The organism is Klebsiella sp. CN_Kp106, assembly GCF_040064575.1.
Classification (GTDB): Bacteria; Pseudomonadota; Gammaproteobacteria; order Enterobacterales; family Enterobacteriaceae; genus Klebsiella; species Klebsiella michiganensis.
In genome coordinates this window covers 229758-287428 of sequence record NZ_JBEAIG010000015.1, presented here as the reverse complement: position 1 = coordinate 287428, position 57671 = coordinate 229758, and the positions used below count along the sequence as shown (strand labels likewise).

Here is a 57671-nt window from a genome sequence, read left to right as displayed (position 1 = left end):
CTGGGCCGCTTTCGCCAGCGACGTGGCCGATAAGTCTGGCTACCGCACGCACCATGCGGATCTCCATCTCGGCGGGGAGGATTTTGCCGTTTATCTTCAGCATATTCCCGGCGCGTTCGTCAGCATCGGCAGCGCCAGCGAATTTGGTCTTCACCATCCGGCGTTTAACCCGGATGAGCGTTTAATCGCCCCGGCGGCGCACTACTTTGCCGATCTGGCAGAGCAGGCATTAAAAGCACTTTAATTATTCAGGGTCATTGACTAAGGATTAACGATGTCTGAACAACGGCAGCTGCGCATTGGTACTATATTACACGGCGCATCGGGAAATATGTCGGCCTGGCGTCATCCGGCCGCGCTGGCCGACGCCAGTATTAACTTTGAGTTCGTCAAGCAGACGGCGTTAAAAGCGGAAGAGGGCAAGCTCGATTTTATTTTTGTTGCCGATGGCTTATATATTAATGAAAAATCGATCCCGCATTTTTTAAATCGTTTTGAACCGCTCACCGTATTATCTACCCTTGCGGCGGTAACTTCGCGTTTAGGCCTGGTCGGTACCCTGTCGACCTCCTACAGCGAACCCTTTACCACCGCCCGCCAGTTCGCCAGCCTCGATCATCTGAGCGGCGGCCGCGCGGGCTGGAACGTGGTCACCTCGCCGCTGGAAGGCTCAGCAAAAAACTTCTCCCGCGCCCAGCATCCCGATCATGCGCTGCGCTACCGTATTGCCGATGAATATCTGCAGGTTGTCAAAGGCCTGTGGGACTCCTGGGAGCAGGACGCATTTATTCGTAATAAAGAGAGCGGCCAGTTCTTTGATAAAAACAAGCTGCACACGCTTAATCATCACGGCGATTTCTTTAAAGTAGCCGGTCCGCTAAATATTGCCCGCACGCCGCAGGGCCGGCCCATTATCTTTCAGGCGGGCGCCTCCGATGACGGTAAAAAGTTAGCCGCCAGCCACGCAGACGCTATTTTTACCCATCAGGAGTCGCTGGCGGAGGCGCAGGCCTTTTATCGCGACGTCAAAAGCCAGCTTGCAGCGCACGGCCGCCGGGAGAGCGAACTGCATATCTTCCAGGGCGTCAGCGTCATCGTTGGCGACAGCGCCGACGATGTGGAGCAGCAATACCAGACCACCGCTGCGCTGGTGTCGATTGAAGACGCGCTGAATTATCTCGGCCGCTATTTTGAACATCACGACTTTGCTCAGTATCCGCTGGATGAGGCGTTCCCGGATATCGGCGACCTCGGGCAGAACAGCTTTCGCAGCACCACCGACGAGATAAAACGCAATGCCCGCGAACGCGGCCTGACGCTGCGCCAGGTGGCGCTGGAGGCGGCCAGCCCGCGACCGCGCTTTGCCGGAACCGCTGAAGAGGTGGCGGATGGTCTGCAGCAGTGGTTTGAACAGCGCGCGACGGACGGTTTTATTATCCAGGGCGGTACGCCGGATACCTTCCCGCGCTTTGTGGACCAGGTGGTACCGATTCTTCAGCAGCGCGGACTATTCCGCCGGGAATATCCCGGCACCACGCTGCGCGAAAGCTTAGGGCTGGCAGAGCCCGTGAATCAATTCCAAAAACAATAATAGAGAACACCCGCTATGCAGAAAACGCAGAAAAAATCGCTATTACTGGCGCTGGCGCTGGCCGTTAGTGCGTCATCCTGGGCGCAGAACGTCACGATCAACGGCACCGGCGTGAGCCTCGAAGCCAACAAAACGCCGATTCATACGGCGAAAAACCCGCAGGCTATCGCGCAGCTGCCGAAAGGTCTCCACCTGGCGGTGCCGGGTAAGCTGACGGTCGCGGTCGCCGCGCTGAACTCACCGCCGCTGACCGTGTTTTCTGACGATAACAAAACCCTGCTCGGCAGCGAGGTGGATATCGCCCGCCTGGTGGCCGACAGCCTCGGGCTGGAGCTGAATGTGGTACCCACCTCGTGGGAGGACTGGCCGCTCGGCGTCGCTTCCGGCAAATATGATGCGGCGGTCAGCAATATCACCGTGACCAAAGAGCGCAAAGAGAAGTTTGATTTCGCCACCTACCGCAAAGATTCGCTGGGTTTTTACGTCAAGAGCACCAGTCCGCTGAGCAAAATTGAAAAAGCGGAAGATATTGCCGGGCTGCGGATTATCGTCGGCTCCGGCACCAATCAGGAAGCTATTTTGCTGGCGTGGAACGCCGAGAATCTCAAGAAGGGGCTGAAGCCGTTTACGCCGGTCTACACCAAAGACGACGCCGCCCAGACCCTGGCGCTGCAGTCCGGGCGCGCCGACGCCTTCTTCGGCCCCAACGTGATCGGCGCGTGGAAAGCGGCGCTGACCGGTAAAACGAAGCTGGTAGGCAGCGTTGACGGCGGCTGGCCGAAGGCGGCGCATATTGCCGTGACGGTGAAAAAAGGCAGCGGTCTGGTAGAACCGGTACAGACGGCGCTGAACGGCGCAATCCGCAGCGGCGACTACGCGAAGGTGCTGAACCGCTGGGGGGAAGGCGTGGAGAGCATTCCGCAATCGGAAATCAACCCGGCCGGACTCGGCGACTAACAGGAGGCATGATGAGCGATCTATTCCGCGATGTCTCCCCGGAAGCGCCGGAGCTGCAGCCGATTATTGAGGGCCTGTTCGGCGAGTACGCCGCACGCTACGGCGACTATTTCTCCCGCGATGCCGAAATCGAGCTGACTGAATGGTATCTGGCGCCGCAGGGGCTATTTATCGTGCTGGAGCGCGAAGGGGAAATTATCGCCACCGGCGCGTACAAACCGAAAGATGCCCATACGGCAGAAATCAAACGTATCTGGACCCATCGTCGTCTGCGCCAGCAGGGGCTGGCGGCGAAAGTGGTGCAGGAGCTGGAGCGACGGGCGCTGCTCGCGGGCTACAGCCATATCTATCTGACCACCGGTTTTCGGCAGCCGGAAGCGGTGCGGCTCTACCTGAGCCAGGGCTACGAGGCGCAGTTTGACCTCAGCCGCGATCCGGAAGAGTACAGCCTGCCGCCGTTCGATGGTCGACTGCGCTTTACGAAAGCGCTGGCGGTCAGCGCGCTGAGCCAGAGCGCTTAAGGAGCCAATATGCATACCCAGGAAACGATTAAGGTTGTCCCCGCGCGCTATCCGCTGCGGGCGGTAGGCGCGGTGCTGGCGCTGCTGGTGCTGGCGGTGGTGATTCAATCGGTCGCCTTTAACCCGCGCTGGGAGTGGCGCGTCTTTGCCCGCTGGTTCTTTGACCCGGTGATCCTTGAAGGTCTCGGGCAGACGCTGCTGCTGACCCTGCTGGCGACGGCGCTGAGCGTTATTCTCGGCGGCCTGCTGGCGCTGGCCCGGCTCTCCAGTTCATGGCTGCTGAGCAGCCTGGCCTGGGGCTATATCTGGCTGTTCCGCTCGCTGCCGCTGATCGTGGTGCTGATTATTCTCTACAACTTCTCCTATCTTTACGACACGCTAGCGATAGGCATTCCGTTCACCGCGATTCGCTGGGCCAGCTTTGAGACCATCAACGTACTGGGGCAGTTTTCTACCGCCGTTGTCGGGCTGACCCTGGTGCAAAGCGCCTACACCGCCGAAATTATCCGCGGCGGCTTTCTCGGGGTCGATCACGGGCAGTATGAAGCGGCGGCGGCGCTGGGGCTTCCGGCCAGCCGTCGGACCCTGCGCATTATTCTGCCGCAGGCGCTGCGCACCATTTTACCGGCGGGCTTTAACGAAATTATCAGCCTCGCCAAGGGGACGGCGATGGTTTACGTGCTGGCGATGCCGGAGCTGTTTTACACCATCCAGATGATCTATAACCGCACCCAGGAAGTGATCCCGCTGCTGATGGTCGGCGCCGCCTGGTATCTGGCGATCACCAGCGTGCTGTCGCTGATCCAGTATCTGGTCGAGCGCGGACTGGCCCGCAGCGAACGCCGCTCGGCGGTCAATAGCGCCCGCAGCAGCCGCCGCGTTGAGTCCATTCGTCGCCCACAACCCCAGGAGTCCGCCCATGCCCAACTCTCGTAACGGCCATATCTCCATCACCGGCGTCAGCAAATATTTTGGCCGCCATAAAGCGCTTGATGACGTATCGCTGGAAATCGAACCCGGCACGGTGACGGTGATCCTCGGGCCGTCCGGTTCGGGAAAATCGACGCTGCTGCGGGCGATTAATCATCTGGAGCGCGTGGATGAAGGCTTTATTCAGATCGATGGCGACTATATCGGCTATCGCCGTAAAGGCGACAAGCTCTACGAGCTGAAAGAGAAAGAGATCCTCCGCCAGCGGGTTAACGTCGGCTACGTATTTCAGAACTTCAACCTGTTCCCGCATCTGACGGTGCTGGAAAATCTGATTGAGGCCCCCATCGCCCATAAGCAGGCGACCCGCAAAGAGGCGATCGCGCGGGCGTATGAACTGCTGGACGTGGTCGGACTGCGCAATAAAGCCGACGCCTGGTCGCGGCACCTGTCCGGCGGCCAGCAGCAGCGCATCGCTATTGCCCGGGCGCTGGCGCTTAACCCGCGGGTAATGCTGTTCGATGAACCGACCTCCGCGCTCGACCCTGAGCTGGTGGGGGAAGTGCTGGACGTGATTAAAAAGCTGGCGCGCTCCGGCACCACGCTGGTGGTGGTCACCCATGAAATCGGTTTTGCGAAAGAGGTGGCGGACCGGGTGGTGTTTATGGTCGACGGCAAGATAGTCGAGCAGGGCAGCAGCGACGCCGTGCTGAACCAACCGCAGCATCCGCGTACGCGGCAGTTCTTATCGAGGGTATTAGCGGCATGAGAAACGGACTTTTGGCCCTGACACTACTCTCTTTATCTGCGGCATCGCAGGCGGCTATCGACCTGCGCGCCAACGAGCAGCCGCTGCCGGTGACCCGCGATGAGCAGGCGATCGCGAAGATCCCGGCAAATTACGCCTTCGTCGAGCCGGGTACCTTAACGGTGGCGATTTCGGCGCTCAATTCGCCGCCGCTGGCGCTGTTGGCCAGCGATAACCGCACGCGTATCGGCAGCGACCCGGATATTGCCCGGCTGCTGGCCGGCAGCCTCGGGCTGAAGCTAAAGTTGGTGCCCACCGCCTGGGAGGACTGGCCGCTGGGGATTACTTCCGGACGCTACGACGTCGCGCTGGTCAATATTGCGGTGACCGAGCAGCGGAAAGAGAAGTTTGATTTTGCCACCTATCGCGTTGACTCTCTGGCCTTTTCCGTGAAATCAACCAGCGATATCGCCCGCGTGAGCGGTCCGGCGGATCTCGCGGGTAAAAAAGTGATCGTCGGGTCCGGGACTAACCAGGAGCGGATTTTGCTCGGCTGGAACGCCGAAAACGAAGCCGCCGGGCGGCAACCCGCGCTGCCGGTCTACCTGACCGATGATGCCTCGGGCAACCTCTATATTCAGTCCGGTCGCGCGGACGTGTTCTTTGGGCCGCAGTCGGTGGCGGCCTATAAAGCGGCGCTCAGCGGCAAAACCAAAGTCGTCGGCCTGGGGCCGAAAAAAGCGTACGTTGCCACGACGACCAAAAAGGGTAACGGCCTGGTGGTGGCGCTGCAGGCGGCGCTGAATGGCGCGATTGCTCGCGGGGAATACCAGAAGGTGCTGGCGCGCTGGGGAGAGCAGGGCGAAGAGGTGACGCAATCGGAAGTGAATCCGCCGGGGATAACCTACTAAAAAAACGCTGTTTCGCAGGAGTGTGATGCGAAACAGCGGAGGCGAATGCTCGCCAGGGTTTTAAATCAGGCGGCGCGCGGGGTCAGCGTCAAACGATCCAGCGGCCCGACGATAAACAGATAGGAGAACAGGCCCAGCACGCCCATGGAACCGACGTACAGGATGGCGTAATCAAAGGAGTGGGTATTAGCGAGGATCACGCCGATAACCAGCGGCGTGATAATACTCGCCAGGTTGCCGCACATGTTGAAAACCCCGCCGGCAATTCCCAGCATTTCCTTCGGCGAGGTGTCGCTCAGCACGCACCAGCCGAGGTTACCGAAACCTTTAGCAAAGAAGGCCAGGCTCATGGCGGCGATCACCACCACTTCTGAGATGGTGTAGTTGGCGACGACAATCACGCAGGAGAGCAGCATGCCGCAGATCACCGGCAGCTTGCGGGCGGTCGTCAGGCTGTAGCCGCGTTTGAGCAGCCAGTCTGAGAATACCCCACCGAGCAGTCCGCCGATAAATCCGGCAATGGCCGGGATACTGGCGACAAAACCGACCTTGAGGATCGACATACCTTTGGCCTGGTAGAGATAGGTGGGAAACCACGTCAGGAAGAACCAGGTAATGGACGTTACGCAGAACTGGCCGATATACACGCCGATCATCATGCGATTGACGCAGACGCTTTTAATCTGCGCGAGGGTTAATTTCTGCTGCGTTTTTTTCGTACCTAATTCCGGCTCGCCGCCGCCTTCGCGAATATAGTCGAGCTCCTGTTGGTTAATTTTTGGATGATGAGAGGGATCTCTTACTTTTACCAGCCAGAATATTCCCAGCACCACGCCGATAGCGCCAATATAATAAAATACGTAGTGCCAGCTTAAATTATGCAGAATAATCGTCATTAGCGGCGTAATAATTCCCAGGGAAATATACTGCGCGGCCTGATAGACCGAGGTGACGAATCCACGCTCTTTATTGGGAAACCACTGTACGCTGAGACGGCTGTTAGCGGGGAAGGCGGGGGCTTCAATCGCGCCCATCATCAGACGCAGAATCACCAGTACGATCAATGGGCTGGCGAACAGATAGATCGTTCCCTGAAACATGGTGACGATCGACCAGCCAATCAGCGCGCAGCCGTAGACCAGCCGCGAACCATATTTATCCAGCAGCCAGCCGCCGGGTATTTGCATAATGACGTAGGAGATACCAAAAACTGAAAAGGCCAGCCCCATCGCCTCGGGATCAAAGCCTAGCTCTTTGCTCATAATAGGCGCGACGACGGACAGCGTAGCCCGGTCGGCATAATTAAATACGGTAGCCAGAAATAAAAACAGTAATATGCCGTAACGCACGTTGCTGCGTTTTAAGGGGGTAGTCATCTTCAACTCCTTTGCAGGGTTGTTTATTGTGGGTACAGTCAATAAGAGGTATTTCCCCGGCAGGGCTACGGATTCCAGTCATCTGCGGACCGGTAGCCCGGACAGATGCGCCGCTTGACGCGCCTTGCCCGGGCTACGGGGCCTGTAGCCCTTACGCCGCCATCCGGGGAATTCGGTTAAGGGCGTTTACCAAACTCGCAGCTTTGCTGGGTCCAGCGGCGGGCCTGTTCGCTCAGGGTAAAGCCCAGACCGTGGCGTTCGGAAACCCACATCCGCCCGTCGCGCAGCTCCAGCTGTTCGTTAAACAGCGGGTTCAGCCACTCGAAGTGCTCCAGCCACGGCTCGAGCGGGTAGGAGGCGGCGAGATGCAGGTGTACCTCCATCGCAAAGTGCGGGGCCAGCTTGCGACCGTGCTTCGCCGCCAGATCCATAATCTTCAGGAACGGGGAGATCCCGCCGACGCGCGGCGCATCCGGCTGGACAAAGTCGCTGGCGTTGCCGAGGATAAGCTGCTCATGTTCACGGAAGCTGGTCAGCATCTCGCCGGTGGCAATCGGCGTATCCAGCGCGGCGGCGAGCTGCGCGTGGCCTTCAACATCGTAGGCGTCAAGGGGCTCTTCAATCCAGATCAGATTGAACTGCTCCATTTTGCGCCCCATGCGGATGGCGGTTTCGCGATCCCACTGCTGGTTGGCGTCCACCATCAGCGGGAAGTCATCGCCCAGCACCTCACGCACCGCCGTCAGGCGACGAATATCTTCGGCGGTATTCGGCTGACCGACCTTCAGCTTAATCCCGCCAATCCCGTTCTCACGGGAGATAGCCACGTTTTTTAACACCTGATCCAGCGGCGTATGCAGAAAGCCGCCGGAGGTGTTGTAGCACTGAACGGAATCGCGGTGCGCGCCGAGCAGTTTCGCCAGCGGTAGTCCGGCGCGTTTGGCTTTCATATCCCACAGCGCAATATCAAGAGGGGAGATGGCCTGTACCGCCATACCGCTGCGGCCAACGGATGCGCCGGCCCACAGCAGTTTGGTGTAGATCTTGTCGATATCGTTCGGGTCTTCGCCGAGCAGATTATCGGCGATCTCTTTGGCGTGGGCGTAAATGCCCTGGCCGCCCGCACGCTTGGAATAGCTGAAGCCAACGCCTTCAAAGCCGTCCCGGGAGCGGATTTCCGCGATAACGATCGCTACTTCGGTAAGCGGTTTTTGCCGACCGGTCAGAACCTTTGCATCGCTAACGGGGGTCGCCAGCGGCAGAAAGGCCAGCGACAGTTTGACGTGTTCAATGCGGTCGCCGGTTTCAGCGGCGGTTTTGACGCCGGAAGCTTTGGCGTAGGTCACGGACTCGGAATTAGCGCTCGAGGTCATAGTCAGTTCCTTTTTAGTGGTAAAATGTTTGCGCTAACATTTTTAATCCTGAAATTATCCTGGCGCTACGACAGTGATTTTAATTTGTACAAACGATCACAATTAGCGGTTATAAAGGGTAAAATTATGCAGCGCAGGTCACGATCCAAAAAGGTTTGTGAAAAATCACAAATCAAAATGATAGCGATAACATTTTGTGTTTCAGGTATTTGATTCTATTGAGGATGTCGAGGTGAGCGCTGGCAATTGCGTGGGCCATCATCAATAATGCCCACAGAAAACGACTCAACACAGGGGCTTAGTCGTGAAAAGCAGAAAACCGACGCGCGCGCCGACGCTGGATGACGTAGCCCGTAGCGCCGGATTGTCGTCGATGACGGTCAGCCGGGCGCTGAATACGCCGCAGCTGGTGAGGCCAAAAACGGTCGAGAAAGTGATGCAGGCGGTGCAGGCAACGGGCTATATCCCTAACGCGCTGGCCGGCGGCCTGGCCTCCAGGCGCAGCAAGCTGGTGGCCGTGGTGGTGCCGCAAATCAATAACAATATGTTTGTCGATACCATCCAGGCGCTGAGCGATACCCTGGCGGCGCGCGGCTACCATATGCTGCTGTGCGTGGCGGGCTACAGCCGACAGACCGAAGCCGAGCTGGTAGCAACCTTACTCTCCCGGCGTCCGGATGGCGTGGTGTTGACCGGCATTCAGCACGCCCCGGCGTTGAAGAAGACGATCCTCAACGCCGCCACGCCGGTGGTGGAAATCTGGGATCTCACCCCGACGCCGCTGGATATGCTGGTCGGTTTTTCGCATGAAAAAGTCGGCGAAACCATTGGCGAGTACCTGCTGGAAAAAGGCTACCGCCGCCCGGGTCTGCTGTGGGCTGGCGATGCGCGCGCGACGTTGCGAAAGCAGGGGCTCCGCGCCCGGCTGGCCAAAAACGGCATTGACGATGCGCCGCAGGTCGAGGTGCCGCTTCCGGCATCGCTGGCGCTGGGGCGTCGCGGGCTGGCCGAGCTGCTCGCCGGCGGCGAGTTTGACGTTATCGTCTGCAGCTCCGATACCCTTGCCCAGGGGGCGATTATGGAAGCCGAAAGCCGGGGGCTGCGCGTGCCGCAGGATCTGGCGGTGATCGGTTTTGGCGATCTGGACTTCGCCGCCAGCAACCGTCCGGCCATCACCACCGTCAGCGTCGACCGTCATGCCATCGGCGAGCAGGCGGCCACGCTGCTTGCCGACCGCATAGAGGGCGGAGAAGAAGGGGAAGCGATTATTGATATCGGCTTTCACCTGGTGGCGCGCGAGTCGGCGTAGCTCTGCCGTTTCGCATGTGCGAGGGGGCCTCAATAGCGGCATGGCGTAATCAAATCTATACTGCAAAATTGCTAAACCCGTCGCCGCTCTGTTCCTGAGCGGCAAATTCATCGAGGGCGCAGAATATGATCACCGTCTATGGCGTACCCGGCTGGGGCTCAACAATTAGCGAACTGATGCTGACGCTGGCCGATATCCCGTACCATTTTGTTAACGTTGAGGGCTTTGACCAGCCGGGCCCGCAGCGCGACCGCCTCAAAAAGATAAACCCGCTGTGTCAGGTGCCGACCCTGACGCTTGCAGACGGCAGCGTGATGACCGAAACCGCGGCGATTGCCCTGATGATCCTCGACGTTCGACCGGATCTGGCTCCGGCGCCGGGATCGCCGCAGCGGCATGCCTTTCAGCGTCTGCTCATCTGGCTGGTGGCGAACGTCTATCCCACCTTTACCTTTGCGGATTACCCGGAGCGCTGGGCCGCCGATGCGCCAGACCAGCTGCGGGAAAGCTGCATCAGCTATCGCAAATCGCTCTATCTGTGGCTGGAGGAGCAGCTTGCCGCCGCGCCGTATGCGCTGGGGACGGAAATAACCCTGCTGGACTGCTATATTGCGGCGATGTGCGCCTGGGGCCCGCGCCGGGAGTGGTTTGCGGCGCAGACGCCAAAATTCGTCGCCGTGGCGGATGCGGTGTATCGCCATCCCAAACTCGAAGCCGTTCTGCGCCGCAACGAGCTGATTTAAAGTACAAAAAGCGATCCGGATGACGCGGGTTATGCTAGTTTTATCGTCCAGACAATAAAGGAGCCTGCTATGCCGCACGTTGATATTAAATGTTTTCCCCGCGACCTGAATGATGAACAAAAAGCGGCGCTGGCCGCCGATATTACCGAGGTGTTGATTCGCCACCTCAACAGCAAAGAGAGTTCAGTGAGCGTGGCCCTGAAGCAGGTTGAGCCGAGCGACTGGCAGCAGGTGTGGGACAGCGAAATCGCCCCGCAGATGGAACAGTTGATTAAGAAACCGGGCTATAGCATGTAACCCGGTTTCTTTCCCGGAGGCGATGCTGCGCATCTGTCCGGGCTACGCGTTCCCGGCGGTTTGCAGTCCGGTAGCCCGGCAGGCGCTCTGCGCCGCCCCCGGGAGAGAGCGCGGAGTGGCAGAATTTCCCGGAGGCGATGCTGCGCATCTGTCCGGGCTACGCGTTCCCGGCGATCTGCGGTCCGGTAGCCCGGGCAAGGCGCTCTGCGCCGCCCCCGGGAGAGAGCGCGGAGTGGCAGAATTTCCCTGAGGCGATGCTGCGCATCTGTCCGGGCTGCGCGTTCCCGGCGATCTGCGGTCCGGTAGCCCGGGCAGGCGCTCTGCGCCGCCCCCGGGAAGAAGCGCGTGGGCTGCTGTATTAGAACCAAATCTCCGTCTGCACGCCAAAGTTCCAGTTTCCGCCGGCGGTAAAGCCTTTACTGCCGAAATCATCGTTGATCGCGTAGCGATCCAGATCTTTATCCCAGTTCATCCACGTAACAAAGAAACGTATCTCCGGCCGCGCTTTAATATCCAATACATCGCCCACTTTAAACGTCGGGGCGAAGGTCAGCTTGTAAAAATCGCCGCTCACCGCCTGGTATTGATGCACGCCGCTGTCGTAGCGATAGGTTCGGCCGTTGGGATTCAGGTCCATATATTGCCAGGACGCCTCGTACAGCAGGGCGAAGTTGCGGGTGATCCCCTGGGAAACCCGCAGGTTGAAGGTTGCCCAATCGTAGCGGTCCCCGTCGCGATAGCGGTCTTCGCTATGCTGGGCGATAACCGATGGCGCAAGCTGCCAGTTTTTCCCCAGCGGCAAAATACCGTATGACGCAAAGCGCAGAGATTTGGCGTTTTCGGTAAGATCGCCGTCGCTGCCCGGCTGCCGCGCTTCGGCGCCCAGCCCGCCGCCGTACTGCAGGGCGCTCTCCGAAACGCCCGGCGCCAGGCCATAAAACCGCTGTTTGTCGTGATACGCCAGCATCGCGTAGTAGCCGTTTTTCGCCGTATTATCGCTGCGCAGGGCGTAGCTGCCGGTCGTCGACGTCGTATCTTTCAGGTCATCGTTACCCTGGGCGGTCATCGCCGTGGTCATCAGCTGCCAGTTGTTCCAGAAGTGGTTGGCGGTAAACATCAGGTTTTGTATATCGTTATCCTGATAGTTATCGCTGCCCAGATCGCCAAAGCTGCGCGCATAGACCGAGTAATCGCCGCGCAGCGTACTGTTCCAGTTGACGTCATTGATCCCGCCGCCGGTACCGCCGAGGAACATAATATCGCTATCGGTAAAGTGGATATCGAAGTTATCGCGGTCGAAACGCTTGCCCGCCCAGATGGAGGCGCTCCTGAACGGCCCGGAAAAATCGGCGAAATTACCCATCTCGACGTACAGCTGGCGCACGTTCAGATGGTGGCTGTCGTTATCCTGCACCCACGGATCCGGGTTGGTCGCGCCGTCGGCAAGCATGGTTTTAAAGTGCGCCCACGACCCGTCGCTGAAGGTCATTTTTTTGCCGAAGCTGAGCTCCACGTAGTTATCTTTCTCATTGCCGAGACGGCCAACGTGGGCGTCACCGTTGAGCGAACTGGCCGGCGAGATCCCCGGGCCGCCGCGCGCGCCTTTGCCGTGGCTGTTGACCAGCATTCCGGAGCGGGCGTAGGCGTTAAATTCAAAGCCGTCGGTAAGGCGGGTTTTCGCCAGCTGTTTGTCGGCAGCCTGCTGCTTTTGCTCCGTGGCATCGGTGCGCTGGCTTAACGTCTGCACCTGTTTTTCCGCCGCCGCCGCACGCTGTTCTGCCGCGCTGGTGCGCAGCTCCGCCTGCTGCGCCCGACGTTTAGCCTCTCCGGCCTCCTGCTCCGCATGATTAAGCCGGGCCTCCAGCAGCGCCAGCCGTTGTTCGACGGTGAGCGGAGCCGCATTTGCGCCGTAAGCCGAAAAAAGGGCGCAGCAAACCGCCGCGCTAATCAAAGAGATACGCATATTAATCCTTATTTTTTTCAGAGGTATGAAGGGTGTGCTGCGCCTTACAGGGCGTGGTTTTCTCCGGCGACTGACGACGCGTCCGACGGCGCGCGGCGTCCGGCATCAAGGTCGGCGCGGATCTGTTCATACTGGTCGTCGAGGCGATAGAAGCGGCCAATCCACAGCATTGAGGCGACAATCAGCAGCGCCGGGATATAGAGGTAGCAGGCTTTTATCGCCAGCATCGCGCCGTCGCTTTGGGCCTGGTTGGCGATATAGCCGCCGGATGAGAGCAGTACCCCGGTAATAGCGCCCGCGCCCGCCATAGCCACCTTGCCAAGAAAGCCGTTGACAGAGGTCAAAATGCCGGCGGTATTGATGCCGGTTTTCCACACCCCGTAATCCACCGGATCGGCCTGCATGGAGAAGTAAATTGCCGTGCGCTGTCCGGCGCCAAGCGATAGCACCACCGCACCGGCAACCAGGCCCCAGCTGTTAACGCCTGCCGCCATCATCATGCCCATGCCGACCAGGTTGATCGCGCTGGCGACCAGATAAACGTGGCGCTTTTTCATCCGGCTGGCGAGCAGCGGCACGGTGAGGGTACCCAGCAGAGGAACGAAGGTGGAGATCCCGGCGACGATCGCCGTGAGATCGTTATTGCCGACGTAATAATGGAAAAAGTAGACCAGCGCCCCGGTCTGGAAGAAAAACGCGCCCCACATCAGGAAAATATTGATGGCGAAGACGAACCACGGCCGGTTGGCGCGCAGGCTGACCCAGGCGCGTTTTAAGGTCATGCGCTCCTGCGTAATGCTGATATTTTCCTTAACGTTCCGGAAGCTCACCAGCAGGAAGAAGGTGGCAATAACGCCGAAAACCACCGCCGTGTAGAAGAAGCCGTGCTGCTGATTGCCTTTCCCCAGCGCGCCAACCAGCGGCAGAGTGGCGACCGCGACGATGGTCGCGCCGAGCGAGCCGAGCAGAATACGCACCGCCGACAGCGTGGTGCGTTCCCGCGAGTCGTTCGTCAGAAACGGCAGCATGGCGCAAAACGGAATGTTGACGATAGTATAGAGAAACGACAGGCACAGATAGGTGATAAAAGCGTAGATCAGCTTACCGGTGGTGCCGAAATCCGGCACGTAGAAGGCCAGAATACACAGCAATCCGAAGGGGATCGCGCCAATAAGCAGATACGGACGACAGCGTCCCCAGCGGGTGGCGGTATTGTCGATAACCAGCCCCATCAGCACGTCGGCAACGCCATCCACCAGACGCGTCACGAGAAACATCAGGCCAACGTAATAGGCGGGCAGGCCCATCACGTCGGTGTAAAAGAACATCAGATAAAGAGAGATCATCTGCCACACGAGGTTGCAGGAGAGGTCGGCGATGCCATAGCCAAGGCGCTGCCGCCACAGGGTAAAGGTTGTTTCTGCCATAAAAATACACTCGCTTATCGTTGTTGTTAAAGTCCGTACTGGCGAATAAACCAGGCCGGGGTGCAGCTCCACGCATGGCAATAACTGTTTATCAGTTTGCTGCCATAAGGGGAAAAATCAGGATGCGCCGGGTCGAAGATTTCCCAGAAGGTATCGGCGCCGTAGTCGACCATGGCTCCCCAGTAGGCTTTGATCTGCGCAATTGCCTCGTCGCGCAGCCCGCACTGCAGAAGGGCGGCGATATAGTGATGACGCAGGTAGGGTGTATTCATGGCGACAGCGGGGGGATTTTTCTCCAGGTTGCGCATGATCTCCCGGCGCTGCTGCGGCGTGCCGACTTCCGCCAGCACCAGCCAGATTTGCGATGCCCAGGAGACCTGCCGCCGGGCGCCGCTGACGTAAAAGCCCTGCTGCGGGTCCCATAACGCATCGAGGGCCGCCGCTTTGAGCTGCTGTAAACGCTGGCAATAGCTTGCGGCCAGCTCAGGTTCGAAACGCTCCGCCAGCCAGATAGCGCGCTGCAGGCAGTAAATCAGTACCCCCTGCGCCGCCGCCTGTTTATTCAGCGACGCCTGCCAGTCGATAAACACCCACCAGTCGTCGCTATCGCGCACAATGCCGGAGGCATCGCAGCGGGTCAGCGCCAGTTCTACCTGACGACGCGCCGTGGGCCACAGCTCGCGGGCCGTGGCCATATCCTCCGCGCTTTGCAGATAGTTGTAGAGGACGTCGACAAAAAACAATGAATAATCAAAAAGAAAGGTATCGTCCGCAATGACATCCGGCTGCACGAACACGTTGGCCGATACCATGCCGTCCTCGCGAGTATGCCCGGCAAAAAGGTACAGGCAGCGGCGCACCAGATCGTGGCGTGCGAAGGTGACATCGTTGACCAGCGCCTGCAGACGTAAATCGCCGAGCCACAGGCGGCGGTCGCGTTTGGGGCCATCTTCAAATACTTCCTGCATGCAGTTTTGCAGGGTCAGCACGGCAACGTTATCGATGGCCCGGAGCTGCGGGTCGGAGGTTGTCGCCGCCGGGCATGCGCCGCTGGCCGAGGTGACCGCGTTAACCTCAATCTGGGTGAACTGCAGGCGAAACTTGCGCGAAACGGCTTTGACCTCCACCTTCAGATAGCGGAAGCAGTAGCGGCGCGGCAGGTCAATTTCGGCGGGCAGGACATCAAGCCACAGATCCTGCTGCTGCAGCCAGCTGCTGCTGAGCCAGCCCTGATAGTCGCTGAACGGTTCGCACACTTCGCTCAGCGTTTCGCCGAAGGTCAACTGCAGATGGGCCGGAGCGTCCGGCGGACTCCCGGCGCTCTGGCAGAGAAAATGCAGGTAGCCAACGTAGTGGCTGCCAAAATCAATAATGACGCTATCGCCGCTACTCAGCTCGCGCTGGTAAAGCGCGGCCAGGGTGCTCACCGGCTCGGCGCGCCAGCCGAAGAGCGCCGCGGCGTCGGCGTGGGCTTCGACTACCGCGATCGGTGGGTGTGCCTGACGACTCAGCGCGGGCCGGAGCGCCTCGGCGGTACGTAAAAAATTCGGGTGGCGGGTCATCATGACCTGAGAATTATGCTGAATTGCCTGTGACATACTGCGTCCTCTGTGTTGATTTGTCCGCAGCATAAGACGCCGCCGCCCGCGGCAACCACTCTGGCAATGCCAATGCATCTGGCAAAATGGCACTGATAATGAGATGAGCGGGTCGCCGATCACAATTCCATAAATCTTGCTCGTGGCGGCCGGTTAAATGCATTATCTTGCCCCTGCGCCGTATGCCGTTTTGGACCCGATCGATGATGCTAACCGTTGAGTATTATTTCACCCATCCGCAGGATAAGCTGGGAATGTACGCCAGCGATCCGGAAGATAATAGCCATGAACATAGTCACGAGTTTGCTGAACTGGTGATCGTTGAAGAAGGGCACGGCTTACACGTTATTAATGGCCGGCCATTATATATTCAGCAGGGCGACGTTTTTTACGTTCAGCCGGGCGATGTTCACTATTATGATGAGCTGGGAACGCTTAAGTTAATTAACGTATTAATTAACCCACTGGTAGAATTTCATTATTTACAGCCTCTCGACACCTTATTGCAGACGTTCTCCGCACGAAAGGCTTCCTGCTACGGCTGGCTGGCGCCGGATACCCGCCATATCTGCAAGGAACTGGTAGATAAAATATTTTCTGCCGAGCTGCGGCGGGGGCAAAATATTGCCCTGCGCGAAGCCGCCTTTTTCCAGCTGGTGACGACGATTCTGCATGCGGAAACCGAAGCCGAATATAGCACCACCAAATATAAGCTGCATAAATTGCTGACCTGGCTACAGGAGCACTGTTTTGAAGAACATAACTGGCCGCAGCTGGCGGAGAAATTCCACCTGACCACGCGGACCGCTTTTCGCCATATTAAAGAGGCGACGGGATTGACGCCGGATAATTATTTAAAGCGTCTGCGCTTAGTTTCGGCGCGCGTCAAATTACGCGAGACCGATATGACGATTACCGAAGTGGCTTATTTATGCGGTTTTGCCAACAGCAACCACTTTACCACCTTATATAAAAAGGTCTTTGGCCTGACGCCCAGCGAAGACCGGCGGCGTTTGCTGCGCTAGTTCACCTCCCGGAGGCGATGCTGCGCATCTGTCCGGGCTACGCGCCCTCAGCGGTCTGCGGTCCGGTAGCCCGGGCAAGGCGCTGTGCGCCGCCCCCGGGAGAGACGCGCAGGGTGGTGAAGAATTGCCCCGGAGGCGAGCGGGGGCTATTCTTCCGGGGTATTGGCGCGGACGTGGCGGCCGCTGGCAACAAAGTTGCCGGTGCCGAGATGATGGAGGGTATTGATCTTATCGTCGTCGAACTGCCAGCGTCCGCTGACGAACGCGCGCTCATCGGCGGCGGCGGAAACCACTTCGCCAAACAGCGTATCGTACTGCTCCTGAGCCGCTGTTGCCGGCAGCAGTCGGCACTCCATCCATGCAAGACACTTCTCTTCAATCAGCGGCAAGCCCAGCTCCGGACCTTGCACGACCGGGATGCCGTAAGCGTTAAATTTATCCTCATCGCGTCCGCTGATGCTGCCGACCGCGTAGGTCCAACTGGCGGCCTCGACGCCGGGAACGACGATGCCAAATGCGCCGTTGCGCTCAATAATTTCCCGCGTCCAGGCGCTTTTATCTACCACGATGGCCAGCCTCGGCGGAGCGAACTCCACCGGCATCGACCAAGCGGCGGCCATGACGTTACGGCGTTGAGAGTGGGCGTCATAGCTGGTTATCAAAATTGTTGGGCCATGGTTGAGCAGGCGACTGGCGTACTGAAGTTCCACGTGGCGAAAACGGCTCATATGCGTTCCTTGGTAAATGGGTCTGATGCCAGACAACACGTTAATCCGCAATGAAAATGTAATCAATACGTCATCGAGGGTCCCTATAGTCGGCGTCACTAAGTCCCAAAGAGGATAACAATATGTTAGCTCCCCTGAATTTGTCTCAGGTGAGCGCGCGCCGGCGGATGTTGACCGCGGGCAGAGTCTCGCTTTCCCAACGGGAGGGCGATAATGCGCGCGCTTACCAGCATTAAACTCGACGGCGTTTCTTTCGCCTTCGGCGCTCACACCGTGCTTAATCAGATCGATCTGCATATCGATGCGGGCAGCATTGTTGCGCTGCTGGGGCCTTCTGGCTGCGGTAAAAGCACGCTGCTGCGCCTGCTCGCCGGATTAACCGTACCCGCCAGCGGCAGCATTCACTTTGGCGATCGCCTGGTGGCGAAAACCGGCTGGGGCTTGCCGCCGGAGCAGCGCGATCTCGGCATGGTCTTTCAGGATTACGCCCTGTGGCCGCACATGACGGCGGCGCAGAACGTGGCTTTCCCGCTGCGTATGCGCGGCGTCGGGCGTCAGCAGCGACAGCAACGGGTCGAGGAGGCGCTGGCGATGGTCGGTCTCAGCGGGTTCGCCGACCGCAAACCGTCGGGTCTTTCCGGCGGTCAGCAGCAGCGCGTTGCGCTGGCCCGCGCCATCGTCGCAGAACCGCGCGTGCTGCTGTTCGATGAGCCGCTCTCCAATCTCGACAGCGAGCTGCGCGAGTCGCTGTGCCTCGAAATGAGCCGCCTGCTGCGCCAGCTGGGCATCACTGCTGTCTACGTCACCCACGACCGTCGCGAAGCCGAACTGCTGGCCGACAAAATTATTCATTTATCTGCGGGCTGCATTGCCGCCGTCCGCGACGTGACTTCAACCTCAGGGGAATCCGTATGAAAACCGTTATCACCGTTACCAAAGGAGCCGCGCTCGCGATGATGTTGTCCGCCACCACGATCTCCAGCGCCCAGGCGCTCACCGTCTACACCGCCGGGCCGGGCTCGCTGGCGAAAAACCTTGCCAGCGGCTATGAGAAGAAAACCGGCGTTAAGGTGAATATTTTCCAGGCCACCACCGGTAAGGTGATGGCGCGTCTCGAGGCCGAGCAGGCTAACCCGCAGGCGGATGTGCTGATTTCCGCCTCGTGGGATACGGCGGAAGATTTGCATCACCGCGGCTGGCTGCTGCCGTATCAGAGCGCCAATGCCGATAAGGTCCCGGCGAACCTGAAATCCGCCGATTACGTTGCTCAGGGTATTTCGGCCCTGGGGATCGTCTGGAATACCAAAAGCGGCACTCCGGAGCCGAAAGAGTGGCGCGACCTGACCGAAGCGGCGTTCAAAGACAAAGTGACGACGCCGGACCCGGCACTTTCCGGCGCGTCGCTGGATTTGCTGATCGGGTTACAGAATGGCATGGGCGATAAAGCCTGGGCGCTGTTTGATGCGTTAAAGAAGAATGGCATGGTGGTCAGCGGGCCGAACGCCCAGGCGGTGACGCCGGTGATGCAGGGGGCGAAAGCGGCGGTATTCGGCGCGGTTGATTATGTCTCTTACGGCAATATCCATCAGGGCGAATCGCTAAAGGTGATTTTCCCGGCCAGCGGCACGGTCATTGCACCGCGGCCGATGATGATCCTCAAAACCAGCCAGCATGCTGACGACGCAAAAGCCTTCGTTGATTATGTGCTGTCGCCGGAAGGCCAGGCGCTGGTCGCCGACGCCTGGCTTATGCCCGCCCGCAGCGATGTTCAGGCGAAGCGCCCGCTGCTCAACGAGCTGAAAATTCTGCCGACCGCAGGCGAGGGCAATAGCGAACGTAGCGCGGTGCTTTCCCGCTTTAATACGCTTTTCGCCCAGTAAACCGACTTTTCCCCCGGGCTTCGAAAGTTGGCTCGGGCACGTTCCCCGGAGGCGGCGCAGGCGCGCCTGTCCGGGCTACCGGACCGCAGACGGCTGTGACCTCGTAGCCCGGCTAAGCGCAGCGCGAGCCGGGAAGAGGCAACGCCTGGGCATCAGCCCGGGCACATTCCCCGGAGGCGGCGCTGGCGCGCCTGTTCTGGCTACCGGACCGCAGACGGCTGTGACCCCGTAGCCCGGCTAAGCGTAGCGCGAGCCGGGTAAGATCGTATCCAGGAATATACCGTGAAACAGAGACTTATTTCAGCGGGCACGCTGGCGGCGCTGCTGGTGCTGGTGGCATTGCCGCTGCTGTTTATTGTCCTCCAGGCAATTTTTCCCCAGTTTAGCGCCGGTTCGCTGGGCGGCGCGTTTAGCGGCGTATCAACGCTGATTGCCGACCCGCAGCTGCCGACGATGCTCGGCGGTACCCTGTGGGTGGCCTGCGGCGTGGCGCTGATGAGCGTGGTCATCGGTCTACCGCTGGGCGTCTTGCGGGGATTGTTTACTATCCCGCTGCCGCGGCTGTGGGATCTGCTCTTTCTGATCCCGTTTCTGACGCCGCCCTATATTGCCGCGCTGTCGTGGATGCTGATGCTGCAAAGTCATGGCTATCTCCAGCAGCTGACCGGCTGGGATCTCAACGATCTGCTTTTTAGCCGTTCCGGGATTGTGCTGGTGATGACGCTCAATATTTTCCCGGTGGTCTATTTTGCCGTTTCGCGCAGCCTGTTGGCCAGCGGTCAGCGGCTGGCGATTGTCGCCCGGGTGCACGGCGCCAGCGCCTGGCGAGCGTTCTGGCACATCACGCTGCCGATGCTTTCTCCGGCTCTGGCGGCGGGGATGCTGCTGGCGTTTACCCTTGCCATTGAAGAGTACGGCGTTCCGGCGGCCCTGGGGTCGCGGGCAGGGCTGGTCATGCTGACCGTAGGCATTGAGAAAAAGCTCGCCGACTGGCCTGTCGATCTGCCCGGCGCGTCGCTGCTTTCGCTGCTGCTGATCGCGGTGGCGCTGCTGGCCTGGTGGCTGCAAAAACGGCTGAACGGCGATAAAGAGGTCACCAGCGTCACCGGCAAGCCGGGAGAGAATAGCGGGGCGGAGTTGGGCTGGCTGACGCTTCCGGCGGTGCTAGTGATGGCGGGCGTCGGGGGGCTGGCGGTGGTGATGCCGGGCGCGTCGATGGTGCTGACCAGCCTGATGAGCACGCTGTCGGGCGGTATCCACGCTGACAATGTTACCCTTCGTCATTTTGCCGCGCTGTTTGCTCAGCAGGGCGACGCGCTGTCGGCACTGGCAACCAGCCTTTCGCTGGCGCTGGCTTCGGCAGGGGTTGTCGGCCTGGTGGGGCTGCTCGCCGCCTGGCTGGTTGTGGTGCAAAAAATGAAGGGGAGCGCCTTTGTTGATGCGCTATCGCTGCTGCCGGCGGCGCTGCCGGGCGTGGTGGTGGGCGTCGGGCTGATTCTGCTGTGGAACCAGCCGTTCTGGCCGGTGTCCCCCTACAACACCTGGTTTATGCTGCTGCTTTCCTACTGCTGTCTGCTGCTGCCCTGGCCGGTGCGCTACGTCAGCAGCGCGCTGCGTCAGCTTGGCAATAATCTCGAACCCGCGGCGCGGGTGCACGGCGCAACGGCACTGCAGGCGCTGCGACTGATCGTTCTTCCGCTGGTCTTTCCGGCGCTGCTGGCGGCGATGCTGATGGTGTTCGCCGTTGCCTCCCGCGAGCTGGTGACCTCGTTGCTGCTTGCGCCGGCCGGGACGCAAACCGTCGCGGTGTTTATCTGGCGCCAGTTTGAGCAGGGCTCGGCGGGAGAGGGAATGGCAATGGCATCGCTGACGCTCTTTACCGGTCTGGGGCTGATGCTCTGCGCGCTGGCGCTGATGCAGCGGGGTACGCGCGGATAAATACGATCGCACAAAATAGCTGGTCAGGCGGGAAAAACAGGCTATAAATGTCGGACACCGATTGCTGGAGGCATTGATGAGTCCCTTTTTAAGCGCCTATTTTTCTCGTCTGGGCTGGACGGGCACCCCGGACGTTTCACTTCACACCCTGCGCGAACTGCATATTCACCATAACGGCGCGATCCCCTTTGAAAATCTGGATGTGCTGCTGCCCAGAGAGATACATCTCGACGATCGCACCCTCGAAGAGAAGCTGATTCACGGTCGTCGCGGCGGCTACTGCTTCGAGCAAAACGGCCTGCTGGAAAGAGCGCTGCGCGAGATCGGCTTTACCGTGCGCAGCCTTCTGGGGCGCGTGGTGCTGGCCAATCCGCCGCATATGCCGCCGCGTACCCATCGGCTGCTGCTGGTGGAGGTAGAGGGGGAACGCTGGATTGCCGACGTTGGTTTCGGCGGCCAGACCTTGACCGCGCCGATTAAGCTGCTGGCAGATATAGAACAATCCACCCCGCACGGCGAATATCGCCTGATTTACGAAGGGGAAGAGTGGGCGCTGCAGTTCAGCCATCACGGCCACTGGCAGTCGATGTACCATTTTGATTTAGGTCGCCAGTACGCTTCCGACTATGTGATGGGCAACTTCTGGTCGGCGCACTGGCCGCAGTCGCACTTCCGCCATCATCTGCTGATGTGCCGCCACTTGCCGGACGGCGGCAAAATGACGCTAACCAATTTCCACTTTACCCATTGGGATAAAAACCACGTCGTCGAAAAGCTCGATTTAGCGGACGTTCCGGCGCTGTATGAGGCGCTGCAAACGCGTTTTGGCCTCGGCGTGGATGATGCCAAATACGGCTTTAGCGAAGCGGAGCTGGCGGCGGTGATGGCGGCGTTTGATACCCATCCCGAGGCCGGAAAATAAATATCGTTCAGGAACCGTTGGCTGGATAAGGGGTGACGGTCAAACGGGGATGTTACCCGGCTTGCGCTACGCATAGCCGGGCTACGGGGCGATCCTGTCGCCCGGGTTAGGCGTTTTTGCCGCGACCCGGGATGATTGCGGATTTTGCTCAGCGTCTTGAACGTACCACCTGGTAGCGGCGGGTGAAATATTCAAACGGCGCGCTCCAGACGTGAACCAGCCGGGTGAACGGGAACAGCAGGAAAATCGTCATCCCCAGCACCAGATGCACGCGGAAAACAAAGGCCACGCCGCTGAGCATTTCTGACGAGCCGCCGCGGAAGGTGACGATGCCCTGCGCCCAGCCCACTAGCTTCATCATTTCACTGCCGTCCGGATACTGCGCCGAGAAAGGGATGGTGCTCAGCCCGAGCAGGCACTGAATCAGCAGAATGCTCATGATGATGATGTCCGGCGCGGTCGAGGTGGCGCGAACGCGCTGGTTGGTCAGACGACGCCAGAGCAAACCGGCGCCGCCAATCAGCGTCAGAACGCCGCAGACGCCTCCGAGCACCATCGCCATCTGCTGCTTGACCGCAATGGGTAAAAACCAGGCATACATCCAGTGCGGCGTTAACATGCCGAACAGATGGCCAAAGAAAATGCCGAGTATGCCGATATGGAACAGATTCGACCAGATCACCATCCCGCGTTTATCCAGCATCTGGCTGGAGGAGGCGCGCCAGGTGTACTGGCCGTAGTCATAGCGCAGCCAACTGCCGAGAAAAAAGACCGTCGCGCAGATGTAGGGGTAGATGTCGTAAAAAAAGACGTTCAGATACTGTATCATTTCGGGCCTCCCGCGCTGACGTCGACGTACTGCGGCGCCACGTCCTGGCTAAAGCGTCGTTGATATTGCTGTAACGGTGAGCTGTCACAGGCCGTGGCGTTGTCTTCGATAAATTTCACCTGTTCTTCTTCCCAGACCGCATCCAGCGCCTGCCGGGTGTCATCGCGGGACTCGTTGTTGACCTGCTGCGTGACACTGTCACTTGATAGCGGGATCCCGCCGAGGCTGAGCAGGGCGTCAAACAGCTGATACCAGGGGACACCGCGCTGCTTCAGCCGCCCGCCCAGCAGCGCCAGAATCGGCGCGACGTTTTGCAGACCTTCGCGCGCTTCGTTTTCCGGCAGGATGCTGAGGTATTCCAGATACAGCGGCAGGTGGTCGGGAAGCTCGCGACAGTTGAGCACCAGGCCCGCCTTTTCATACTGAGCGAGCAGGTCGACCATCGCCTGACCGCGGTCGCGAGACTCGGCGTGCACGTGTTCAAACAGCAGCAGCGACGTGGCGCGGCCCCGGTCGAACACTTCGCACCATTCGGCCTGCTTGTCCAGCAGCGGGGCATTCAGCATCTCAGCGGCGAAGTCGTTGAGCACAGGGGCGTCGTGACGCACCATGCTCAGCACCTCGTCCTTGCACTGCCAAAGAAACTCATCCGGGTACTCCATCAGCAGGCCGATCGCTTTGAGGATTTGCATTATTCGCCCTCCGCTTTATCGCGTACTTCGGTGATGTTGATGGCGTCAATGCGGCTACTGTTGAACAGGTTGAATTTGGTGTCGGAGCCGTGGCAGCCGTCGCCGAAGGTAAAGCCGCAGCCGTTGCGCTCGGGGAAGGCGTCGCGCGCCATTTCGCGGTGGCTGGTCGGGATCACGAAGCGGTCCTCGTAGTTGGCGATCGCCAGATAACGGTACATCTCCTCGACCTGTTCAACGCTCAGGCCCACCTCCTCGATGGCGCGAGTATCGGTGACGCCTTCCACCGTTTGCGAGCGCATGTAGTGACGCATCGCCATCATGCGCTTCAGCGCGCGCAGTACCGGGCCGGTATCGCCCGCGCTGAGCATATTGGCGAGATACTGCACCGGAATGCGCAGGCTTTCGATGGCCGGAAGCACGCCGTCGCTTTTCGGCAGACCGCCGGCGTCGGCGTAGGACTGAATCGGCGACAGCGGCGGCACGTACCAGACCATTGGCAGGGTGCGGTATTCCGGATGCAGCGGCAGCGCCAGCTTCCAGTCCATCGCCATTTTGTACACCGGCGAGCGCTGGGCGGCATCAATCACGTTTTGTGGAATCCCCTGTTTCAGCGCTTCTTCAATCACCGCCGGGTCGTGGGGGTTGAGGAACACCTCGCACTGCCGCTCGTAGAGGTCTGTTTCGCGCTCGGTGCTGGCGGCCTCTTCAATGCGGTCGGCGTCGTACAACAGCACGCCGAGGTAGCGGATACGTCCCACGCAGGTTTCTGAACAGACGGTGGGCTGTCCGGACTCGATACGCGGGTAGCAGAAGATGCACTTCTCCGATTTGCCGCTTTTCCAGTTGAAGTAGATTTTCTTGTACGGGCAGCCGCTGATGCACAGACGCCAGCCGCGGCATTTGTCCTGGTCGATCAGCACGATGCCGTCTTCTTCACGCTTGTAGATGGCGCCGCTGGGGCAGGTGGCGACGCAGCTCGGGTTCAGGCAGTGCTCGCACAGGCGCGGCAGATACATCATGAAGGTATTTTCAAACTGGCCGTACATCTCCTTCTGAATCTTGTCGAAGTTACGGTCGCGGGCGCGCTTTTCAAACTCGCCGCCGAGCAGCTCTTCCCAGTTGGGGCCCCAGATGATTTTATCCATCCGCTTGCCGTCGATAAGCGAACGCGGACGGGCGGTGGGCAGGTGTTTTCCCTCCGGCGCGTTGTGCAGATGCTGGTAATCAAAGGTAAAGGGTTCATAGTAGTCGTCGATCTGCGGTATCACCGGATTGGCGAAAATTTTGGTGATGACGCCCATTTTGCCGCCCAGACGCGGGCGTATTTTGCCATTAACATCGCGCACCCAGCCGCCTTCCCACACCTCCTGATCTTCCCAGTTTTTCGGATAGCCAATGCCCGGTTTGGTTTCGACGTTGTTAAACCAGGCGTATTCCATCCCTTCGCGTCCGGTCCAGACGTTTTTACAGGTGACGGAACAGGTGTGACAGCCGATGCATTTATCGAGATTGAGAACCATACCGACCTGTGAACGTATTTTCATTTTTTCGCCTCCTGTACCCCATCGCGACCTTCGTCATCCAGCCAGTCAATATTTTTCATTTTGCGGATCATGATGAACTCGTCGCGGTTGGAGCCGACGGTGCCGTAGTAGTTGAAACCGTAAGCCAGCTGGGCGTAGCCGCCAATCATATGGGTCGGTTTCGGGCACACGCGGGTGACCGAGTTATGGATCCCGCCGCGCCGTCCGGTGACTTCCGAGCCCGGAATATTCATCAGGCGCTCCTGCGCGTGGTACATCATGGTCATCCCCGGCGGTACGCGCTGGCTGACCACCGCGCGGGCGGTGAGCGCGCCGTTGGCGTTGAAGGCCTCGATCCAGTCGTTATCTTCAATACCCAGCTCGCGAGCGTCGGTTTCGCTGATCCACACGATCGGCCCGCCGCGCGACAGGGTCAGCATCAGCAGGTTTTCGCTGTAGGTGGAGTGGATGCCCCATTTCTGGTGCGGCGTCAGGAAATTGAGCGCTTTTTCCGGGAAGCCGTTAGGCGGAATCGCTTTCATCTGGCTGACGCTGCGGGTGTCAATGGGCGGACGATAAACCACCAGGCTTTCGCCAAAGGCGCGCATCCAGGGGTGATCCTGATACAGCTGCTGGCGGCCGGAAAGGGTGCGCCAGGGGATCAGCTCGTGGACGTTGGTATAGCCGGCGTTGTAGGAAACATGCTCGCTCTCGAGGCCGGACCAGGTCGGGCTGGAGATAATTTTGCGCGGCTGGGCCTGAATATCGCGGAAGCGAATTTTTTCATCCTCTTTATTCAGCGCCAGGTGCGTATGCTCGCGGCCGGTAAACTCGCCGAGCGCTTGCCAGGCTTTGACCGCCACCTGGCCGTTGGTTTCCGGGGCGAGGGCGAGGATCACTTCCGAGGCGTCAATGGCGCTGTCGATGCGCGGACGACCTTTGGCCGTGCCATCAAGCTTGACGTAGTTAAGCTTGCCGAGGAAGTCGACCTCGTTCTGGGTGTTCCAGGTGATGCCTTTACCGCCGTTGCCCAGTTTGTCGAGCAGCGGCCCGAGGGAGGTAAAGCGCTCATACGTCGCCGGATAATCGCGCTCAACGACGGCAATCGACGGCGCGGTTTTACCCGGCGTCAGCTCGCATTCCCCTTTCCGCCAGTCCAGCACGTCGAAGGGCTGCGACAGCTCCGCCGGGGAGTCGTGCTGCAGCGGCACCAGCACAACGTCGGTCTCTTTATCGAGGTGGCCGACGCAGACCTCGGAGAAGGTTTTGGCGATATCTTTGTAAATTTCCCAGTCGCTTTTCGCCTCCCACGCCGGGTCAACGGCGGCGGAGAGCGGGTGGATAAAGGGATGCATATCCGAGGTGTTCATATCGTCTTTTTCATACCAGGTGGCGGTCGGCAGAACGATATCGGAGAACAGGCAGGTACTGGACATGCGGAAATCGAGCGTCACCAGCAGGTCGAGCTTGCCTTCGATGGCCGCGGTCTGCCACTCCACCTCTTCGGGCTTCACGTCATCGCTGGCGCCCAGCTCATCGCCCTGAATACCGCTGTCGGTGCCCAGCAGATATTTGAGCATATACTCGTGGCCCTTGCCGGAGGAGCCCAGCAGGTTGGAGCGCCAGATAAACAGATTACGTGGATGATTTTTGCCGTTATCCGGCTGTTCGCAGGCGAAGCGGATCTCGCCGGACTTCAGCGCCCGGGCGGTGTAGTCGGCGGGAGTCAGTCCGGCCGCGGCGGCCTGCGCCTTGATGGTCAGCGGGTTGACGCCCAGCTGCGGCGCGGAGGGCAGCCAGCCCATGCGCTCGGCGCGAACGTTAAAGTCGATCAGATGGCCGCTGAATTGGCTGGCATCGGCCAGCGGCGACAGCAGCTCCCGGGCGGTCAGCTTTTCATAGCGCCACTGGCTGGCGTGATTGTAAAAAAAGGAGGTGCTGTTCATCTGGCGCGGCGGACGATTCCAGTCAAGGGCGAACGCCAGCGGCAGCCAGCCGGTTTGCGGACGCAGCTTCTCCTGACCGACATAGTGCGACCAGCCGCCGCCGCTCTGGCCGACGCAGCCGCAGAACACCAGCATATTGATCATCCCCCGGTAGTTCATATCCATGTGGTACCAGTGGTTGACGCCGGCGCCGAGGATAATCATCGACCGTCCGTGGGTTTTATGCGCGGTATCGGCAAATTCACGGGCGATCTGCTCGATGTGCTGGCGCGGGACGCCGGTAATCTGTTCGGCCCACGCCGGGGTATAGGCTTTCATCTCACTGAAGTCCTGCGCGGCGTTGGGATCGTCTAAACCGCGATCGAGTCCGTAGTTGGCGAGAATCAGATCGTAGACGCTAACCACCAGGCCGGATTCACCGTTGGCCAGCGGGAGCTGCTTAACCGGCAGCTGATGCAGCGTCACCGGATCCTGCTTGATGCTGCGAAAGTGCGGGTTTTCGTTGCCGCCGAAGTAGGGAAAGCCCACCGTCACCACGTCGTCACGGCTATCCAGCAGCGATAGTCTGAGTTCAATGGCTTGCCCGGCGGCCTGCTGTTCAAGGTTCCATTTGCCTTTCTCTCCCCAGCGGAAGCCAATCGAACCGTTGGGCGCCACCAGTTCACCAGCGCTGTTATAGGCGACTGTTTTCCACTCCGGGTTATTGCTTTCGCCCAAATCGTCAACCAGATCGGCGGCGCGGACCATCCTGCCGGGAACGTAGAAACCCTCCTCGCGACGCTCAAGCATCACCAGCATCGGCATATCGGTGTAGGTGCGGCAGTAGTTGAGGAAATAATCGCTCGGGTTATCAAGGTGAAACGTTTTGAGGATCGCGTGGCCCATCGCCATGGCCAGCGCGCTGTCGGTACCCTGTTTCGGCGCCAGCCACTGGTCGCTGAGCTTGGCTACCTCCGAAAAGTCCGGGGTAATCGCGATGGTTTTGGTGCCCTTGTAGCGCACTTCCGTAAAGAAGTGGGCGTCCGGGGTTCGGGTCTGCGGGACGTTGGAGCCCCAGGCGATAATATAGCTGGAGTTGTACCAGTCGGCGGACTCGGGAACGTCGGTCTGCTCGCCCCAGGTCATTGGCGAGGCGGGGGGAAGGTCGCAGTACCAGTCGTAGAAGCTCAGGCAGGTGCCGCCGAGCAGCGACAGATACCGGGTGCCGGCGGCGTAAGAGACCATCGACATCGCCGGGATCGGCGAAAAGCCCGCCACGCGGTCCGGGCCGTAGTTTTTGATGGTCCAGACGTTGGCGGCGGCAATCAGCTGGTTCAGCTCCTTCCAGCTTGAACGGATAAACCCGCCTTTGCCGCGTACCTGCTTGTAGCTGAGGGTTTTGACCGGGTCCTGCATGATGCTGTCCCACGCCTGCACCGGGTCCGGGTGCTGAGCCAGCGCTTCGCGCCATAGGGCAATCAGCCGCTTGCGCGCCAGCGGATACTTCAGGCGGTTAGCGCTGTAGAGGTACCAGGAGTAGCTTGCGCCGCGCGGGCAGCCGCGGGGTTCGTGGTTGGGCAGGTCCGGGCGGGTGCGGGGGTAGTCCGTTTGCTGAGTTTCCCAGGTGACCAGCCCGTTTTTGACGTAAATTTTCCAGCTGCAGGAGCCTGTGCAGTTCACGCCGTGCGTTGAGCGGACGATTTTGTCGAACTGCCAGCGCTGACGGTAGCTGTCTTCCCAGTCGCGGTTGGTGTTGTACACCTGACCGTGGCCGTTGGCAAAGCTCTCGCCTTTCTGCTTAAAGTAGCGAAAGCGATCCAGTAGTTTACTCATGACCTTCCTCCTGCTCCGATAATGTCCGGCCTGAAAAGACCGTACGATCCCCAGGCCGGATAGGGCGTCAGCCGCCACCCGATGAATATGCCGTTATTGTTTTGCCGGTTTACGACGGCCGTAGACCAGCCAGGTCACCAGCACGCAAACCACGTAGAAAACCAGGAAGACCTTCATCGCCCCGACCGGGGAGCCGGTCATCGCCAGCGAGGTACCGAAGGCTTTAGGGATAAAGAAACCACCAATCGCGCCGATGGCGGAGATAAAGCCGAGCGCCGCCGCGGTGTCGGTCACCGCTTCGTGCTGGGCCTGTTCGTCGCTGCCGCCGCGTTTCTTCACGCTGTCGAGGGTGATTTGGCGAAAGATCACGGCGATCATCTGGAAGGTGGAACCGCTGCCGAGACCGGCGGTCAGGAACAGCCCCATAAACACCACGTAAAAGGCGAGAAAACTGCCTGAGCCGCTGCCGGGGAGGGTGAGAAACAGCAGGCCGGTGAACAGCGCCATCAGCACAAAGTTCACCAGCGTGACCCGTACGCCGCCGAGACGGTCGGATATAATCCCGCCGAAAGAACGCGCCAGCGCGCCGATAAACGGCCCGAAGAAGGCCAGCTTAAGGATGTTAACATCAGGGAACTGCGTTTTCGCCAGCATGGCGAAACCGGCGGAGAAGCCGATAAACGAGCCAAAGGTGGCCAAATAGAGCAGGCTCAGCAGCCACATATGCGGGCGTTTCAGCACCGGCAGCTGCTCGCGAATCGAAGCCTTTGAGCTGGCGATGTCGTTCATTCCTACCCAGGCGGCGAAGGTGGCTATCACCAGCAGCGGAACCCAGACGAGGGCGGCGTTGCTCAGCGCGAGAAGAGAGCCATCCTCCTGAGGCACGCCATGGATGCCAAGAAAAGCGAAGATGGGCAGAAAAATCGCCGCCGGCGCGATCATCTGCATCACGCTGACGCCGAGATTGCCGAGGCCGCCGTTGATACCCAGCGCGCTGCCCTGTTTCGCTTTGGGAAAGAAAAAACTGATATTTCCCATGCTGGAAGCAAAGTTCGCACCGGCAAAACCGCACAGCAGGGCAATGGTGATAAATACCCAGAATGGAGTAGCGGGGTTTTGAATGGCGACACCCAGCCAGATACAGGGCACCACCAGAATAATCGTGCTTAATACCGTCCAGTAGCGCCCGCCAAATATAGGTACCATAAAGGAGTAGGGGACGCGTAATATTGCGCCGGAAAGCGAGGGCAGAGCGGTTAATAAAAAGAGCTGATCGGTGGTGAAATTAAATCCGACTTTATTGAGATTGACGGCGACGGCGCTGAATAGCATCCAGACGCAAAAGGCGAGTAGCAAACAACCTACGGAAATGCAAAGATTTCTGCGCGCTATTTGCTTTCCCTTATTCTCCCAAAACGCCGCATTTTCTGGTTTCCACTCTTTTAAAAGATAATGATTCTTTTTCTCATTTTTGCTCAGCATATTGCCCTCGAATGAACAGTAACCCGTCAAAAAAGAATAAACTGGTAAAACAGCAAATTAATAAAAGAAATAAAATCAGGGATGGGGATGTATCTGTTGTAATAAATGAAGAATAGATAAGAAAAGCGCGCCGAAAGAGGACGCGCGAATATTAGCTCAGGATTATTTGTTACTAAATGTAACTTAAAATTAAAAAAGTTCCATCGAGATAGAATAATTGATATGCCGATTGAAGGCGGCATCATCTATTTCCTGCATTCCCAGCGCATAAATACCGTCGAGGCCGCAGACGAGAGCAATGAGCCGCCAGGCAATGCTTTCCATATCGTCCCTTGGCTTAAACTCACCGGCAGCGGTTCCCTGGCGGATGATCTTCAGGGTCTCTTCATGCCACATGTTCATGGTGAGCAGATAGGCCCCTTTGATATCGCTGTCGCTATCGGCCAGCAGCTGCGCTTCGCGCCACAGGCGAATGTATGGCTCAAGCCTGCCGTCGTCGCTGCCCACCATAGAAAACAGGCGTTCACGCCACGTGGCGTCGTCGGCGACCAGCGGCATATCCATCATTTCGCGGATCAACCGTATGAAGGCATGGGCTTTTAGCTCGCCCGCGGAGGTGAAATGATGGTGCAGCTGACCGGCGGAGACGCCGGCTTCGGCGGCAATCTGGCGGACGGTCATAGCGCTAAACCCGCCACGAAGCGCTACGCGCATGGCTGCCAGCACAATAACTTCCCGACGCGCATCGCGATTTAAGTAGCCCATAACGTTAGTGACCCCGGTTTTTTTGGCGATAGTAACAAAAAGTTGGACACTCGTTCAACAATCCGGCAGGATCCGTTTCCTGGACGCTTGTCCAGTTTTAACGTTGAGGGAAAGTAGTATGTCTCGGCAATGGTTGACGCTGATGGCGATTTTGTTGGTTTATATTCCGGTGGCGATTGACGCCACTGTTCTCCACGTGGCTGCGCCAACGCTCAGCGTAGCGCTGGGGACCAGCGGTAACGAGCTGCTGTGGATTATTGATATTTATTCACTGGTAATGGCCGGTATGGTGCTGCCTATGGGCGCATTGGGCGATAAAATCGGCTTTAAACGGCTGCTGCTGCTCGGCAGCGGTATTTTTGGCACCGCGTCGCTGGCGGCGGCGTTTTCGCCCACGGCAGAGACGCTGATTGCATCCCGCGCGCTGCTGGCGGTGGGGGCGGCAATGATCGTGCCTGCGACCCTGGCCGGGATCCGCAGCACCTTTTCGCAGGCGCACCAGCGTAATATGGCGCTTGGTCTGTGGGCAGCTGTCGGTTCCGGCGGCGCGGCGTTCGGTCCGCTGGTTGGCGGCATGCTGCTGGAGCATTTTTACTGGGGATCGGTTTTCCTGATCAACGTGCCGATCGTCCTGCTGGTGATAGCGATTAATGCCAAAGTGGTGCCGCGTCAGCCCGCGCGGCGCGAGCAGCCGCTGAATCTTTTCCAGGCGCTAATCCTGATCGCCGCCATTTTGATGCTGGTCTTTAGCGCCAAAACGGCGCTCAAAGGGCAAATGGCGCTGTGGTTAACCGGGCTGGTGGCACTATCTGGCGCCGCGATGCTGTTCTGGTTCGTGCGCAAACAGCTCTCGGCATCGCGTCCCATGGTCGATATGCGCCTGTTTACCCATCGCATTATTTTAAGCGGCGTGATGATGGCGATGACCGCGCTGATTACGCTGGTGGGTTTTGAACTGCTGATGGCCCAGGAGCTGCAGTTTGTGCACAGCAAAACGCCTTTTGAAGCCGGGCTGTTTATGCTGCCGGTGATGGTGGCGAGCGGTTTCAGCGGGCCCATTGCCGGCATGCTGGTATCGCGGCTGGGGCTGCGCGAGGTCGCCACCGGCGGAATGCTGCTCAGCGCCCTGAGCTTCCTCGGCCTGTCGATGACCGATTTCAGCACCCAGCAGTGGCAGGCCTGGGGACTGATGACGCTGCTGGGCTTCAGCGTCGCCAGCGCGCTGTTGGCCTCCAGCTCGGCGATTATGGCCGCCGCGCCGAAGGAAAAAGCGGCGGCGGCAGGGGCCATCGAAACCATGGCCTATGAGCTGGGCGCGGGACTGGGGATTGCCCTGTTTGGCCTGATCCTGACCCGCAGCTACACCTCGTCAATTGTTCTGCCGGGTGGAATCGAGGGCGCGGCGGCGGAGCAGGCGTCATCCTCCATCAGCGAGGCGATTAAGCTGGCGCAGTCGCTGCCCGCCATACCGGCGCAAAGCCTGCTTGAAGCGGCGAAGGCGGCGTTTATTCATTCGCACAGCATCGTGCTGGCGACGGCTGGCGTCCTGCTTCTGCTGCTGGCGGCCGGCATCTGGCGTAGTCTGGCAAAAGCGCCTGAGCTGAATTAACCCTTTAGACAGCCGACTGCCAGATGATTGAAGACGTGCCCATCCCGGGAATTGCCATCAGGGATGGGCTGAAGTCAGTCACGGATCTTGTAGGCCGTTAAGGCGTCGGCCGCCGCCGTTTTAGCGCCGGGTCGCCTGCCAGCAAAGCAGGGAGCCGGCGCACACCATTCCGGCGCCCTGCCAGAATGACCACGACAGCGCGGCGCTGAGCAGTGCCGCCGCCAGCGCCGAGGAGAGCACCGGCGTAAAGTAGGAGGCGGCGGCCAGCAGGCTGACGTTGCCGTGCAGGATCCCGACGTTCCACGCCGCGTAGCCTAATCCCAGGGCAACGGACAGCGCGATCAGTTTGGCTATCACCGGCCAGCTAAAGACCATGGGCGGCTGTTCGCTGAACAGGAACTTTAGCCACAGGGTCAGGGCGGTAAGCAGAACAAAAAGGGTAATCCCGTTTTTGCCCTTCGCGTATTTAGCGGTGACCGTGCAGTAGGCCGCCCAGATAAACGCGCCGATGAACGCCAGAATATAGCTCAGCGGGCTGGAAACCACGTTGCGGATAATTTCATCTACATTCAGACCATGCTCACCGCCTAATACCCAGGTGACGCCGAATAAAGCGAGAAATAATCCCGGAATAACCAACCAGCTGCTTTTTTGGCCGTTAAACAGAATGGCGAATAAAATCGTCAGGCTGGGCCACAGATAATTAACCATGCCCACTTCAATAGCCTGCTGGCGGCTACCGGCTAATCCGACCGACAGCGCCAGGCAAATTTCATAGCTGACGAACAGCAGGCTCCCTGCCAGTAAATAGGGGCGAGGGATCTGGCGTATTTGCGGGAAGCCGACGGTAAAGATCAGCAAAAGGCCGCTCAGGCTGTAGATCATCGCCGCGCCGCCCACCGGACCAAGCCCTTCGCTTACGCCACGAATCAGCCCGACCATGGTGCTCCACAAGACGATAGCGGCCAATCCAATGAGCGTGGCTCTCTTCTTCTCCATATTTAACCTGATGTTGGTTCAAACGCAGTCGGGTTTTATAACACTTTTTTTTCGCTTCCGGGGGATATTTTCCACCGTGCTTAATCCTAATGGAGTAACGAAATTCAACGCGGCTGACTATTAAGGGGTCATGGGTTCAGGACATTGATTTGACGCAAATAAAACAGGGTTATTGCTGTTAATTTCCACTCCCGCAATGAATAAACATCCCGCATGGAGGGGAACAATGGACGTCAGCCGCAGAAAGTTTTTTAAAATCTGCGCAGGCGGTATGGCCGGAACAACAGCCGCTGCATTGGGTTTTGCGCCCAAAATGGCCCTGGCTCAGGCGCGTAATTACAAATTGCTGCGCGCCAAAGAGATCCGCAACACCTGCACATACTGCTCCGTGGGCTGCGGGCTATTAATGTATAGCCTGGGCGACGGCGCGAAAAACGCGAAAGAAGCGATTTACCACATTGAAGGTGACCCGGATCATCCGGTGAGCCGCGGCGCGCTGTGCCCGAAAGGCGCGGGGTTGCTTGACTATGTTCATAGCGACAACCGCCTGCGCTATCCGCAGTACCGCGCGCCGGGTTCGGATACATGGCAGCGCATCTCCTGGGATGACGCGTTTACCCGCATCGCCAAACTGATGAAAGCCGACCGCGACGCCAATTTTATTGAAAAGAACGAACAGGGCGTGACGGTTAACCGCTGGCTGTCCACCGGGATGTTATGTGCCTCTGCGGCCAGTAATGAAACCGGCATGCTGACGCAAAAATTTGTGCGCTCCCTCGGCATGCTGGCGGTAGACAACCAGGCGCGCGTCTGACACGGACCAACGGTAGCAAGTCTTGCTCCAACATTTGGTCGCGGTGCGATGACCAACCACTGGGTTGATATCAAAAACGCTAACGTCGTGGTGGTGATGGGCGGTAACGCCGCCGAAGCCCATCCGGTGGGATTCCGCTGGGCGATGGAGGCGAAAAACAACAACGATGCGACGCTGATTGTCGTCGACCCGCGCTTTACGCGCACGGCGTCGGTGGCCGATATCTATGCGCCTATTCGCTCCGGCACGGACATTACGTTCCTGTCCGGCGTGCTGCTGTACCTGATCGAAAATAACAAAATCAATGCCGAGTACGTTAAACACTACACCAACGCCAACCTGCTGGTGCGCGACGATTTTGCCTTCGAAGATGGCCTGTTCAGCGGCTACGATGCCGAAAAGCGTCAGTACGATAAATCGTCGTGGAACTATCAGTTCGACGAAAACGGCTACGCCATGCGCGACGAGACGCTGCAGCATCCGCGCTGCGTCTGGAACCTGCTGAAGCAGCACGTTTCGCGCTATACGCCGGAGGTGGTGGAGAATATCTGCGGTACGCCAAAGGCGGACTTCCTCAAAGTGTGCGAAGTGCTGGCGTCAACCAGCGCGGCGGACCGAACCACCACCTTCCTTTACGCGCTGGGCTGGACGCAGCATACCGTCGGGGCGCAGAACATCCGTACCATGGCGATGATTCAGCTGCTGCTCGGCAATATGGGGATGGCGGGCGGCGGCGTCAACGCGCTGCGCGGGCACTCCAATATTCAGGGGCTAACCGATTTAGGCCTGCTCTCGACCAGCCTGCCGGGCTACCTGACGCTGCCGTCGGAACAGCAGACGGATCTGCAAAGCTATCTCGCCGCCAATACGCCGAAGGCGACGCTGGCCGAACAGGTGAACTACTGGAGCAACTATCCGAAGTTCTTCGTCAGCCTGATGAAATCGTTCTACGGCGACGCGGCGCAAAAAGAGAACGACTGGGGCTTCCACTGGCTGCCGAAATGGGACCAGGCTTACGACGTTATCAAATATTTCAATATGATGGATAACGGTAACGTCACGGGCTATATCTGCCAGGGCTTCAATCCGGTGGCTTCGTTCCCGGACAAAAACAAGGTGGTCCGCAGCCTGAGCAAGCTGAAGTACATGGTGGTTATCGACCCGCTGGTGACCGAAACGTCGACCTTCTGGCAAAACCACGGCGAGTCGAACGATGTTGACCCGGCGGCGATTCAGACCGAAGTGTTCCGCCTGCCGTCCACCTGCTTCGCCGAAGAGGATGGTTCAATCGCCAACTCCGGGCGCTGGCTGCAGTGGCACTGGAAAGGCCAGGACGCGCCGGGCGAAGCGCGCAACGACGGCGAAATTCTGGCCGGCATTTACCACCGTCTGCGCGAGCTGTATCGCACCGAGGGCGGCAAAGGCGTCGAGCCGCTGCTGAAGATGGGGTGGCACTACAAGCAGCCGGATCGTCCGGAATCAGAAGAGGTCGCGAAAGAGAACAACGGCTACGCGCTGGCGGATCTCTTCGACGCTAATGGCGCGCCGCTGGCGAAGAAGGGCCAGCTGTTGAACAGCTTCGCGCTGCTGCGCGATGACGGTACCACCGCGTCGTCCTGCTGGATCTATACCGGCAGTTGGACCGAGCAGGGCAACCAGATGGCCAACCGCGATAACGCCGATCCGTCAGGCCTCGGCAACACGCTCGGCTGGGCATGGGCGTGGCCGCTCAACCGGCGCGTGCTGTACAACCGCGCGTCGGCGGATATTAACGGCAAGCCGTGGGATGCGAAGCGGATGCTGATCCAGTGGAACGGCAGCAAGTGGGTTGGCAACGATATTCCGGACTTCAATACCGCGCCGCCGGGCAGCAAAACCGGGCCGTTTATTATGCAGCCGGAAGGTCTGGGGCGCCTGTTTGCCCTGAATAAGCTGGCGGAAGGTCCGTTCCCGGAGCACTACGAGCCGATGGAAACGCCGCTTGGCACCAACCCGCTGCACCCGAACGTGGTCTCCAGCCCGGTGGTGCGCCTGTATGAAGAGGATGCCCTTCGCTTAGGTAAGAAGGATAAATTCCCGTACGTCGGCACCACCTATCGCCTGACCGAGCATTTTCATACCTGGACCAAGCATGCGCTGCTTAATGCGATTGCGCAGCCGGAACAGTTTGTCGAAATCAGCGAAGGTCTGGCGAAAGCGAAGGGGATTGCCAACGGCGATCGGGTGACGGTCAGCAGCAAGCGCGGTTTTATTCGCGCGGTGGCGGTGGTGACGCGTCGTCTGCAAACGCTCAACATTAACGGCCAGCAGGTGGAAACCGTCGGCATCCCGCTGCACTGGGGTTTTGAAGGGGTGGCCCGCAAAGGTTACATCGCCAATACCCTGACGCCGAACGTCGGGGATTCCAATTCGCAAACGCCGGAGTACAAGGCGTTTCTGGTCAACATCGAGAAAGCGTAAGGAGCGAATGCATGGCGATGGAAACCCAGGACATTATCAAACGCTCCGCCACCAACCCGATAACGCCCGCGCCGCGCGCGCGGGATTTTAAGGCGGAAGTGGCGAAGCTGATCGATGTCTCCTCCTGCGTAGGCTGTAAAGCCTGCCAGGTGGCCTGTTCCGAGTGGAACGATATCCGCGATGAGGTTGGGCACTGCGTCGGGGTGTACGACAACCCCGCCGATCTGAGCGCCAAATCCTGGACGGTAATGCGTTTTAGCGAAACCGAACAGAACGGCAAGCTGGAGTGGCTGATACGCAAAGACGGCTGCATGCACTGCGAGGACCCGGGCTGCCTGAAGGCGTGCCCGTCCGCCGGGGCGATTATTCAGTACGCTAACGGCATCGTCGACTTTCAGCAGGAGAACTGCATCGGCTGCGGCTACTGCATCGCCGGGTGCCCCTTTAACGTCCCGCGCCTCAATAAAGAGGATAACCGGGTCTATAAGTGCACCCTGTGCGTTGACCGGGTCAGCGTCGGCCAGGAACCGGCCTGCGTGAAAACCTGCCCAACCGGCGCGATTCACTTCGGCAGCAAGAAAGAGATGCTGGAAGTGGCCAACGAGCGCGTGGAAAAGCTGAAGAAACGCGGCTATCCCCATGCCGGGGTGTATAACCCGCCGGGCGTCGGCGGCACCCACGTGATGTACGTGCTGCATCATGCGGACCAGCCGGAGCTGTACCACAACCTGCCGAAAGAGCCGCAGATCGATACGTCGATCAACCTGTGGAAAGGCGCGCTGAAGCCGCTCTCGGCGGTCGGGTTTATCGCCACCTTTGCCGGGCTGATTTATCACTACATCGGGATTGGGCCGAATAAAGAAGCGGATGACGATGAGGAGGAGCATGATGAGTAAATCGAAAATGATTGTGCGCACGAAGTTTATTGACCGCGCCTGTCACTGGACGGTGGTCATCTGCTTTTTCCTGGTGGCGCTATCGGGGATCTCGTTTTTCTTCCCGACGCTGCAGTGGCTGACCGAAACCTTCGGTACGCCGCAGATGGGGCGTATTCTGCATCCGTTCTTCGGGGTACTGATTTTCGTGGCTCTGATGTTTATGTTTGTGCGTTTTGTCCATCACAATATTCCCGACAAGCAGGATATCCCCTGGCTCAAGGGCATTATTGAGGTACTGAAAGGCAACGAGCATAAAGTGGCGCGGGTAGGGAAATATAACGCGGGGCAGAAAATGATGTTCTGGACGATCATGAGCATGATTTTTGTGCTGCTGGTGACCGGCGTGATTATCTGGCGGCCCTGGTTTGCCCACTATTTCCCGATTCAGGTTATTCGCTATAGCCTGCTGATTCACGCGACCTCGGCGATTATTCTTATTCATGCGATTCTGATCCACATGTATATGGCGTTTTGGGTGAAGGGATCGATTAAAGGCATGATCGAAGGGAAGGTGAGTCGCCGCTGGGCGAAGAAGCATCATCCGCGCTGGTATCGCGAGGTGGAGCGTCAGGAAGCGAAGAAAGAGAGCTGTGAAGGGCTGAAGTAAGCGTAACTGAGCAACCCGCTCTGGCTGAAGCCGGAGCGGATCGGGTATTGGTAACAAGGGCGTCAATGGCGGAAATAACTTCGCCTCTGGCGCTTTTTAAGTTACAGATAAAATCTTCGCGCTTGATCAGCTTATTATTAAGGTTTGTCATCATCGGCGAACAAAGCATAAACGTTTCAAATTCAATATTTACCTCAGGAACTAAAGGATGCTGCCATAGTGGCAGATGAGCATTACGCATCAGGGGAATAATTACCCTGGTGGGTAGGTCTTCATAAAAATCATTTTGCACAATCATAAAATAGGGTAGAGAGTGCTTCGTTTGCGAAGAAGGGTTCCGATACACGTCGAATTGTTTAAGCATCAGAGCACCCTGAAGTATTCATCTTCGGTGATGGACCCATGCTCGTCGACGAATTCATTCATTAACCGGATCAACTCGTTACTGGGATGAATTGACTGACTTTCAGCTGTGGGTATCGAGGATAAACGGTGCTTTTTGCTCGTTGATATCGCCTGCTGGAAGCTATCATCCGCTGTGTACTCTTTCATTATCCTGCCTCCGTGTGGTTAATGTCGCCATTATCAACCTACTACCTAAAAAAACAATACAGATTGTCCTGGTTAAGTCGCATTTGCGAGACAGGTTCCATTGAAAAGCAACGGCATGAAATGATGAGATTTTTATGGAACCGCGGTTGTGAATTGTTATCGCTATGCCGTTGCTGGCGACCGGGCAGCGGCGGGGCACGAAATGGCTTTATTGGTTTTTTTAATCTGCAAATAAGCCTATGAAATAATCACGCCGTTTTATGGATAAATATGCCACCCGGCGTTTTTATCTGGTCTGCCGTTTAATAATGCACAATAATGCCGGCGGTATGTTTTATAACAAGTGATTAGTTGTATGAAAAAGACTATTTTTTCGTTAGCGCTTGGCACTTTTGGTCTCGGAATGGCGGAATTTGGCATCATGGGCGTATTACCTGAAATTGCCCATGACGTCGGGATATCTATTCCCGCCGCGGGCAATATGATCTCCTGGTATGCGCTTGGCGTCGTCATCGGCGCGCCGGTGATGGCGCTGTTCTCCAGCCGCTTTTCGTTAAAATCGGTGATGCTGTTCCTCGTGGCGCTGTGCGTTATCGGCAATGCCATCTTTACGCTATCTTCCAGCTATTCGATGCTGGCGCTGGGGCGCCTGATCTCCGGTTTCCCGCACGGCGCCTTCTTTGGCGTGGGGGCGATCGTTCTGTCGAAAATTGCGCCGCCGGGGAAGGTCACCGCCGCGGTGGCGGGAATGATTGCCGGAATGACGGTCGCAAATTTGCTGGGGGTTCCCGCCGGAACCTGGCTTGGCCATCAGTTTAGCTGGCGCTATACCTTTCTGGCGATTGCGGTGTTTGACATCGCCGTGCTGGTCGCCATCGCCTGGTGGGTGCCCACGCTGTTTGATAAACCTACGACGCGCTTACGCTCGCAGTTTCATTTTTTAACATCGCCCGCACCGTGGTTAATTTTTGCCGCGACGATGTTCGGCAATGCCGGCGTATTCGCGTGGTTTAGCTATATTAAGCCGTTTATGATTAACGTCTCCGGTTTTGGTGAGAGCGCCATCATAGCCATTATGCTGCTGGCGGGGCTGGGGATGGTTCTGGGGAATTTATTTAGCGGTAAAGTCTCCGTCCGTTATAGCCCGTTACGTATTGCCGCCGTGACGAATGGCGTGATTGTCGTGACTTTATTACTTCTGTTCCTGCTGGGTGAGAATAAAGCCGCCGCATTAACCCTCGCGTTTATTTGCTGCGCGGCCCTGTTTGCCCTGTCGGCACCGCTGCAAATTCTGCTGCTGCAAAATGCGAAGGGCGGCGAGATGCTGGGCGCGGCGGGCGGCCAGATCGCCTTTAATCTCGGCAGCGCCATTGGGGCGCTATTCGGCGGGATGATGATTACGGCCGGTCCTGGCTGGCGTTTCGTTGCCTTACCGGCCGCGCTGCTTTCGTTTCTTGCGCTCAGTTCGCTGCTGATTTATGCCCGCCATCAGCGGCGTCTGGCCTGATTAAGCCCGCTGGCAGCTATTCCTGCCACGGCTCGCCGAGGGTCAGCATTAACCGGTTGGCCCAGGCAAAGAAAGCCGCCGATTGCAGTAAATCCAGTCGGGCGAGGGTATCCAGCCCCTGTTGCTCGACGGCGGCAAGGTGGTCAACGGACAAAGCGGGAGGGGTAACGGAAATCGCGGCGGCGAAATCGATCTGCGCCTGCCATCCCGGCGTCTGCCCGTCGCTTAACTGCTCTCCCGGCGTCACCGCCAGCAGCGTCTCTATCGCCGTTTCATCTTTGGCCAGCTGTGCCGCTTTGCGCGCATGCACCGAGGCGCAATAAATACAGCCGTTGATTTTGCTCGCCACCGTTGCCGCCAGCTCGCGCTCAGCGCGCGGCAGGCCGCCGGGAGTATAAAAGATCCCTTTGTCGGTTAACGTACGCTGCTCCAGCACCGGCAGGTTGCGCGCCAGCAGGCGGAAGTAGGGCGAATCGCTGTGGCCGAATTTCGCCAGCAGCGCCTGCTCGTCGGGGGTAAATTCCGCCAGCGGTTTAGCCGCCAGCCAGGGCTCCCAGTGCAGTTCATCGCGGGTGAAGTGCACCGGCGCCTTCTTACCGCTGATGGTTTGCGGCGAGGTATGCCAGAATCCCGCCACCGTCGGGGTTTGTGCGACGTGGATATTTTTGCCGTTAAGCAGGCGCAGCCCGACGACCAGCCGGCTCTGGAAGCTGACAAACGCGATAAGCTGGGCGAGGGTGACGATGCCGCGCAGGCTCCATCCGGCGCGGATTAAGGCCTCAAGCGCCGACGGCGTGGCCTCCACGGGCGTAAAGGTCAACAGCCGGGCAAAGGCCAGCGCCGGCGCCAGCCGCGGCGATGTGGGGTCGGCAATGCCAAAGCCGGCGTAGTGGGCGGCCAGCGCATCGCTCTCATGCAGCTTCGCCACCCTCGCGGCCACGGCAAAACGCTCGTCGAGCGGAAAGTCGTTATCCTGCTGACCAAACAGCGTTTCATAACTTCCCTGAGCATGGCGGGTGGCCGCCTCGCGCACGGCTCGCGCCGCCGCTAAGGCGGAATCGGGGGCAATTTCTGCCAGTTCGGCCAATATATCCTGACTGAGCGTCATGGTGACTCCTTATCGTATCTGCGGGGCAATATGCTGAGCGATCAGCTCAATGGAACGAAGCGTGTCGCGGTGCGAGGGTTCAACGGAGTGCACCTGAAACGAAATATCGGTTACCCGCCGCAGGACGCTATCGCGGGCCAGCGAAGCGGCGACGTGCTGCGGGTCGCCAACGTGTGCGTCAAGCTGCGGCAAAAAATCAGTGACAGTGTCACCAATAATATCATGACCTGCGGCGCGATGCTGGGCAGCCTGCTGGCGCAGGCCGGGTTCAGCGACCTGCAGCGCATACTGCTGGCTATCGGCGACAAAGGCCGTCCGCGAGGCGAGGATCCTTGGCTCGACGCCCGCCGGCAGCGCGGCGAGATAGGCGTCAATAATCGGATTCTGGATAGCGTCCAGCGGCAGCGTGGGCTGTCCGGCCGGACGCGGCTGCGTGCGCGAGAGCATCAGCCCGTGCCCGGCCTGAGCCGCGCGAACCGCCCCCTCAATGGAAAAGGTGGCAATCCAGATGCGCTCCGCCAGCTGCGGCGCCTGAGGGTACAGATGATTATCCGGGTGCGAGAGCGAATCCCCGCGCCAGGCGCTTTGAATCAGATGCAGGTGTTCGGCAAATACCGCGCTGCGCTGGTCCATCGTCAGCCCGAAGGGTAAAAACGAGGTGGGGGTGCCGCCGGAGCCGAAGCCCACCTCCAGCCGTCCATCGGCGAGCAGATCCAGCACCGCCGCATCCTCCGCCACCCGCAGCGGGTTTTCCATCGGCAGGGTGATAATGGCGGTGCCAAGACGAATGCGCTCGGTGTGCGCCGCGGCGTGGGCGAGAAAGACCAGCGGCGACGGCAGGCCGCCTTCGTGCTCATGAAAATGGTGCTGAGCGATCCACGCGCTGTCGAATCCCAGGCGTTCCGCGTGGCGAATTTGCTCGGTGGCCAGCCGGTAGCGCTCTTTAGGCGTGGTGTGGTCCAGCAGACGGGTGAAAAAGCCCAGTCGTTTACGCGTCATGCAACCTCCTTGCTCGGGGATGAAAAGTGGGGAATCGCGGCGATAAGCTCGCGGGTATAGTCATGCTGCGGGGCGCTGAACAGTCGGCTGACGTCGCCGTGTTCAACCACCTGGCCCGCCCGCAGCACCGTCACGCTGTGGGCGATACGGCGCACCGTCGCCAAATCGTGAGTGATAAACAGATAGCTCAGCCCCAGCTGCTGCTGAAGCTGCTGCAGCAGCGCGAGAATTTGCGCCTGCACCGTGACGTCCAGCGCCGAAGTCGCTTCATCGAGGACAAGGATCGTCGGTTCAAGGATTAAGGCGCGGGCGATGGCCACCCGCTGCCGCTGGCCGCCGGAAAGCTCACGGGCGGTTCGCGACAGCAGCTCCGGAGCGAGCGCCACGCGGGCGGCGACCGTTTCGACGCGCTGGCGCCGCACTTCGGCGTTGAGGCGGTCGAAGTTTTTTAACGGCTCTTCGATAATCTCAAACAGCGTTTGCCGCGGGTCCAGCGAGGCAAAAGGATTCTGGTAAACGAACTGAATTTTACGCCGCAGCTGGCGGAGCGCCTCGCGGCTGAGATGCCCGGCATCGATACCGTCGATAGCGATATGGCCGCTATCGGCCTTTTCGAATCCCAGCAGGATCCGCGCAAGGGTCGTTTTGCCGGAGCCGGACTCGCCGACCAGCGCGTGGGTGCTGCCGCGCTTCACCTCGAAGCTCACGGCGTCCAGCGCCTGCAAATGCGCGCGGCCTAATGAGAAGCGCTTGCTGATGCCCTCCACGCGGATCGCCGGGGTCGCCAGCACGCGCCCGTTGGCCGGGGCAATGGTCAGCGTCGACCCCTGGAGATCGCTCAGCAGCTGGCGGGTATAGGTATGCTGCGGCGTACGTATGACGTCGCCGGTCGCGCCCTGTTCCTGAATCTCGCCGTGACGAAAGACCAGAAGACGGTCGGCGCGTTCCGCCGCCAGCGCCAGATCGTGGGTGACGAACAGTACCGCCGTGCCGGACTCCCGGCGCAGCGTATCCAGCAGGTCGAGGATCCGTTTCTGTACCGTCACGTCGAGGGCGCTGGTGGGTTCATCGGCAATGATTAAGTCGGGTTTCAGGGCGATCGCGATAGCAATCAGCACCCGCTGCTTCATACCGCCTGAAAGCTGGTGGGGATATTGATCGATGCGCTGTTCCGGGTGGCTCAGCCCAACTTTGGTCAGCAGCGCCAGCACCTGCGCTTTACGCGCCGCGGCGCTGCTTTTTTGATGCAGACGCAGGATTTCCCCCACCTGCGCGCCGATGGTTTTCACCGGATTCAGGGAGTTGCCCGGATCCTGAGGCACCAGGCTAATCCGCGCGCCGCGCAGGCCGTCGAGGCGTTTAGCGGACCAGCCGCTGATATCTTCACCATTAATCAAGATACGCCCGCTGTCCCGGCGCGCGTTATCCGCCAGCAGGCCAATAATCGCCTGCGCGGTGGTGGTTTTACCCGAGCCGGATTCACCGACAAACGCCAGCATTTCGCCGCGTTTGACCTGAAAACTCACGTCGTGCACGACCTCGCGCCATTCACGCTGTGAACGATAGCTGATGCGCAGATGCTCTACGCTTAAAACATTCATCGGCGTTCTCCGCTAAATTGACGGCTAATACGGTTGGCGGCCAGTACGACCGCAATCACCGCAATACCGGGCAGGGTGGTCAGCCACCAGGCGGTGGAGAGATAGTTGCGGCCTTCGGCGATCAGCAGACCCCACTCCGGGACCGGCGGCGGCGTGCCGTAGCCGAGAAAGCTCAGGGTCGAGAGCGCCAGAATGGCCTGGCCGAACTGGAGGGTGGCAAAGGCCAGCACCGCGGTGAGCGAGTTGGGCAGAATATGCCGCCAGAAAACGGCGAAAAAGGTGCCGCCGCTGCCGTAGGCCGCTTCGACGAAGTCGCTGTGGCGTACGCGGACCACCTCCGCTCGCGCCAGGCGGGCAAAGCTGGCGACGGCCGCCGCGCCGACCGCGACGGCGGCGTTGAGCGTGCCGAAACCGAGCAGAATGATGACCGTCAGCGACAGCAATAAAGAGGGGATCGCCAGCAGCACGTCGACCAGGCGCATGATTGCCGACTCCACGCGTCCCGCCAGCGCGCCGGCCAGCGTGCCCAGCGCGGTACCGATAAACAGGCCGATCGCCACCGCCGCCAGCGCGGCGGAAAGCGAATGAACGGCGCCGAAGACGATGCGGCTCCACAGATCGCGGCCCAACTGGTCGGTTCCCAGCCAGTGGCCGGCCTGCGGGGCCAGCCGCTGGGCGCCGGGGAACCCTTCCAGCGGGCTATAGGCGGTAAACAGCTGCGGAGCGATAGCCATCAGCGCGGCAACGATCATCACCGCCCAGGCCAGCAGCAGACCGGGCTGGACGCGCCGCGTACGCCAGTTTGACGTGCGGCGGCGCGCGGCGGTTGCGTAATCCACCAGGCTCATACGGCACCTCCGATAACGGTTTTCAGGCGCGGGTCGAACAGCGGCATCAGCAGGTCGACCAGCAGATTAATCAGCACGAAACCGAGGGCAGAGATCATCACCACCGCCTGCAGTACCGCGATATCCTGATTATTGACGGCCTGCTGCGTCAGCAGCCCCAGACCGCCGCGGCCAAACACGGTTTCGGTAATCAGCGCGCCGGCGATCAGTTCCCCCAGCAGCAGACCGGCGATGTTGAGCACCGGCAGCAGGGCGTTGCCGGTAACGTGCCGCCACAGGGCGCCGGTTTCGCTCAGGCCTTTGGCGCGGGCAACGGCGACAAACGGCTGCGCGGCGACCTGATCCAGACTGCGCATCAGGATTTGCGCCAGCGGAGCGGAAATCGGCACCGCGACGGCAATAATGGGCAAAATCAGCCCCTCAATCGGCCCGGGATTGATCACCGAGATCCAGCGCAGCTGAAAGGAGAAAATCTGAATCAGGGCGATGCCGAGCCAGAACGTCGGCAGCGAGATAAACAGCGCCGGCAGGGATTGCAGCGCGTTGCTGAGCCAGCGCAGGCCCGGCAGCCGTGAGGCGAAGGCGAGGGCGAAGGCCAGCGCCACCGCCAGAGCAAAGGCGGGCAGCGCCAGGCTTAATGTTTCCGGCAGGTTGCTGGCGATAAGCGCGCTGACCGGCAGCCCGGCCTGCAGCGAATAGCCAAAATCGCCACGCAGCATGGCCATCAGCGTGTGGAAGTACTGTCTCCACAGCGGGCTATCGGCCCCGTAGGCGAGGCGCATTTCGGCGATCTGCTCAGGGCTGAGCCCCAGATCCGGATTCTGAAACTTGATCAGTACCGCATCGCCGGGTAGCACCTGTAACAGGACGAAGGAGAGGGTAAACGCGGCCCACAGCACCAGTAAACCCTGACCGGACCGCCGCAGAAGATAGTGACTCATCGCGGGCTCCTTAGTGCTTTTCCAGCCAGGCGCCGTAGAACGACGGGCGGCCTACCGCTTCAAAACTGACGCCTTTCACCCACGGCGCGCCGGCAAAGACCTGCGGCTCTTCAAATTGTTTTGCGGCTGGGGCAGGGATTCATAGACGGTTAATGCCAGGCGCTGGCCATCTTTGACCCGTATACCGTCGGCGGCCGGTTTCCAGCCCGCCTCATCAAGCAGCTGTTTCGCTTTGGCCGGATCGAAAACCAGCTTATCGCTGAGGTTAACGTATCCGGCCGCGGTGCTGGCGACGACGGAGGTCGCCTGCGGATAGTTGGCGGAGAACAGGGTTTCAACCACCTGTCTGGCGTCGGTGGCGTGCAGCAGCGCCTGACGAACGCGCAGGTCGGCAACCAGCGGATTATCCGGGCGGAAGCTCAGGCTGTCGTTAACGCCGCGCGTCGGGGCGGCATAGATTTTAAAGCCCCGATCGGTTGCCTGCTTTTCATCATAGGCCTGCACCTGGCGAATAAAATCGGCCTGGCCTGCCAGCAGCGCGCCAACGCGTACGCCATCTTCCGGGGTGACGATATAGGTTATGCCGTCGAGATTCGCTGGCCCCTGCTGGGCGAGGCTTTTCGGCCCCCATTGATAATCCTGACGTGCGACCAGAGCGAGTTCACGTCCCGGCTTTTCATCTTTAACCGTAAAAGGCCCGGAGCCAATAATATGGCGGGCGTCGCCCAGCTCTTCAAAATTTCGCGCCAGGGTGCTCAGGGAAACCAGCCCGGAGCCGATGGTCGCGGTGCCCTGCAGAAATCCCGGCGAGGGCTTTTTAAAGTAGAACTTAACCGTCAGCGGATCGATGACTTCGCTGCGATCGTAGTTATTAATCACCTCGGACACCGGCAGGCGGTGCGCTTTATTACCGAGACCGTAGGTATCAAAGTTTTTGGCAACCGCATTGGCGTCAAGCGGGGTGCCATCAGAAAAGGTGACGCCAGGGCGAATCTTAAAGGTATATTCGGTTTTATCCGCGTTGGCGCTCCAGCTTTCGGCAATCCACGGTTCGACTTGTAAGGTTTTTGGATTTTGCCAGGTCAGCTTATCGGTTATTTGATTAAGAATACCGCCGTTAGGGTAAAAGCCTCCGGCCGGGGGATAAAGATTGGTATGCGGCTGCTGCTCCAGATAAATTAACGTGCCGCCTTTAACCGGCGCGTCGGCGGCCCACGCGGAAAACGCGCCGCTCAAAAAAAATGCCGCCAGCGCGGGCAGGCGAAAACGGGTGTGCATGGTGAATTCCTTTGTTATCTCTTGTTTGGCCATCATCGGGCGCGCGTTTTAACAAAGGAAGTAAGGATTTGCGCTAAGCATTTGCATAAAAAGCATTTATACCCGGCTCGATTTTTAGGGGCTGGTATTTACATGCCTTTCAGCTGAAACTCATACTGGATAATTTAATGACTGAGAGATAGTCAGCGTAATAAAGGGATAGCGACGATGCTGAAGTATTTACTGATGTTGGCGATGACGGTGCTGGCGGGCTGTACCAGCGCACCCAATTTGCCCTCTACCGATACCATTATTAAGGTTAAACCTATTGAGTCAGGCATCATTGCCAATTCAAACAAATACAGCTATCGATTCTTCCGTAAAGGGGTGCCGCAGGAGTACCAGCGTTATAATACTTTCTACGAACGCTTCAATAAGGTCGCATCCGGCGTACGGGTGAATTTTGTCGTGAAACAGCATGAGGTTGTTGCGGAATATCTGGTGGTGCTCGACAAGCGCAGACTGGATGCCAGTCAGCTAAGTCTGTTAACCAGCCAGTATCACGCGACCGCGCTGGACAACGACCATCTTGGCGTACTGTTTAAAGCGACCGGTTTCTGGTCAACCGTTGATCCCAATGAGCTGGATGACGCTTATCGCCTTGCCAGACCCGTCGTCGTGTCAATTAACGATAAAACGCAGACCATTAGCCCTCTGGGAGAGATCGCCCTGATTCCGCTGGTGCCGCTATTTCCGCTGGTGATGATGTACGGTTGCGCAACGGGGCCGTGCGTGTAAAGGGACAATTAAACCTCTCCCGTAGCGGGAGAGGTCCGAAGATTAGCGGCGGAAATCAATGACCATACGGCCGCGAATCTGTCCCTGTTCCATCTCTTTGAAGATGGCGTTGATATCGCCCAGCGGACGCAGGGTCACTTTCGGTACGACTTTCCCTTCCGCGGCAAACTGGAAGGCTTCGGTCAGGTCCTGACGGGTACCGACCAGCGAACCCACCACTTCGATACCGTCGAGGACCAGACGCGGAATGTCCAGGCTCATCGCTTCCGGAGGCAGGCCTACCGCCACCACGCGTCCACCCGCGCGAACCGCATCCACCGCTGAGTTAAACGCCGCTTTGGCGACGGCGGTTACCACCGCGGCATGCGCGCCGCCGGTTTTCTCATGAATAATTTTGGCTGCGTCTTCGCTGCGGGAGTTGATGGTCAGGTCCGCGCCCATTTCCGCGGCCAGCTTCAGCTGTTCATCATTAACGTCAAGGGCGATGACTTTGGCGTTAAACACGTTTTTGGCATACTGCAGCGCCAGATTGCCGAGGCCGCCGAGGCCATAAATGGCAATCCACTGGCCGGGTTTGATATGTGAGACTTTGACCGCTTTATAGGTGGTGACGCCCGCGCAGGTGATGCTGCTGGCCGCCGCAGAAAAGAGCCCGTCCGGCACTTTGACCGCATAATCGGCCATGACGATACACTCTTCCGCCATACCGCCATCCACGGTATAGCCGGCATTTTTCACCGAGCGACACAGCGTTTCGTTGCCGCTGTTACAATATTCACAATGCCCGCAGCCTTCGAAGAACCACGCCACGCTGGCGCGATCGCCCGGCTTCAGAGAATGAACGCCGGGGCCGACCTGCTGCACAACGCCCACGCCTTCATGGCCCAGAATGACCCCGGTTTTATCGCCAAAGTCGCCGTTCTTAACGTGCAGGTCGGTATGACATACGCCGCAGCAATCCATTTTTAAAAGGGCTTCGCCATGTTGCAGGGGACGAAGCGTTTTTTCCGTAACATTGACCTGATGATCTTGCGTGACGACAGCAGCTTTCATTCTGTTCTCCTTATTGAACATAAGCGTATTAACACAATTTTGTTTTTTACGCATGCTAAGGTTTAGCTTAAATCTTCATTAAATCAAGGAAATAATAGATATTCCTTGCCGGGGTGAGCTTGGTGCGCCGATTTTTTAATCAGATTTATTAATGAAATTCGCGTCACATTACTGTCATCGTTACGTCATACACGCTTCATTTGCGGCCTCTATCGTTCTGTTTTTCAATTTCTTATAACGATAGAGCGACACGACAATGCATCTGGTAAAAACACTCCTTGCCTCAGGCCTTCTGCTTTCCGCTACCGTTCAGGCGCAGAACGTACTGGATTTCCCGCAGCCGAAAAACAACCCTGAAGAGTTTTATGCCGTGACCGAAATTCCCGCGGGCGGCATTATCAAATATGAAACCGACGCCAAAACCGGCTTTTTGATCGCCGATCGTTTCCAGTCAATGCCGGTGGTCTATCCGGCTAACTACGGTTCGCTGACGCAATCCCTGGCAGGGGATGGCGATCCGCTGGACGTGGTGTTTTATACCCGCGCGCCGATGGCGCCGGGAACGCTGATTAAGCTGCGCGCGATTGGCGTGCTCAAGATGATTGATGGCGGCGAGAAGGACGACAAAATCATTGCCGTTCCGGCAAGCAAAATCGACCCAACCTACGATGACATCAACACCATCGGCGATCTGCCGAAAATCGAGCAGGAGCGTTTGCAGGCTTTCTTCCGCGTTTACAAACAGCTGCCGGAAGGGCGTAAAAAAGTGGAGCTGAACGGCTTTAACGATGCCGCCGCCGCGAAGCAGGAAATTAAAGCGGCATGGGATGCCTGGAAAGAGAAAAATCCGCAATAAGCGGAAAAACAGGCATCGCCCGGTGCCTGTCGCTTTTTCTTCGCCCTATTATCCGCAGAGTGAGGTAATACGGGGGACTACGCCGGAACCGCCGAAATTTCCGTTACCCTGCGTCCTTTTCTTCAGCCCCAGCGTGGCGACGATGCGCTCGAAATTGCTTTTTTCACGGGTAATAAGTCCAGGTCAATCTCACTGCTGACGTTGTCTCATATCACTGGTACGATATAAATCTCTTTCACGGCCCTTATACGTACATATTTATGACAGAAATACGCATTGGCTATGCCCGATGTTCAACTGACCGCCAGGATCTGGCTCAGGCGGCAGTTCGCCAGGGAGACACGCTGGTCGTACCGAAACTGGACAGGCTGGCCCGTTCAGTTCCGGATGCAAGAGATATTGCTGATGCCCTTCAGGCCCGTGGCGTGAAGCTGGCGCTGGGCAACAGCCTCTACGACCCTGCAGATCCGATGGGTAAGATGTTCTTTAATGTGCTGGCGACGTTTGCCGAGTTTGAAGGCGACCTGATACGTCTTCGCACGCGCGAAGAGATGGCCATCGCCCGGGCTAAAGGAAAACTGCGGGGGAAGCAGCCGAAGCTGTCAGATAAACAGCAGAAAGAGCTTTGCATGATGCGCGGAAGCGGCGAGTACTTGGCTGAATTATTCTCCGTCTCCCGCCCCACGGTCTATCGGACGCTTTCTCGTGGGAAATAATGGTTAACCGGATTTAATGAAATAAGCAAGGAGCGGCTATGTACTACAGAAATGAAGTTATAAGTTATTTGCAGGCTAATAAAATTCTTGCGTTAAAACTCGACCACGCATTAAAGGATGTAGGAAAAGACGTATCAAATCAGATTGAAAGGATCGGTGCAGGCGCAACGCGTGTGCTGTATTATACATCCTGCTTTACTGATGAATATCAGGACGTATGCCAGAAACAAAAGTCCGAAGATATCCGATTTACTAAAGGCGTTTATCATATTATAAGACATGGAGATGTTGTGTATGAAATGCTTAGGATTTACTTTGAAGAAGTATTCCGATACAAAACGTCCGATCAACTAGAGCACATCAAACAACTGTTAATGGCAGTAAATATTCATATTGCCGCAAGTTCACTCACAAATACAGGATTTGCTTTAGCAACAGCATCATTTGTCGCTGCAGGCATGAATTTAAGCCTTGAACTCAGTGCACTGGCAGGGAGAAGAGCGGGAGGTGTTGTTGGGGTTATTGGTTTATATGGCGTTGTGCAGAAAGCGGCAGATAGTGCGCGTCGTCTTCATATTACTTGTCCAGCGTACTACTCGGCGCTATATGCACAAGAGCTGGAAATGATGTACTTCCTGATAGAGCCATTGTTTGAACGAGCTGAGGCGTTTAATGCACAATGGGTATCGGATGGTGAGATTGCAGACATCATCACCAGGATGATTCGATAATCATGATGAGTCTTATTAAAAGGTTTTTCAGACGGATATTCAGGTCATTGATATCGATGTACGGTCCTGCCTTATTGACACTTTTATTTGCAATTGTCCTTTTTCAAATTTTCCCTGATGGACCAATATGGCCTGTCCCCATATTCTGCATTTTTGTGATCGTTGTTTTTTATCGATACGTGAAATGGTAATCATCAAAACATCAAAATTTAGCATTGTTTGAAATTTATTTATAAGGAAATGCTATGTCTACACCCGCACATTTATGGCTCGAAGATGAAAATGGTTCGCCGATTGTTGGCAGTTGCCTAATGCCACTTCGCCTGGGTTCAATCGAATTAAAATCATTCTCTCACGGTGTCACTATTCCGGTTGACCCGAGCTGGGGAAAACTTACAGGTACACGCGTTCACCGCCCTATAACGATAGTGAAAGAATTTGATCAGACAACACCACTTCTGTACCGCGCGGTCTGTGAAGGCCGGACCATGAAAAAGGCTACAATTAAGATGTACCGCATTCTGGAATCGGGCATCGAGGCCGAGTATTTCAATATCATTCTTGAAAACGTCAAATTCACAACGGTCGCACCATTCCTGTCTCCTAACGGTATGAGTAGTACTCACCTTGAAACGCTTGAATTGCGTTATGAAGCAATTACATGGAAGTATACGGAGGGTAATATTGTCTATCGTGATTCATGGAACGATCGTTGTTGTGCCTGATGACAAGGGGTACCAAGGGAGGCCATTGCCTCCCTTGGCTCTGACGAGGAGATAAAATGATCGACTTAACCGCCAGGATTGATATCGTTACCGGCTATCGTCCGGGAATGATTGGCCGCATTACGCAGATGCACGGCGAGTACTATGCGAAGCATTATGAATTTGGTCACTTTTTCGAGAGCAAAGTGGCCAGCGGGCTGGCGGAGTTTTCCGGTCGTCTTGAGAAACCGTGCAACCGGGTTTGGCTTGCCGTTCAGGGTGGGCAGATTGTCGGATCGGTGGCGATTGACGGCGAGGATCTTGGTAATAATGAAGCGCATCTGCGCTGGTTTATCCTCGACGATAGCTGCCGGGGAAGCGGTGTTGGCCGACGTCTGCTGAATGAAGCGATGGCCTTTTGCGATAGCCAGAACTTCGCCGCGGTGCGGCTGTGGACCTTCAGCGGGCTGAACGCCGCCCGCAGGCTGTATGAATCCTTCGGCTTTACGCTGGATAAAGCGTGGCAGGGGGACCAGTGGGGGCGGATGATGACCGAGCAGCAGTTTAGTCGGGTCAAACCCAGTTCGCCTGCCGGCGCGGAATAATCTCCCGGCGCGGATCGCCGCGCCGGGAGAGCGCCTGTTAGCCTAATAACGTCGCAATCGTTGTTATCTCCTTACGCCACTGCGCCTGCAGCTGCGGTTTTTGATGTTTTGGCTTGCGCGCCAGATCGTCGGCCAGCAGCTGCTCAAGCGTGACTAACCGCTCCAGCAGCGCATCCTGGTCCTCCTCCGGTTCGCTACTGTTCACCATCACGGCCTGCGTCGCCGGACGACGAACGGCGGTGCGCAAAATCTCATACACCTCTTCGCTGCTGTGCCATTCGCTCAGCCCGCGCTCGTCGATAAGCCAGAAGCGATTGCAGCTGCGGTTAATGAGCTCGCGATCGTGGCTCACCAGCAGCAGGCCGCCGGGATAGTCGCTCAGCGTAGCCGCCAGCGCCGTTTTGCCATCTATATCTAAATGGTTGGTAGGCTCATCCAGCAGCAGCAGGCTATAGCGCGCCAGAGAGAGGCCGACGAACAGCAGGCGCGAACGCTCGCCGCCGCTTAAGGTGGCGACCTTTTGCCCGTGACGCGGCCAGCTGAATCCGGCGGAAATCAGCGCCCGCCTGCGCGCATCCGGGCCTGGTTCAAAGGGCTCCAGCGCGTCGAGAAGGGTATCGTCATCCGCCAGCTGATGCAGGGTCTGGTCGTAATAACCCGGCTTCAGCCGCGGATGCAGGCGCAAACCGCTCTCCGCCGTTTCCTGCTGCATTTGCCGCCACAGCAGACGCAGCAGCGAAGACTTGCCGCCGCCGTTACGGCCCATCACCGCCACCCGATCGCCGCTTTTCAGGCGAGCCAGGCCCGCGGTAAACAGGGCCGGCAGACCGGGCGCGGGGGGAACGGGGAGCTGTTCCATCTCCAGCAGTCGGTCAGCCCGCAGCATGTCGCCGTGGAGCGCCAGCCGCCAGGGGGTGCCCATGGTCAGCTCGGTTTGGCTCTCCTTCAGGCGTTGAACCTGCTTCTCCATCTGCTTGGCTTTGCGGGAGAGATCTTCGTTGTCATAGGTCCGACCCCAGATAGCCAGCCGTTTGGCGCTGGCGGCGACCCGGTCGATCTCCTTTTGCTCGGCTTTATGGCGCTGCGCATCGCTGGCGTCCTGCTCTTCCAGCGCCCGGCGGGCGGCGCTGCAGGGCAGGGAGAAGGCGTGCAGCGTTCTGTCGCGCAGGATCCAACTGGAATTAGTTACAGCATCCAATAAGATATTATCATGCGACACCAGAACGAAGCTCCCCTGCCAGGTTTGCAGGAAGCTTTCCAGCCACAGGAGGGTCGGCAGGTCGAGGTGGTTTCCCGGCTCATCCAGCAGCAGGAGATCCGGCTGCTGAATCAGCGCCCTGGCAAGCAGTAGCCGGGTATGCTGACCGCCGCTCAGGGTTGACGCCCGCTGCGCGGCCTCATCTGGCGTAAAGCCCATCTCTGCCAATAGCCTCTCCGCTTGCCAGCGCTGACTCTCACGCTCAGGGGCGGGAAGTTTCGCCAGTACCACCTGCAGCAGGGGCTGCGCTAACAGCGCATCGGGTAGATGCTGTTCCACACGCGCCATCAGACAGTGACTGGCCAGCGCCACGCTGCCCGAACTGGGCACGATGGTGCCGTCCAGCACCTGTAGCAGGGTACTTTTTCCGCAGCCGTTATAGCCAATCAGGCCAATACGGTCGCCTTTTTTCAGGGTAAAGGAGAGGTTTGTGAACAGCGGGCCAAACGCCGTATCAACATGAAGAGATTGTGCAGTTAGTAATGTGCTCATTGTGAACTTACTCAAGAGTTACAGGCATGTGAATGCCTCGTCAAACATCGCTGACGATAACCCGGTAAGCCCGAGGGAAGGGAGTTAGTCTATGGTTTCTTCGCTCAAGCTGAAGTTATCGCAGCACGATACCGATAACGCTTGAGCAGGTGCGATCGCCAAATGCACGTGAAAAAAACATTTCACAGTACGACATGGGATCCTCCTTTTTTATTCAGTGAGTTGATGGGTGCTGGCAGTGTAGAGGGAGAAAGCGGTTTTGACCAGATGAGAATAAAAAAAGGCCTGCAAAGCAGGCCCCCTGTATGACTCATCTACCGGTTAAATCGACGTGCGGCGGTAGTTCCGGTACTCCGGCTGCCAGAAGTTATCGGCGATCGCCTGCAGCAACGCTTCGGCGGAGGTTTTCACCGCCACGCCCTGTTCCTGGGCGATTTTACCCACCGCAAACGCGATAGCGCGCGAAACGCTCTGAATATCCTTCAGCTCCGGCAGAACCGGGCCTTCACCGTTATTCACCAGCGGCGAATGTTTCGCCAGGGTTTCGCTGGCGGCCATCAGCATCTCATCGGTCACGCGCGATGCGCCCGAAGCGATAACGCCGAGGCCAATTCCCGGGAAGATATAGGAGTTATTGCACTGGGCGATAACGTACTGTTTGCCTTTGAGGGTGACCGGGGCAAACGGGCTGCCGGTGGCGACCAGCGCCGCGCCGTCGGTCCAGCTGAGGATATTCTGCGGCGTGGCTTCCACCCGGGAGGTCGGGTTGGAGAGCGGCATCACGATTGGCCGCGGGCAGTGCTTGTGCATCTCGCGGATAATCTCTTCGGTGAACAGCCCCGGCTGCCCGGAAACGCCGATCAGGATATCCGGTTTGACGTTGCGCACCACGTCGAGCAGCGACAGCACATCATTCGTGGTGTCCCACGTTTGCAGATGCTCACGCTTTTGCACCAGTTTGCTCTGGAACGGCAGCAGGTTCGGCATGGCGTCGGTCAGCAGACCGAAACGGTCAACCATAAAGACGCGTTTACGGGCTTCCTCTTCGCTTAACCCTTCGCGCTGGATTTGCGCGACGATCTGCTCTGCGATACCGCAGCCCGCGGAGCCGGCGCCGAGGAAGACAATTTTCTGCTCGCTCAGCTGGCTGCCCGCGCCGCGGCTGGCGGCGATCAGCGTACCGACGGTGACCGAAGCGGTGCCCTGGATATCATCGTTAAAGGAGCACACTTCGTGGCGATAGCGGTTGAGCAGGGGCATGGCGTTTTTCTGCGCGAAGTCTTCGAACTGCAGCAGTACGTCCGGCCAGCGGGCTTTAATCGCCTGGATAACGTCGTCGACAAACTGATAGTACTCGTCGTCGGTGATGCGCGGGTGGCGCCAGCCCATATACAGCGGATCGTCCAGCAGCTGCTGGTTGTTGGTACCGACGTCCAGCACCACCGGCAGCGTGTAGGCCGGGCTGATACCGCCGCAGGTGGTATACAGCGACAGTTTGCCGATAGGAATGCCCATCCCGCCGATACCCTGGTCACCGAGGCCGAGAATACGTTCGCCGTCGGTCATCACGATAACCTTAACGTTGTGGTTCGGTACGTTTTGCAGAATATCGTCGAGGTTATTGCGGTTCTGATAAGAGATAAACACGCCGCGGGCGCGACGATAGATCTCAGAGAAGCGTTCACAGGCGGCGCCGACGGTCGGGGTGTAGATAACCGGCATCATTTCGTCGAGGTGGTTGCCGACCAGGCGGTAGAACAGCGTTTCGTTGGTATCCTGGATATTGCGCAGGTAGATGTGCTTGTCGATCTCGGTTTTAAATCCCTGGTACTGGATCCACGCGCGTTCGGCCTGTTCTTCGATGGTTTCGACCACTTCCGGCAGCAGGCCCAGCAGGTTGAAGCTGCTGCGCTCTTCCATGCTGAAGGCGCTGCCTTTGTTGAGCAGCGGAAATTCAAGCAGCACGGGGCCGGCGTAAGGGATGTATAGAGAGCGGTTTTTCTTATGAGTGAATTGCATCGCACTAACTCCTTGATAATCGCTTCAGCCCGGGCGCGGCGACAGGCGGGGGGCTGGCAGGGAATGGCAGCGGGCAGAGTATAAAGCAGAAGACATCAAAGGAGGGTAAACATGAGGCCGATAGTCTTAAAAAAACACCATCCCGGGGAGAGGACGGTGTTTTTATCATCATTCAGCTGAAAAGTTAGCCACCGCGGCGCTTGCGGCCGGTGGCGCGAACATGGTTAACCGTGGTTTCCGCATCGCCTTCCAGCAGCACTTTTTTCTGCTGAGAAAGCTTGTAGTTCAGACCAAGAAGATGACGTGCCTGTTGGTTCGATTTCATTCTTACTCCTTTATCCTGTGTCGGTTTCAAGGACAAGCCCGACGGGTGTCGGACGAAATTTAACCCTTAAGTACGCCGCGCATTTTTAGCGCGGCGATAATCATCGTGGCCCATTTTGCCGGGTTTAGCAACGTTGAGTCGGCAGATTAAGAACAGTCTTTTTAGCGGACCCCGGTTCGTCGGCCGGGCAGGAGGTCACCCGCCATCCGGCAGAAAGGCCCGCACGTTAGCCAGTCTTACCACTTCATTTCGCCGGTATTCACTTTGGCGCTCAGTTCCAGCGAACTCTCTTCCGCGAGTCCCGGCCAGCGCTGTTTCATCGCCTTGATAACGCCGGCGGAGTCTTTGTGCGCGTTGAGCGCCTGCTCGAACTGGGTTAGATAATCGCGGGTAAAGGTAATCGCGCGGTCGCCTGCGGGCGGAGTCCCCAGGTAATGGCCGGGGATCACCTGCTGCGGATGCAACGCGGCCATCTCGTCGAGCGTACTTATCCACTGCTGGCGGCTTTCGACGCTCTGGGTATCCGCCGTCCAGACGTGCATGCCCCACGCCACGCCGGTCCCGCCAAGAATGGTTTTATTCGCCGGG

At 58.3% G+C, this 57671-nt stretch carries 49 protein-coding genes and 4 pseudogenes (2 of these 53 cut by a window edge); 27 read left to right on the top strand and 26 right to left on the bottom strand.

What is annotated here, in order from left to right; translation table 11 throughout:
• The 6 genes and pseudogenes from ABLU96_RS10215 to ABLU96_RS10190 all read left to right on the top strand — a co-directional run.
• On the top strand, positions 1-244 hold the end of the coding sequence (locus tag ABLU96_RS10215; RefSeq protein WP_049080892.1) for an amidohydrolase. 878 nt of this gene lie to the left of the window's left edge; only the last 244 of its 1122 coding nucleotides appear in the window; its start codon lies beyond the left edge, outside the window; it ends in the stop codon at positions 242-244.
• Positions 245-274: 30 nt separating this feature from the next.
• Positions 275-2548: pseudogene (locus ABLU96_RS10210) on the top strand (NtaA/DmoA family FMN-dependent monooxygenase).
• Positions 2549-2559: 11 nt separating this feature from the next.
• Positions 2560-3069, top strand: coding sequence for a GNAT family N-acetyltransferase (locus ABLU96_RS10205; protein WP_032749194.1), 510 nt, complete (start codon positions 2560-2562; stop codon positions 3067-3069).
• Between the two features lie 9 nt (positions 3070-3078).
• On the top strand, positions 3079-4005 hold the full coding sequence (locus ABLU96_RS10200) for an amino acid ABC transporter permease (protein ID WP_014838407.1): 927 nt from the start codon (positions 3079-3081) through the stop codon (positions 4003-4005).
• Positions 3989-4768 (top strand): amino acid ABC transporter ATP-binding protein, encoded by a 780-nt coding sequence (locus ABLU96_RS10195; RefSeq protein WP_014229256.1) that lies wholly within the window; start codon positions 3989-3991, stop codon positions 4766-4768. Before ABLU96_RS10200 ends, ABLU96_RS10195 begins: the two co-directional genes overlap by 17 nt.
• Positions 4765-5658, top strand: coding sequence for an ABC transporter substrate-binding protein (locus tag ABLU96_RS10190; RefSeq protein WP_064404854.1), 894 nt, complete (start codon positions 4765-4767; stop codon positions 5656-5658). The genes ABLU96_RS10195 and ABLU96_RS10190 overlap by 4 nt, the downstream gene beginning before the upstream one ends.
• 65 nt (positions 5659-5723) lie before the next feature.
• Here ABLU96_RS10190 and ABLU96_RS10185 read toward each other — a convergent pair whose 3' ends face one another.
• Positions 5724-7034 carry an MFS transporter gene (locus tag ABLU96_RS10185; protein ID WP_064404856.1) on the bottom strand — a complete coding sequence of 437 codons (1311 nt, stop codon included), beginning with the start codon at positions 7032-7034 and terminating at the stop codon, positions 5724-5726.
• Between the two features lie 176 nt (positions 7035-7210).
• The gene (locus tag ABLU96_RS10180; RefSeq protein ID WP_048263004.1) at positions 7211-8407 is read right to left on the bottom strand and encodes an L-talarate/galactarate dehydratase; all 1197 of its coding nucleotides are present in this window, start codon (positions 8405-8407) and stop codon (positions 7211-7213) included.
• Between the two features lie 304 nt (positions 8408-8711).
• On the opposite strand from ABLU96_RS10180, the gene ABLU96_RS10175 reads away from it, so the two are divergent.
• The 4 genes from ABLU96_RS10175 to ABLU96_RS10160 all read left to right on the top strand — a co-directional run bounded on the left by ABLU96_RS10175 (position 8712) and on the right by ABLU96_RS10160 (position 11118).
• Positions 8712-9716, top strand: coding sequence for a LacI family DNA-binding transcriptional regulator (locus ABLU96_RS10175; protein WP_029946962.1), 1005 nt, complete (start codon positions 8712-8714; stop codon positions 9714-9716).
• Positions 9717-9841: 125 nt separating this feature from the next.
• On the top strand, positions 9842-10459 hold the full coding sequence (locus tag ABLU96_RS10170; RefSeq protein ID WP_046877306.1) for a glutathione S-transferase family protein: 618 nt from the start codon (positions 9842-9844) through the stop codon (positions 10457-10459).
• A 69-nt stretch (positions 10460-10528) separates the two neighbouring features.
• Entirely contained in the window at positions 10529-10756 is a 228-nt protein-coding gene (gene pptA / locus ABLU96_RS10165; RefSeq protein ID WP_004850668.1) for a tautomerase PptA, read from the top strand.
• Between the two features lie 137 nt (positions 10757-10893).
• Complete coding sequence (locus ABLU96_RS10160; protein WP_064404858.1) at positions 10894-11118, top strand: hypothetical protein; 225 nt, start codon at positions 10894-10896, stop codon at positions 11116-11118.
• Here ABLU96_RS10160 and ABLU96_RS10155 read toward each other — a convergent pair.
• Genes ABLU96_RS10155 through ABLU96_RS10145 form a run of 3 tightly spaced genes read right to left on the bottom strand, consistent with a single transcriptional unit; the run spans position 11115 to position 15744 of the window.
• On the bottom strand, positions 11115-12719 hold the full coding sequence (locus ABLU96_RS10155; protein WP_048263006.1) for a carbohydrate porin: 1605 nt from the start codon (positions 12717-12719) through the stop codon (positions 11115-11117). The two genes, ABLU96_RS10160 and ABLU96_RS10155, sit on opposite strands and share 4 nt — an antisense overlap.
• Before the next feature lie 44 nt (positions 12720-12763).
• Positions 12764-14146: a glycoside-pentoside-hexuronide (GPH):cation symporter gene (locus ABLU96_RS10150; RefSeq protein ID WP_064404859.1), complete on the bottom strand. Its 1383-nt coding sequence runs from the start codon at positions 14144-14146 to the stop codon at positions 12764-12766.
• 26 nt (positions 14147-14172) lie between these two features.
• Complete coding sequence (locus tag ABLU96_RS10145; protein WP_049069857.1) at positions 14173-15744, bottom strand: family 78 glycoside hydrolase catalytic domain; 1572 nt, start codon at positions 15742-15744, stop codon at positions 14173-14175.
• Positions 15745-15947: 203 nt separating this feature from the next.
• Between ABLU96_RS10145 and ABLU96_RS10140 the strand changes: the two genes are divergently transcribed.
• A complete protein-coding gene (locus ABLU96_RS10140) occupies positions 15948-16769 on the top strand; it encodes a helix-turn-helix domain-containing protein (RefSeq protein WP_014229266.1) in 822 nt (273 codons plus the stop codon).
• A gap of 146 nt (positions 16770-16915) precedes the next feature.
• On the opposite strand, the gene ABLU96_RS10135 is transcribed toward ABLU96_RS10140, so the two are convergent.
• Complete coding sequence (locus tag ABLU96_RS10135) at positions 16916-17497, bottom strand: flavin reductase family protein (RefSeq protein WP_004850682.1); 582 nt, start codon at positions 17495-17497, stop codon at positions 16916-16918.
• A gap of 210 nt (positions 17498-17707) precedes the next feature.
• On the opposite strand from ABLU96_RS10135, the gene ABLU96_RS10130 reads away from it, so the two are divergent.
• The 4 genes from ABLU96_RS10130 (at position 17708) to nhoA (ending at position 22237) form a co-directional block, all read left to right on the top strand.
• On the top strand, positions 17708-18412 hold the full coding sequence (locus ABLU96_RS10130) for an ABC transporter ATP-binding protein (RefSeq protein WP_025107867.1): 705 nt from the start codon (positions 17708-17710) through the stop codon (positions 18410-18412).
• The gene (locus ABLU96_RS10125; protein ID WP_064404861.1) at positions 18409-19377 is read left to right on the top strand and encodes an ABC transporter substrate-binding protein; all 969 of its coding nucleotides are present in this window, start codon (positions 18409-18411) and stop codon (positions 19375-19377) included. Before ABLU96_RS10130 ends, ABLU96_RS10125 begins: the two co-directional genes overlap by 4 nt.
• 282 nt (positions 19378-19659) lie before the next feature.
• Complete coding sequence (locus tag ABLU96_RS10120; protein ID WP_064404863.1) at positions 19660-21315, top strand: iron ABC transporter permease; 1656 nt, start codon at positions 19660-19662, stop codon at positions 21313-21315.
• A gap of 76 nt (positions 21316-21391) precedes the next feature.
• Positions 21392-22237 (top strand): N-hydroxyarylamine O-acetyltransferase, encoded by an 846-nt coding sequence (gene nhoA, locus ABLU96_RS10115; protein WP_014229271.1) that lies wholly within the window; start codon positions 21392-21394, stop codon positions 22235-22237.
• A 148-nt stretch (positions 22238-22385) separates the two neighbouring features.
• Here the strand turns inward: nhoA and narI are convergent, their stop codons facing one another.
• The 6 genes from narI to ABLU96_RS10085 form a co-directional block, all read right to left on the bottom strand.
• Positions 22386-23066, bottom strand: a complete 681-nt coding sequence (narI, locus tag ABLU96_RS10110; RefSeq protein WP_014838419.1) for a respiratory nitrate reductase subunit gamma — start codon at positions 23064-23066, stop codon at positions 22386-22388.
• Positions 23063-23758 (bottom strand): nitrate reductase molybdenum cofactor assembly chaperone, encoded by a 696-nt coding sequence (gene narW, locus ABLU96_RS10105; RefSeq protein WP_014229273.1) that lies wholly within the window; start codon positions 23756-23758, stop codon positions 23063-23065. Before narW ends, narI begins: the two co-directional genes overlap by 4 nt.
• Positions 23758-25302 (bottom strand): nitrate reductase subunit beta, encoded by a 1545-nt coding sequence (narH, locus tag ABLU96_RS10100; RefSeq protein ID WP_004101903.1) that lies wholly within the window; start codon positions 25300-25302, stop codon positions 23758-23760. Before narH ends, narW begins: the two co-directional genes overlap by 1 nt.
• Entirely contained in the window at positions 25299-29039 is a 3741-nt protein-coding gene (locus tag ABLU96_RS10095) for a nitrate reductase subunit alpha (protein WP_064407256.1), read from the bottom strand. The genes narH and ABLU96_RS10095 overlap by 4 nt, the downstream gene beginning before the upstream one ends.
• A gap of 93 nt (positions 29040-29132) precedes the next feature.
• The gene (locus ABLU96_RS10090; RefSeq protein WP_014838422.1) at positions 29133-30521 is read right to left on the bottom strand and encodes a NarK family nitrate/nitrite MFS transporter; all 1389 of its coding nucleotides are present in this window, start codon (positions 30519-30521) and stop codon (positions 29133-29135) included.
• 189 nt (positions 30522-30710) lie between these two features.
• Positions 30711-31286 carry a TetR family transcriptional regulator gene (locus ABLU96_RS10085; RefSeq protein ID WP_049069852.1) on the bottom strand — a complete coding sequence of 192 codons (576 nt, stop codon included), beginning with the start codon at positions 31284-31286 and terminating at the stop codon, positions 30711-30713.
• Between the two features lie 118 nt (positions 31287-31404).
• On the opposite strand from ABLU96_RS10085, the gene ABLU96_RS10080 reads away from it, so the two are divergent.
• Entirely contained in the window at positions 31405-32895 is a 1491-nt protein-coding gene (locus ABLU96_RS10080; protein ID WP_004850706.1) for an MFS transporter, read from the top strand.
• A 120-nt stretch (positions 32896-33015) separates the two neighbouring features.
• On the opposite strand, the gene yddG is transcribed toward ABLU96_RS10080, so the two are convergent.
• A complete protein-coding gene (gene yddG / locus ABLU96_RS10075; protein WP_064357529.1) occupies positions 33016-33894 on the bottom strand; it encodes an aromatic amino acid DMT transporter YddG in 879 nt (292 codons plus the stop codon).
• Positions 33895-34120: 226 nt separating this feature from the next.
• On the opposite strand from yddG, the gene fdnG reads away from it, so the two are divergent.
• Genes fdnG through fdnI form a run of 3 tightly spaced genes read left to right on the top strand, consistent with a single transcriptional unit; the run spans position 34121 to position 38713 of the window.
• Positions 34121-37168 (top strand): formate dehydrogenase-N subunit alpha, encoded by a 3048-nt coding sequence (gene fdnG / locus ABLU96_RS10070; RefSeq protein ID WP_101827102.1) that lies wholly within the window; start codon positions 34121-34123, stop codon positions 37166-37168.
• A gap of 11 nt (positions 37169-37179) precedes the next feature.
• Positions 37180-38064 (top strand): formate dehydrogenase subunit beta, encoded by an 885-nt coding sequence (gene fdxH / locus ABLU96_RS10065; protein WP_014838425.1) that lies wholly within the window; start codon positions 37180-37182, stop codon positions 38062-38064.
• On the top strand, positions 38057-38713 hold the full coding sequence (fdnI, locus tag ABLU96_RS10060) for a formate dehydrogenase-N subunit gamma (RefSeq protein WP_004120645.1): 657 nt from the start codon (positions 38057-38059) through the stop codon (positions 38711-38713). The genes fdxH and fdnI overlap by 8 nt, the downstream gene beginning before the upstream one ends.
• A 46-nt stretch (positions 38714-38759) precedes the next feature.
• Here fdnI and ABLU96_RS10055 read toward each other — a convergent pair.
• Positions 38760-39077 (bottom strand): annotated as a pseudogene (locus ABLU96_RS10055) (CcdB family protein); the annotation flags it as partial.
• A complete protein-coding gene (locus ABLU96_RS10050; protein ID WP_014229282.1) occupies positions 39077-39265 on the bottom strand; it encodes a hypothetical protein in 189 nt (62 codons plus the stop codon). The pseudogene ABLU96_RS10055 and the gene ABLU96_RS10050, both read right to left, overlap by 1 nt.
• A gap of 355 nt (positions 39266-39620) precedes the next feature.
• Here ABLU96_RS10050 and araJ point away from each other — a divergent pair, with 355 nt between their 5' ends.
• Positions 39621-40772: an MFS transporter AraJ gene (gene araJ / locus ABLU96_RS10045; protein ID WP_025108255.1), complete on the top strand. Its 1152-nt coding sequence runs from the start codon at positions 39621-39623 to the stop codon at positions 40770-40772.
• A gap of 16 nt (positions 40773-40788) precedes the next feature.
• Here araJ and ABLU96_RS10040 read toward each other — a convergent pair whose 3' ends face one another.
• The 6 genes and pseudogenes from ABLU96_RS10040 to ABLU96_RS10015 all read right to left on the bottom strand — a co-directional run bounded on the left by ABLU96_RS10040 (position 40789) and on the right by ABLU96_RS10015 (position 47547).
• Positions 40789-41880: an alkylhydroperoxidase domain protein gene (locus ABLU96_RS10040; protein WP_004850720.1), complete on the bottom strand. Its 1092-nt coding sequence runs from the start codon at positions 41878-41880 to the stop codon at positions 40789-40791.
• A gap of 9 nt (positions 41881-41889) precedes the next feature.
• Positions 41890-42879, bottom strand: a complete 990-nt coding sequence (locus ABLU96_RS10035; RefSeq protein ID WP_064404871.1) for a putative FMN-dependent luciferase-like monooxygenase — start codon at positions 42877-42879, stop codon at positions 41890-41892.
• Positions 42876-44480 carry an ABC transporter ATP-binding protein gene (locus tag ABLU96_RS10030; protein WP_064380347.1) on the bottom strand — a complete coding sequence of 535 codons (1605 nt, stop codon included), beginning with the start codon at positions 44478-44480 and terminating at the stop codon, positions 42876-42878. The genes ABLU96_RS10035 and ABLU96_RS10030 overlap by 4 nt, the downstream gene beginning before the upstream one ends.
• Positions 44477-45328, bottom strand: coding sequence for an ABC transporter permease (locus tag ABLU96_RS10025; protein WP_047723864.1), 852 nt, complete (start codon positions 45326-45328; stop codon positions 44477-44479). Before ABLU96_RS10025 ends, ABLU96_RS10030 begins: the two co-directional genes overlap by 4 nt.
• On the bottom strand, positions 45325-46269 hold the full coding sequence (locus ABLU96_RS10020) for an ABC transporter permease (RefSeq protein ID WP_064404873.1): 945 nt from the start codon (positions 46267-46269) through the stop codon (positions 45325-45327). The genes ABLU96_RS10025 and ABLU96_RS10020 overlap by 4 nt, the downstream gene beginning before the upstream one ends.
• Positions 46270-46279: 10 nt before the next feature.
• Positions 46280-47547, bottom strand: a pseudogene (locus tag ABLU96_RS10015) (TIGR04028 family ABC transporter substrate-binding protein).
• Positions 47548-47754: 207 nt separating this feature from the next.
• On the opposite strand from ABLU96_RS10015, the gene ABLU96_RS10010 reads away from it, so the two are divergent.
• Positions 47755-48324, top strand: a complete 570-nt coding sequence (locus ABLU96_RS10010) for a hypothetical protein (protein WP_014229290.1) — start codon at positions 47755-47757, stop codon at positions 48322-48324.
• 42 nt (positions 48325-48366) lie between these two features.
• Here the strand turns inward: ABLU96_RS10010 and adhP are convergent, their stop codons facing one another.
• Positions 48367-49377, bottom strand: a complete 1011-nt coding sequence (adhP, locus tag ABLU96_RS10005; RefSeq protein WP_348862488.1) for an alcohol dehydrogenase AdhP — start codon at positions 49375-49377, stop codon at positions 48367-48369.
• Between the two features lie 256 nt (positions 49378-49633).
• On the opposite strand from adhP, the gene ABLU96_RS10000 reads away from it, so the two are divergent.
• From ABLU96_RS10000 to ABLU96_RS09975, 6 genes and pseudogenes are all read left to right on the top strand, one after another.
• Complete coding sequence (locus ABLU96_RS10000; RefSeq protein ID WP_025108262.1) at positions 49634-50233, top strand: inorganic diphosphatase; 600 nt, start codon at positions 49634-49636, stop codon at positions 50231-50233.
• Between the two features lie 260 nt (positions 50234-50493).
• On the top strand, positions 50494-50949 hold the full coding sequence (locus tag ABLU96_RS09995; protein ID WP_048263035.1) for a recombinase family protein: 456 nt from the start codon (positions 50494-50496) through the stop codon (positions 50947-50949).
• Positions 50950-50987: 38 nt separating this feature from the next.
• Entirely contained in the window at positions 50988-51680 is a 693-nt protein-coding gene (locus tag ABLU96_RS09990; RefSeq protein ID WP_048263036.1) for a hypothetical protein, read from the top strand.
• Between the two features lie 2 nt (positions 51681-51682).
• Positions 51683-51871, top strand: coding sequence for a hypothetical protein (locus tag ABLU96_RS09985; protein WP_042927132.1), 189 nt, complete (start codon positions 51683-51685; stop codon positions 51869-51871).
• A gap of 54 nt (positions 51872-51925) precedes the next feature.
• Entirely contained in the window at positions 51926-52405 is a 480-nt protein-coding gene (gene tssD / locus ABLU96_RS09980) for a type VI secretion system tube protein TssD (RefSeq protein ID WP_042934095.1), read from the top strand.
• Positions 52406-52482: 77 nt separating this feature from the next.
• Positions 52483-52989 (top strand): annotated as a pseudogene (locus ABLU96_RS09975) (GNAT family N-acetyltransferase); the annotation flags it as partial.
• 37 nt (positions 52990-53026) lie between these two features.
• Here ABLU96_RS09975 and ABLU96_RS09970 read toward each other — a convergent pair.
• From ABLU96_RS09970 to ABLU96_RS09955, 4 genes are all read right to left on the bottom strand, one after another.
• Positions 53027-54739: an ABC-F family ATP-binding cassette domain-containing protein gene (locus tag ABLU96_RS09970; RefSeq protein WP_025108264.1), complete on the bottom strand. Its 1713-nt coding sequence runs from the start codon at positions 54737-54739 to the stop codon at positions 53027-53029.
• 321 nt (positions 54740-55060) lie between these two features.
• Entirely contained in the window at positions 55061-56758 is a 1698-nt protein-coding gene (locus ABLU96_RS09965; RefSeq protein WP_049083649.1) for an NAD-dependent malic enzyme, read from the bottom strand.
• A gap of 184 nt (positions 56759-56942) precedes the next feature.
• Positions 56943-57083, bottom strand: coding sequence for a stationary-phase-induced ribosome-associated protein (gene sra / locus ABLU96_RS09960; RefSeq protein ID WP_004101955.1), 141 nt, complete (start codon positions 57081-57083; stop codon positions 56943-56945).
• Between the two features lie 236 nt (positions 57084-57319).
• A protein-coding gene (locus tag ABLU96_RS09955; RefSeq protein ID WP_048263040.1) for a Vmh family MBL fold metallo-hydrolase crosses the window boundary here: on the bottom strand, positions 57320-57671 show its 3' end. It continues 500 nt past the right edge of the window; only the last 352 of its 852 coding nucleotides appear in the window; the start codon falls outside the window, past its right edge; the stop codon is at positions 57320-57322.

Coding starts and splice junctions, on each gene's coding strand:
- ABLU96_RS10205 (WP_032749194.1), top strand. CDS start 2,560: ATGAGCGATCTATTCCGCGATGTCTCCCCGGAAGCGCCGGAGCTGCAG.
- ABLU96_RS10200 (WP_014838407.1), top strand. CDS start 3,079: ATGCATACCCAGGAAACGATTAAGGTTGTCCCCGCGCGCTATCCGCTG.
- ABLU96_RS10195 (WP_014229256.1), top strand. CDS start 3,989: ATGCCCAACTCTCGTAACGGCCATATCTCCATCACCGGCGTCAGCAAA.
- ABLU96_RS10190 (WP_064404854.1), top strand. CDS start 4,765: ATGAGAAACGGACTTTTGGCCCTGACACTACTCTCTTTATCTGCGGCA.
- ABLU96_RS10185 (WP_064404856.1), bottom strand. CDS start 7,034: ATGACTACCCCCTTAAAACGCAGCAACGTGCGTTACGGCATATTACTG.
- ABLU96_RS10180 (WP_048263004.1), bottom strand. CDS start 8,407: ATGACCTCGAGCGCTAATTCCGAGTCCGTGACCTACGCCAAAGCTTCC.
- ABLU96_RS10170 (WP_046877306.1), top strand. CDS start 9,842: ATGATCACCGTCTATGGCGTACCCGGCTGGGGCTCAACAATTAGCGAA.
- pptA (WP_004850668.1), top strand. CDS start 10,529: ATGCCGCACGTTGATATTAAATGTTTTCCCCGCGACCTGAATGATGAA.
- ABLU96_RS10160 (WP_064404858.1), top strand. CDS start 10,894: ATGCTGCGCATCTGTCCGGGCTACGCGTTCCCGGCGATCTGCGGTCCG.
- ABLU96_RS10155 (WP_048263006.1), bottom strand. CDS start 12,719: ATGCGTATCTCTTTGATTAGCGCGGCGGTTTGCTGCGCCCTTTTTTCG.
- ABLU96_RS10150 (WP_064404859.1), bottom strand. CDS start 14,146: ATGGCAGAAACAACCTTTACCCTGTGGCGGCAGCGCCTTGGCTATGGC.
- ABLU96_RS10145 (WP_049069857.1), bottom strand. CDS start 15,744: ATGTCACAGGCAATTCAGCATAATTCTCAGGTCATGATGACCCGCCAC.
- ABLU96_RS10140 (WP_014229266.1), top strand. CDS start 15,948: ATGATGCTAACCGTTGAGTATTATTTCACCCATCCGCAGGATAAGCTG.
- ABLU96_RS10135 (WP_004850682.1), bottom strand. CDS start 17,497: ATGAGCCGTTTTCGCCACGTGGAACTTCAGTACGCCAGTCGCCTGCTC.
- ABLU96_RS10125 (WP_064404861.1), top strand. CDS start 18,409: ATGAAAACCGTTATCACCGTTACCAAAGGAGCCGCGCTCGCGATGATG.
- nhoA (WP_014229271.1), top strand. CDS start 21,392: ATGAGTCCCTTTTTAAGCGCCTATTTTTCTCGTCTGGGCTGGACGGGC.
- narI (WP_014838419.1), bottom strand. CDS start 23,066: ATGATACAGTATCTGAACGTCTTTTTTTACGACATCTACCCCTACATC.
- narW (WP_014229273.1), bottom strand. CDS start 23,758: ATGCAAATCCTCAAAGCGATCGGCCTGCTGATGGAGTACCCGGATGAG.
- narH (WP_004101903.1), bottom strand. CDS start 25,302: ATGAAAATACGTTCACAGGTCGGTATGGTTCTCAATCTCGATAAATGC.
- ABLU96_RS10095 (WP_064407256.1), bottom strand. CDS start 29,039: ATGAGTAAACTACTGGATCGCTTTCGCTACTTTAAGCAGAAAGGCGAG.
- ABLU96_RS10090 (WP_014838422.1), bottom strand. CDS start 30,521: ATGCTGAGCAAAAATGAGAAAAAGAATCATTATCTTTTAAAAGAGTGG.
- ABLU96_RS10085 (WP_049069852.1), bottom strand. CDS start 31,286: ATGGGCTACTTAAATCGCGATGCGCGTCGGGAAGTTATTGTGCTGGCA.
- ABLU96_RS10080 (WP_004850706.1), top strand. CDS start 31,405: ATGTCTCGGCAATGGTTGACGCTGATGGCGATTTTGTTGGTTTATATT.
- yddG (WP_064357529.1), bottom strand. CDS start 33,894: ATGGAGAAGAAGAGAGCCACGCTCATTGGATTGGCCGCTATCGTCTTG.
- fdxH (WP_014838425.1), top strand. CDS start 37,180: ATGGCGATGGAAACCCAGGACATTATCAAACGCTCCGCCACCAACCCG.
- fdnI (WP_004120645.1), top strand. CDS start 38,057: ATGAGTAAATCGAAAATGATTGTGCGCACGAAGTTTATTGACCGCGCC.
- ABLU96_RS10050 (WP_014229282.1), bottom strand. CDS start 39,265: ATGAAAGAGTACACAGCGGATGATAGCTTCCAGCAGGCGATATCAACG.
- araJ (WP_025108255.1), top strand. CDS start 39,621: ATGAAAAAGACTATTTTTTCGTTAGCGCTTGGCACTTTTGGTCTCGGA.
- ABLU96_RS10040 (WP_004850720.1), bottom strand. CDS start 41,880: ATGACGCTCAGTCAGGATATATTGGCCGAACTGGCAGAAATTGCCCCC.
- ABLU96_RS10035 (WP_064404871.1), bottom strand. CDS start 42,879: ATGACGCGTAAACGACTGGGCTTTTTCACCCGTCTGCTGGACCACACC.
- ABLU96_RS10030 (WP_064380347.1), bottom strand. CDS start 44,480: ATGAATGTTTTAAGCGTAGAGCATCTGCGCATCAGCTATCGTTCACAG.
- ABLU96_RS10025 (WP_047723864.1), bottom strand. CDS start 45,328: ATGAGCCTGGTGGATTACGCAACCGCCGCGCGCCGCCGCACGTCAAAC.
- ABLU96_RS10020 (WP_064404873.1), bottom strand. CDS start 46,269: ATGAGTCACTATCTTCTGCGGCGGTCCGGTCAGGGTTTACTGGTGCTG.
- ABLU96_RS10010 (WP_014229290.1), top strand. CDS start 47,755: ATGCTGAAGTATTTACTGATGTTGGCGATGACGGTGCTGGCGGGCTGT.
- adhP (WP_348862488.1), bottom strand. CDS start 49,377: ATGAAAGCTGCTGTCGTCACGCAAGATCATCAGGTCAATGTTACGGAA.
- ABLU96_RS10000 (WP_025108262.1), top strand. CDS start 49,634: ATGCATCTGGTAAAAACACTCCTTGCCTCAGGCCTTCTGCTTTCCGCT.
- ABLU96_RS09995 (WP_048263035.1), top strand. CDS start 50,494: ATGACAGAAATACGCATTGGCTATGCCCGATGTTCAACTGACCGCCAG.
- ABLU96_RS09990 (WP_048263036.1), top strand. CDS start 50,988: ATGTACTACAGAAATGAAGTTATAAGTTATTTGCAGGCTAATAAAATT.
- ABLU96_RS09985 (WP_042927132.1), top strand. CDS start 51,683: ATGATGAGTCTTATTAAAAGGTTTTTCAGACGGATATTCAGGTCATTG.
- tssD (WP_042934095.1), top strand. CDS start 51,926: ATGTCTACACCCGCACATTTATGGCTCGAAGATGAAAATGGTTCGCCG.
- ABLU96_RS09970 (WP_025108264.1), bottom strand. CDS start 54,739: ATGAGCACATTACTAACTGCACAATCTCTTCATGTTGATACGGCGTTT.
- ABLU96_RS09965 (WP_049083649.1), bottom strand. CDS start 56,758: ATGCAATTCACTCATAAGAAAAACCGCTCTCTATACATCCCTTACGCC.
- sra (WP_004101955.1), bottom strand. CDS start 57,083: ATGAAATCGAACCAACAGGCACGTCATCTTCTTGGTCTGAACTACAAG.